We start from the raw sequence: 55,385 nt of genomic DNA, 5'->3' as shown, positions 1-55,385 counted from the left end.
CTATTTCTATCATTATTGGTGCCTCTCCGCCCAATCGTTTAGATAAGGCTTTGGCGCGCGACGTGCCAGAGGCTGCGTCGTTATCGCGGACGCGGTTGGCGCGATTGATCGACGAAGGCGCGGTGCGCCGGGACGGGGAGGTCTTAACCAATCCCAAGGCCAGCGTGATGGAAGGTGACGTGATTGAGGTAACATTGCCCGCGCTGGTCGAGACCCATATCGAAGCTGAAGACCTGCCTTTGGATGTGCGGTTCGAAGATGATGATTTGATCGTCGTGATGAAACCCGCGGGTGTCGTGGTGCATCCCGCACCGGGTACGCCTTCGGGCACTTTGGTTAACGCGCTGTTGCATCATTTCGGTGGCAAGCTGTCGGGCGTGGGCGGTGTGGGCCGACCGGGGATCGTTCACCGCATCGATAAGGACACGAGTGGTCTGCTGGTGATCGCCAAATCTGACCGGGCGCATCACGGGTTGGCCGATCAGTTTGCGGCACATAGCGTGGAACGGGTGTATCAGGCGCTGGTGCACGGACATCCTGACCCGGCGGATCCGCGTTTGCGCGGGGTGCGGGGCGTGTCGATCGAACCTGGTGCGGTGATCAAGGTCACCAGCGATCTGGCGCGACACAAGACCGACCGCCAAAGACAGGCTGTGTTTTTCGGACATGGCAAACACGCCATTACACGGGCACGTGTGCTTGAGGTTTTTGGCGCACCCGCGCAAGTGTCTTTGGTCGAATGCCGGCTTGAAACCGGGCGTACGCATCAGATCAGGGTGCATATGGCGCACACCGGTCATGGGCTGATAGGGGATCCGGTCTACGGCGGGCGGCGCAAGGTGGCCAAGGGCGCGCTGCCCGATGCGGCGATGGCGCTGCTGGCTGGGTTTGACCGGCAGGCGCTGCATGCCGCTGTTTTGGGGTTTGAGCACCCGGTGAGCGGTGAAACCATCCGGTTCGAGGCTGCGTTACCCCAAGACATGGATGACCTGATCACAAGTTTGCGTGGCTGAAACAATCGTCCCATGTGCGTGAGCGCACTGACATGGCGCTTACAACCGTGCAGTTGTGCGTTAAGTTGAGTTCAGCAACGACAACAACACTTGAAATTCTCGGGCCGCTTCCCAAATTGGATGTTAAACCCGTAAACATTGGAGGGACAAGGGTATGGCCAATTACGCGAATCTCCCGGCCCCGTCACCGGAAGCCGGACTGAGCCGATACTTGCAGGAGATCCGGAAGTTTCCGCTTTTGGAGCCAGAAGAAGAATACATGCTCGCCAAACGGTGGGTCGAGCAGGAAGACACGCAAGCGGCGCACCAGATGGTGACAAGCCACCTGCGTCTCGCGGTGAAGATCGCGATGGGCTATCGCGGCTATGGTTTGCCGCAGGCCGAAGTGATTTCCGAGGCGAATGTGGGTCTTATGCAGGCCGTCAAACGGTTTGACCCGGAAAAAGGCTTCCGTCTTGCGACCTATGCGATGTGGTGGATCCGGGCATCAATCCAAGAGTACATTCTGCGGTCGTGGTCGCTGGTCAAGCTGGGCACAACCTCTGCACAGAAGAAATTGTTCTTTAACCTGCGTAAGGCAAAATCCCGCATCGGGGCTCTTGAAGATGGTGATCTGCGCCCTGAACATGTGGCCAAGATCGCGCATGATCTGGGCGTGAACGAGGACGAGGTCATTTCCATGAACCGCCGTCTTTCGGGTGGTGATGCGTCGTTGAATGCGACCGTCGGATCCGAGGGTGAAGGCACGATGCAGTGGCAGGACTGGCTTGAGGATGAGAGCGCAGATCAGGCCACGGATTATGAAGAAAAAGATGAGTTGGATGCACGACGGGCGATGTTGGTGCAGGCGATGGATGTTCTGAACGATCGTGAAAAGGACATTCTGACCCAGCGGCGTTTGGCGGAAAAGCCGGTCACGCTTGAGGAATTGTCCGGCCAGTATGACGTGAGCCGCGAACGTATTCGCCAGATTGAAGTTCGGGCGTTCGAGAAGCTGCAGAAGCGGATGCGCGATCTTGCGAAAGAGCAGGGGCTTTTGCCCGCCAACTGATCTTCGACATCTTTTTGGATCGAATAGCGCCGGGCCTGTGCCCGGCGTTTTTTCGTGTTAGGCGTGGGCCAGCAGGTCAGAGGAGGCATTCATGTCAGATGTTCGTTGGGGAATTCTTGGAGCGGCCAAGTTTGCGCGAGAGCAGATGGCCCCGGCCATTCACGCGGCAAAGCGCTCAAAATTAGCGATGCTGGCGACCTCTGATCCGGCCAAGGCGGCACCGTTTCAGGCATTGGATACCGGCCTGCAGGTGGTCGATAGTTATGATGCCGTGCTGGCGGACCCAGATATTGACGCGGTCTACATTCCGCTGCCCAATTCCTTGCATGTCGAATGGACGCGCAAGGCGTTGGAGGCGGGCAAGCATGTGCTTACCGAAAAGCCGATTGCGATGCAGGCGGATGAGATCAACGCATTGATCGCGTTGAGGGACCAGACCGGGTTGGTTGCGGCTGAAGCGTATATGATTGTGCATCATCCGCAGTGGCACCAGGTCCGCGATTGGGTTCAGGCCGGCGCAATCGGGGAGTTGCGCCGGATCAATGCGACCTTCACCTACGACAATTCGAGCGATCCGGGGAACATCCGCAATGCCGTTGCGACCGGTGGTGGGAGCTTGCCGGATATCGGTGTCTATACTTTGGGATGTGCGCGTTATGTGACCGGGCAAGAACCTATAGAGGTTTTGTTTGCGGACATCCGGCGCGAAAATGGCGTCGAGGTTCGTGCCGAAGCGATTGTGCAATTTGAGGGATTCACGCTGACTTCGCTTACGTCAATGCGGATGCTGCGCTATCAGTCGGTGACCTTTCAAGGGACCACCGGGGTCATAGAGGTGCCGGTGCCGTTCAATCCTTTGGGCTATGGTGATGCCGAGGTACGGTTGATGCGGGCCTCTGGTCCGGTTGAGGTTTGCCGATATCCGGGAGTAAACCAGTATGTGCAACAGGTTGAAGCGTTTGGGGCAGCTGTGCGCGGAGAAGCGGCTTATCCGTGTCCATTGGAATTCAGCCAAGGGACACAAAGCTTGATCGATATGATCTGGGCGGCGGAGCGCAAAGTTTGATTTAAAGGCGGCCCAGCGTTTACGTAGTCTTGGGACTTTGAGCGCTTAGCGGCCAAAACGAAATAGGGCCGATCCTCGGATCGGCCCTTATTCTTATGCGGCGTTGGTGTTCGCCGGTTTTGATTTTTTTGTCTTGGGCTTGGCACCCGCGTTGCTGTCGATGAAATCAAGGACCAGCGGGCGGATGTTGTTGCGCCAGCTTTTGCCCGCGAAGATGCCGTAGTGCCCGGCGCCGGGCTCAACATGGCTTGCTTTCTTGTCGTCTGGCAGGCCCGTGCACAAACCCAGGGCGGCAATACACTGACCAGGGGCCGAGATGTCGTCATTTGCGCCTTCGACAGTTTTCACGGCAACCTTGGTGATTGCGCCGAAATCGACCTTGTGACCGTTCACCACAAATTCGTTCTTCGCGATCTCGCGCTTTTTGAAAATGCGATCCACCGTCGACAGATAGAATTCTGCGGGCATGTCCATGACAGCCAGATATTCGTCATAGAAGCGGTTGTGTGCATCGTGATCCGACGCCTCACCACGCATGACGTTCTGGATTTGGTTCGAGAACGCGTCGCCGTGACGTTCGCCATTCATGGAAATGAACGACGCCAGTTGTAATAGACCTGGATAGACCATGCGACCGACACCCGGGTACTTGAACCCAACGCGCTGGATCATGGTTTCCTCAAGCTGGCCCATTGTTACGCGTGCGCCGAAATCGGTCACGTCTGTGGGTGTTGCATCCGGATCAACCGGGCCACCGATCAGGGTCAACGTCCGTGGCTGTGCGTCCGGGTCAAGCTCAGCCAGATAGGCTGTGGCAGCAAGGGTCAATGGGACAGGCTGACAAACGGCAACCACGTTGGTTTCCGGTCCCAGTTCGCGCATGAAGTCCATGAGGTATAGGGTGTAATCCTCAACATCAAACTTGCCTGCACTGACAGGAATGTCGCGGGCATTGTGCCAATCCGTCACGTAAACTTCGCAGTTCACGATTAGGGATTTGACCGTCGAACGAAGGAGCGTTGCGTAGTGACCCGACATTGGTGCCACCAGCAAGATCTTACGCGGCTGTTCTTCGCGTCCGACCACGTCAAAGTGGATCAAATCACCAAAGGGGCGTTCGACTATAGTCTTAACCTCGACAAGGTGATCCTTGCCGTCCTCGTGGGTGTAGGTGCGAATCCCCCAGTCGGGTTTGACGACCATGCGTTCGAAAGTGCGTTCTGTGACTTCCCCCCACGCGGCCATCCACTGAATTGCCGGGTTTGGCATCATCGACCAAGCCGGATAAGAGGCCATAGTGCGGGCGGTTGCCCCAAGCCATTGATTTGTATTGCGAAACGTTTCCATGAGATCGTATGTCATCATGTAGCGCATAGAGGCCTCTCCTTAATCTCGACCCGGCGACCCGGGCCAATTCGTCGCTTTGCCTCCCACCGCAGGCGACTGTATTCTGCATGGCAGCATGAATAGGGGGGAAAATTGGTCATGACAACTAACGACGTTGCCGCACCAGAAATGAGCGCGGGACTTGAGGCCAATTTGCAAAAGATCGAGACGCTGACGCAGCGGCTCATGACGGCCCTGTCCAGCAAAAAGCAAATCAACCCGGCACTGCATGCGCCAGACACCATGTTGTTTGGTCAGGCCATGCAGGCATATTGGCAGGAATGGCTGCAAAACCCGGCCAAGATCCTCGAACATCAGATCGAGTATTGGGGCAAATCGGTCACGCATTACGTTGAAGCGCAGCGTGCTTTGTCTAAAGGAAAACTGGAGGCGCCCGAAGATCCGGGTCCCAAGGATCGCCGGTTCAAGAACCCGATGTGGGATGAGCACCCTTATTTTAACTTTATCAAACAGCAATACCTCATCAACGCTGACGCAATCCGCAATGCTGTGGACGATATTGAGGACATGGACGCGACGGAGAAGCGTCGGTTGCGCTATTTCGCGCAGCAGATCGTGGATATGTTCGCGCCGACCAACTTTTTGGCGACCAATCCAGATGCCTTGCAGAAGGCGCTTGAAACGGAAGGCGAAAGCCTGGTCCACGGCCTTGAGAACCTTGTCTCGGATTTGGAAGCCAACAACGGTGAACTCGTTGTGCGACTGGCCGACGAAGGTGCGTTCGAGATCGGTACCAACATCGCGACGGCAGAAGGCGAGGTGATTTATCGAAATCACATGATGGAAGTCATCCAGTACAAACCGACCACCGAAAAGGTGCGCGAGACGCCGATAATTCTGTTTCCGCCATGGATCAATAAATTTTACATTCTGGACCTTAAGCCAGAGAATTCGTTTATTCGCTGGGTGGTGGATCAGGGGTACACCCTGTTTGTGGTAAGCTGGATCAACCCCGATGAGAGCTATAAGGATGTCGGCCTCGATACCTATATCGAGGATGGCTACCTTCGTGTCATCGACGAAGTGAAATCGATCTGCGGTGTCGAGAAGGTCAATGCGATCGGCTATTGTATCGCAGGCACCACGCTGAGTCTGACCCTGTCCCTGCTCAAACAGCGGGGCGACAAGTCAATCAAATCCGCCACCTTTTTTACCACGCTGACCGATTTTTCGGATCAGGGTGAATTCACGCCGTTCCTGCAGAATGACTTTATCGACGGTATCGAAGAAGAGATCGGTGATACCGGTATTCTCAAGTCATTCATCATGGCCCGTACGTTCAGCTATTTGCGGTCGAATGACCTGATCTACGGACCGGCGATCAAAAGCTACATGATGGGGGAAACGCCCCCGGCCTTTGACCTGCTGTACTGGAACGGCGATGGGGCCAACCTTCCCGGGCGGATGGCGGTGCAGTATCTGCGTGGCCTGTGCCAGTCGAACAAGTTTGCCGAGGGTGAGTTTGAATTGATGGGGCATACGCTCAGTCTTAGGGACGTTGATGTGCCGCTGTGTTCGATCGCTTGCGAGACGGATCACATCGCCGCCTGGAAGGACTGCTATAACGGGGTTCAGAAAATGGGGTCCAAGTCCAAGACCTTTATCGTGTCCGAGTCGGGCCACATTGCTGGAATCGTCAATCCACCATCCAAGAAAAAATACGGTCACTACACGAATGAAGACCTGTCTCTGCCGCCCACAGACTGGTTGGCGTCGGCCGATTTCACTGAAGGATCGTGGTGGCCAGTTTGGGAAAAATGGATCTCTAAACGTTCGGGTAAATGGATCAAGGCACGGGAAATAGGTGATAAATCGCATCCGTCCTTGGCTCCGGCACCGGGAACATACGTGTTGATCAAGGCCCGGGCCTAAGCTTGGAATTGACGCTACGAAAAGAATTTTTGCTGCAGTGCAGAAAAAACTTGAAATGCTGCGATGCAGCATGTAGATAAAGCTCATCTGCAAGACACAGCGGGGTGGGCCCGCCGAGCAGGAAAAGGATTTGAGACAATGGCTAAGACACCCGACATGACAGCGACCATGAAAGAAATGATGGGCGCGTTTCCGGTAGACACGAAAGCAATGGAAGATGCTTTCAAAACAACAGCAACTCTGAACGAGAAGCTGTCCACTGTTGCGATCGAAGCGGCTGATAAGTCGGCTGAGATTTCCGCAAAGTGGACCAAAGACACGCTCGCCAAGCTGAGCGACATGTCCAAAGCAAAGACAGAGCCTGCTGATTACGCAAAAGCAATGACCGATTTCGCTTCCGCTCAGGCTGAAGTTGCTGCCGAGAACATGGCCGCATTCGCCGAGATCGCGAAGAAAGTTCAGATGGACACAGTTGAGCTGATGATGGCCGCTGGCAAAGACATCTCCGAAGATGCAACTGCCGCAGTCAAGAAAGCAACAGCTGACGTGACAACAGCTGCCAAGAAGGCAACTGCTGCTGCGAAGTAAGCTTTAAGGATTAGCGTTCTCTCCTCCCAAATTGGAACGCTATATTCTGGCCGGGCTCCTTGTGAGTCCGGCCTTTTTTTGTTTTGTGAAGATGTCAGCAATGCTTTCTTTTTGTGCTGCATGTGCGTAGGCTGCAATGCAGCAAAGTATTCCGGGGAGGGGACACCTTGGCCGAAGACCAAAAACCGCTACTAATCAAGCGCTACGCGAGCCGGCGTCTCTATAATACCGAAACATCCGATTATGTGACATTGGAAGATATCGCTGGGTTCATTCGCGGTGGTCGTGAGGTCAAGATTGTCGATCTTAAATCCGGGGATGACCTGACGCGTCAGTACCTGTTGCAGATCATCGCAGAGCACGAAAGCCGTGGGGAAAGCGTTTTACCTACCAATGTGCTGAACGATCTGGTGCGCAGCTACACCACCACTGCGACCAGTGCGGTGCCGCAATTCCTTGCGGCAAGCTTTGAGATGTTCCGCGACAGCCAATCCAAATGGATGGAAAACATGGGCAAGACCAACCCTATGTCGGGCGTTCCGGGGTTTGAGGCCATTCAGGCGCAGCAAGAAGCGTTTCTCAAGGCGATGACTGGTGGGATGTCTGCGAATTGGTCGGGGCCTTCGCCGGATGAAAGCGAAACGCCCGGCGCCTCGCCAGAGGCGGGGTCGGACACTGACGACCTTGACGCGATCAAGACACAGCTGGCCGAGCTTCAGAAAAAACTGTCGAAACTCGACAAGTAATCCGGCGCTCGATCTTGTGTGGGGCGGCTTTGAGACTGGGGTCAAATACCCAACCGGTCGCGCATCGCGTACCACGTCATGGCCAGCGATAAGATCGGTGTGCGCATCAATCCGCCACCGGGGAATGGCGTGTGAGGGATGGTGTTGAAGGCAGCAAACCCTTCGGACGGGCCGCGCGTTGCTTCGGCGAGCAGCTTTCCGGCCTGAATGGCGTTGCCGACGCCGTGGCCGGAATATCCGGAGGCTGACAGGATATTGGGCCGCACGCGGGCGAGATAGGGCATGCGTTTGATCGTGATCGCCAGCGTGCCACCCCAGGCATGGTCGATCCTCACATCGCGCAGATGCGGGAAGATCGTGGTCAGCGGTTTGCGAACCAAGGCGGGTATATCTGACGGGAACCGGTAGCCATATGTCTCACCACCGCCGAAAATCAGACGCTTGTCGTGACTGAGCCGGAAGTAATTGACGACAAAGCGCGAATCCGCGACAGCCACATCCTGCGTCAGCACACGAGCGGCTTCGTCGCCTAGGGGTTCGGTGGCGACTACGTAATTGTTGATCGGCATGACGCGCGACGTGACCTGCCGGTCAAGCCCGCCCAGATATCCGTTCCCGGCCAAGATCACGTGATCCGCCACCACATGACCTGCATCGGTACGAACGGTGACCGTGGTTCCGTGTTTGACCTCGTGCACATGGCTCCGTTCGTGGATGCGGACGCCCGCCTTTGCCGAAGCCTCGGCCAGCCCAAGCGCCAATCGCAAGGGGTGCAGGTGGGCCGCCCCCATATCAAGCGTACCGCCGACATAATCGGGCGATGGGCAAAGCGCATGAAACGCATCTTTGTCGAGTGGCTTGATCTGGTCATAGCCGTACCGCGTGTTCAGATGGGCGGCATAGTCATGCAGGTCGGCCACATCGGCAGGGCGCGACGCAGCCCATGCGATGCCATCTTTGAGGTAGCAATCGATATCATACTTGGCGATCAGGCCGCGCACCAAATCTTTTGCGTCTTCGCCCAGATCCCACAAATAGCGCGCGGCATCATCGCCCACCATCTTCTCAAGCGTGATTTGATCCTGCCGTTGCCCGGATCCAAGCTGCCCGCCATTGCGACCGGAGGCTCCAAAACCGACACGATGCGCATCCAGCAGAACAACATCCGCGCCCATTTCCGCCAAGTGCAACGCGGCCGACAGGCCTGTATACCCGGCCCCGATAATACAGACATCGGCGCGGTTTTCGCCCTGCATGGGCGCAAACGGTTTTAATGGCGTTGCGGTCGCGGCGTACCAGCTTTGCGGATACTCCCCGCGTTTGTCATTGCTGAACAGAAGGTTCAAAGTGCGATCCTGTGCTTCTTTGGTTCATAATACCTCGGGGGGATTGGGGGGCTGGCCCCCCAACTGATCGGACCGGCGCAGCCGGTTCGATGTCCATTGATCAGACGTTCAACAACAAATGCTCGCGTTCCCACGGGCTGATGACCTGCAAAAACTCTTCGTATTCGGTGCGTTTCACGATGGAATAAACGCGGCAAAAATCTTCACCCAAAATCGAATGCAACTCGGTTGCCTCTTCGAATAGTTGCAGTGCCTGACCCAAGACCTGCGGGATATCTGCCTCGCCCTCATACGCGTCTTTCTTGAGCGGTTTGGATGGCCATTTTTCATTCATCAACCCAAGATAGCCGCACGCCAACGAGGCTGCGATACCAAGATAAGGATTGCAGTCCATGCCGGCCAATCGGTTTTCAACGCGGCGACTGTCTGGGCCCGACAGGGGAATGCGGATGCCGGTTGTGCGGTTGTCCCGGCCCCAAGCCAGGTTGATCGGTGCCGCGTGTTCTTTGACATACCGGCGGTAGCTGTTCACGTATGGGGCCAGCACCGCGATCGCGGCAGGCGTGTAGGTTTGCAACCCACCGATGAAATGGAAGAAGGCATCTGTTTCCCCGCCTTGTGGTCCGGAAAAGATGTTTCTCCCGGTTTCCATGTCCATGATCGAATGGTGGATATGCATGGCGCTGCCTGGCTCGTTCTCGATCGGTTTGGCCATGAACGTGGCAAAGCAATCGTGCCGCAATGCGGCTTCGCGGATCAGGCGTTTGAAGTAGAACACCTCGTCAGCCAGCTTGACCGGGTCGCCGTGGAGCAGGTTGATCTCTAATTGTCCGGCGCCCCCTTCCTGGGTGATGCCGTCAATTTCAAAGCCTTGTGCCTCTGCAAAGTCGTAGATGTCGTCGATCACCGGCCCAAATTCGTCAACCGCGGTCATCGAATAGGCCTGACGCGCCGCGGCAGGGCGACCCGAGCGGCCCATCATCGGCTCAATAGCTTTGGCCGGATCAAGATTGCGGGCAGTCAGAAAGAACTCCATCTCGGGGGCAACGACCGGTTCCCACCCCTGATCATGGTAAAGCTGCACCACACGTTTGAGCACGTTGCGCGGTGCATAGGGAACTGCATTGCCCTTGCGATCATAGGCGTCGTGGATGACCTGTAACGTCCAATCGCCTGTCCAAGGGGCGGCGGTGGCGGTGCTCATGTCGGGCTTCAGGATCATGTCGCGTTCGATAAAGCCGCCATCGTCTTCGTCGGCGGCTTCGCCCCAATCGCCAGTGATGGTTTGAAAAAAGATCGAATCTGGCAGGTGAAAGTACTCCTGCCGCGCGAATTTCGACGCAGGTACCGCTTTACCCCGAGCAATGCCGGGCAGGTCGGCAATGATGCATTCGACCTCGTCCAACCTGCGGCCTTCTAGGAACGCGCGGGCCGAGTCCGGGAGGCTGTCTGTCCAGTCGGTCATGCGAGAGTCCCTTCGAGGAAAAATTTGGCGAATTGATCGGCCATGCGGCCATTGTCGAGCGGTTGGCCCATGCGGGACTTGGCGTCCTGCATCAGATCATCAGGAACCACACCCGGCCCGCGTGTTTCGATAAGGCCTTTGATGAAGTCGTCCCCGTATTCGGGATGCGGCTGCACGGTGAAGGCTTTGCCAGGATAAAGCAGGGCTGCATTGGCGCAATGAGTGCCGCTGGCCAAGACCTGTGCGCCTTCGGGCGCGGTGATCACCTGATCCTGATGCCAAGCGTTGATGGTCATGCTGTCGCCGCCGAAATCATAGGTTTGCTGGCCGACGACCCAGCCGCCTTCGTATTTTTCGACCTTTCCGCCAAGAGCCTGCGCGATGATCTGGTGGCCGAAACACACTCCAATCAATGGACGATCAGCTGCGACGATATCGCGGATCAGTTGTTCCAGTGGCGGTATCCAAGGGTGATCCTCGTACGCGCCGTGCTTTGATCCTGTGATGAGCCAGCCATCGGCGTCCTCTGGCCCGGTTGGAAAGACGTTTTCAACCACCGACCAGCTTTCAAAGGTGAAGCCCTTGTTCGACAGCAGACGTTCGAAGAATCCGGGATACTCGCCGAACGTGCCTTTAAGCTCGTCCGGTGCCAGACCCGTTTGCAGAATTCCGATTTTCATGAGGCACCAAGGTGTTTGTGGCCCTAAGCTATGCGCTTGCCCAGCGGCGGGCAAGGTGTGCTTCAGACCGTGTCGAGGTATATTTCGACCCGTTCGGCCGGGGTGAGTTCGTCCATGTAATGGCGTTCCTGCTTTTTGGTCAGGACAAGGTTGCGGATCATCTCTTCGTGGAAGATTCGCGGGATGATCTTACTGTTCTCGAACGCGGAAATCGCCGGGGCCCATTCGCTGGGAATGCGCGGCAGGTCAAGCGCGTAGGCGTTGCCCTTGACCGGATCGGGCGGCGCCTTGCCGTCTTCAATGCCGGTCAATGCCGCACCAAGAATCGCAGCCAGCGTCAGGTAGGGGTTTACATCGCCACCTGCCACGCGGTGTTCAATGCGGCGCGCGGACGTGCTGCCCGACGGCACGCGGATCGCGGCGGTGCGGTTTTCATATGCCCACGCGATGCCGGTAGGCGCGTGCGCCTCGGGCACCAGACGATCATAGCTGTTCCAATGCGGTGCAAAAAGCAGCGTGCTGTCGTACATGCCATTCAGACAGCCTGCGATTGCGTGGTGCAGCATGTCGGTGCCTTTAGGACCGCCGTCGTCGAAGACGTTCTTGCCGTTTTTATCGAGCACCGAAAAATGCGTGTGCATGCCCGAGCCGGAATAGTCCGGATAAGGTTTCGCCATGAAAGACGCTGCAAACCCATGGCGGCGTGCCAGGCCCTTAACCAGCATCTTGAAGAGCCATGCGTCATCTGCTGCGCGAAGGGCGTCGTCGCAATGCATCAGGTTCATTTCGAACTGGCCCAGACCAGCCTCGGAAATCACCGTATCAGCAGGGATGTCCATCGCCTCGCAGGCGTCGTAAAGATCGGTGAAAAAGCGGTCGAACTGGTCGATCAGTCGGATCGACAGGATCTCGCCCGCCTTGCGGCGCTTGCCCGACCGGGGTGATGCGGGCACCTGAAGATTGCGAGTGCTGTCATCAATTAGAAAAAACTCAAGCTCCATCGCAACCACCGGGGTCAGACCGCGAGCTTTGTAACGTTCGACGACGGCATTCAGTGCGTGGCGCGGATCGCCCTCGTAGGGCTCACCGGTTTCGCGGAACATCCACAGGGGGAGCAATGCGCTGGGCGCCTCAAGCCACGGCATTGGTACGAAGCCGCGCCCGGTGGGCCAGAGCACTCCATCAGCATCACCAGCCTCGAACACCAGAGGGCTGTCGTCGATGTCTTCGCCCCAGATATCAAGGTTCAGAACTGACAACGGAAACCGTGTGCCGCCATCAAGAACCTTGTCGGCAAAGCGCGCGGGCACACGTTTGCCACGCGCCTGACCATTAAGGTCGGACGCCGCGACGCGAATGGTTCGGACCTGCGGATTTTTGCGAAGCCAGTTGCGAATATGGGTGTCCATTTGGGTGCCGTTTCGAAATTTGATCAAATTTAGAAATACCCGTTTGCATAGGCGAATGGCAAGGGTTCGTTAACGGATAACGTTTAGCTTGAGCTTCATCTTGGTGCGCGCTTCTTGCGGAAGGTGGCGGTTGAGGCGGCGATTGATCAGGCCAAACAAGCTGATGATGAGAAGGGTCAGAATGATGAAATAGAAGGCCAGAATTGGATATGGAATGAACGGATTGAACGTCTTGTCAGCAAAGAAATTCGCGTAATACAGCGCGTCTCCCCGTTGTTGCCATGCGGGAAAGCCTGAAAAGTAGACCAGCGTGGTTGCATGGAAGAGAAAGATCGCCTCGTTTGTGTAGGCAGGCCACGCAAGCCGCAGCATGGTGGGCCATGTGACCCGTTTGAACCGTGCCCAGCCGATCATACCATAGGCGTCGGCTGCTTCGATGTCACCGCGCGGAACAGACTGTAGTGCGCCGTAGAAGATTTCTCCGGAATAGGCCGCAGTGTTGAGGAACAAAACGATTAGCGCTCCCAGCCATGCGGCGGTGAACGGGTCAAAGATCGGTGAGACCGGTTTGAGTGAAAGGAATAGGAAATAGGCAAAGAAGAACTGGATAAAAAGCGGCGATCCGCGAAAAAGGAAAATGAACCACGCACTGGCTTTGCGCAACAGATAGTTGTTCGATGCCTTGCCCAAGGCCACCCCGGTGGCAAGAAAGAAGCCCGCGCTAAGCGCCAGAACGCCGAAATAAATGTTCCACAACATGCCAGACCCGATCAGGGTAAACTGCTGGCATAATGTGAAACCCTCGCGCGGTAGAACTCGTTCGCCAATACCAATGGATCGCAAACCGTAATCGGCGATGGTTTCCCAGCAGCTCATGCTGCAGCCTTTCGCTGTGCGTCGCCGCCCATAGTGGCCTGTCCATGCGTGAGCTTCAGCATCAGCTTGTCGAGTACGATCTCTGACACGCGCGTAAAGGCGAGGTAGAAGATCAACAGCCCGAGGAAGTACCACATGCGCCAGTCGGGATGCGGATAATCGGTAAAGCGTGGTGTCTTCGCACCGCCCAATTCGCGGGCCCAGTAAACAATGTCCTCAACGCCAAGCAGGAACAAAAGCGGCGTAGCCTTGATCAGTACCAGCCAAAGGTTGGACAGGCCGGGCAGGGCAAAGACCCACATCTGCGGGACAAGGATGCGCCAGTAGACTTGTCGGCGTGACATGCCGTATGCCTCGGCCGTTTCCAACTGGTTGTGCGGTACGGCTCGCATGGCGCCATAAAGCACATTGGCTGCGAATGCTCCAAAAACAATGGCGAAAGTCAGGACTGCAAGGAAGAAGCCATAGGTTTCATGGACCCATTGCGGCGCATTGTTCATCGGCAGTTTGGCGATGTCGCAGACAACAAAATCATTGCCTTGCCAGATGCTGTCGGTCCAGCCCGGGCATTTGATTTCGTGGCGGACCCATTCGAAAAAGATATCGAGCGCCAGGACGAAGAAGAGGAAAAAGGCAATGTCCGGCACACCGCGCACGATGGCAATATAGCCTTTACCGAACCAGCGGATCGGCGCGATTTTCGAACGTGCAGCCGACGCTCCGCCAAAGCCGAAAGCCAGAGCCGTGGGGGCAGTGATTGCAAGCAAAAGCAAGACCGTGCCGAAGGACCAATAGAGGCCCATATGTTTTCCGGTCGTCAGATAGCACGCCATCCACTGGAAGGTGCCGAGCGTATCCGGATCTGTGCAAAAGCTGAAAATGGCGCGCCTCTGAGGAGGTGGGAGTGAGTTTATCCGGCAAGATGAAGGGAGCAGCGTACCGCTCCCTTCATGGGTTTGTTCTTAGAAGGTTGCCGATCCTGGCAGCCATTTTTCGATCAGCGCGTTAAGTGAGCCGTCCGCTTTCATTGAGTCGATGGCTGCGGTGAACTTGTCGCGCAATTCGGTGTCGCTTTCGCGGATGCCCATGCCGATGCCGCCGCCCAAAAGCACGTCATCGCCAACGATGGCGACATCAGCGTTTTCTTCCGCGATCGGGGACAGATATGCTTTGTCGGCCAAAACCGCATCTGCCTCACCACTACGCACGGCGGCGATGGTTTCATCAGGCGTCGCGAATTCGACCAGTGTCGCGCCGGAGGACGCGATCTGTGCTGCCTGAATGGTGCCAGCCTGCGCCGCGATCACGCCGCCTTCAAAATCGACATCCGCGCCATCAAGGGCGAGGTAAGCGGAGGGGTCAGGTTGGGTGTAGTTTGCAGTGAAATCAATCACTTCATCGCGCTCTTCGGTGATCGACATGCCCGCGATGATGGTGTCGTAGTTGCCAGCCACGAGGTTGGGAATGATGCTGTCCCATTCGTTGGTGACCCATTCGCAGGTCAGTTCGGCGCGCGCGCACAGCTCATCGCCAAGTTCGCGTTCAAAGCCGTCGACTTCGCCATCGTCGTTGATGAAGTTATATGGAGGGTAGGCACCTTCGGTGCCCAAACGGACAACAGAGTGGCTTTCGGCAAATGCCATCGAGGCAGTCAGCGCGAATGCGACTGTGCCGAGGATGATCTTTTTCATTGGTAGGTTCTCCCGGTTTCTTAAATGGTTAATCGGCCATTGTGGAGGACAGAAACCCCCGCAATCGTTCCGATTTTGGTGCGCCGAACAGATTGTCCGGTGCGCCTTCTTCTTCGATCAGGCCTTGATGCAGGAACACGACGTTGTTGCTCACGTCGCGGGCCATTTTCATGTCATGTGTGACAATCAGCATGGTTCGGCCTTCTGCCGCTAAATCTTTGATAACTCTGACAACCTCTTGTTCCAGTTCAGGGTCAAGCGCCGAGGTCGGTTCGTCGAACAAAAGCGCTTCGGGCTCCATGCAAAGCGCGCGGGCAATCGCCGCGCGTTGTTGTTGTCCGCCGGACAATTGCGCCGGATAGACGTCAGACTTGTCACCGATGCCGACCTTGTCGAGATAACTGCGGGCTGCGTGTTCAGCTTCGGACTTGTCACGACCCAACACAGTCACCGGCGCTTCCATCACGTTTTGCAGGATCGTCATATGGGCCCAAAGGTTGAACTGCTGGAACACCATCGACAAGTTCGTGCGGATGCGCAGCACCTGTTTGGGATCGGCGGGGTGGCGGCCAAGGCCGGAGCCTTTCCAGGTGACCGCTTCGCCTTTGAACAGGATATCGCCCTGCTGGCTGTCCTCGAGCAGGTTGGCGCAGCGCAGGATGGTTGATTTGCCCGATCCGGACGATCCGATCAACGAGACCACATCACCGCGATGCGCTGTGATATCGACGCCCTTGATGACCTCAAGGCTCCCGTACTGCTTGTGCAGGTTGCGAATTTCCAGAACGGGTGTGTCTGTCACAGAGAAACCTGATGTCGGTGATCAAAGATGCGGGCGAGGATGGAACCAAACGCGCACATGATGCAATCCAGAAAGTGGCAGATCTGTGAAGTTTACGCTCTGTGACCCGGCGTCAGGCCGGTGGTGGCGCCGGAATAGGCTCAGCATAATAGCGCTTTGGATCAAGAACGCAGAACGTTATCGCACCGCCTATCAGGTCGGGATCAGTCGGCGAAAAGGCTTTGGTGGCGGTAGCGAGCACGGCACGGAGCGGAGCTGGGTCCGTACCAAAAGCTGTAATCAAGGGCAGGCCAGGGGTTGGTCGGGTGGTGCCTGACGCCGCGACCTTGGCGGCGTTGGGATCGACACTTTGAAGGATGCGCCACGTCACGGCGTCAAGGCAGGCGATGTCGGCACGGCCGTCGGCCACGGCAGCGAGAGAGGCCACATGTCCACCGGTCTGGATGACCTCAGTGAATGTTGAGATATCGAGCGCATCCTGGGCAGCGGCCCAGCCGGATTGGCTGTCGGGGCTGTTGTAGGCCAGTGTGCGTGGAGGTCCGGACAGATCAGGCCCGGTGATGATCTGCGAACAATAGTACCCCGGTTCAGTGGTCAGGCCGAAATCCAACGTGCCAACATATTGAACCTTGTCACGCAGCGTCGTGCGAAACGGTAAGCCGCAGGTCATCGACAAGATGAGCGTCGGATCAAGCCAGTGATCAACCCAGTTGGCTGGCAGGCCATCCGGTGGTGTCAGGTCGGGAAGAGGCGAGCCCTGAGCGGTGGCGCAGTCTTGAACCACTGACCAGAATTCCTGCCACATCTCGGCGGTTTCTGCCCGCCAGTACATCGGCAGGCTGGCCACACTCATGCTTTGTCGACGCGTTGTCGGGCAAGTGCACTGTCGCGGTCATTGATGCCAAGGAGTTTCGAGACCAGCCGCAGAAGCGCGTCTTCTTCGGCTTCGCGGACGCCATCGGCAAGCACGACCTCCCAAAGGGCTTCGATAACAGCGATGCGGTCTTCGTAGGGCACGGCGTCTTTGATGGCCCCGGTGAATCGAACCGTGTCGGGGGCTTCTGACTCGAGCGTTTCCGCCTCGCCCCGTAGTTTGGAGGCTTCGAACGGAGACAGGCCGTAACGGGCGGCAGCGATCCGGTCGATGCGGGTTTTTTCGCTTTCGTCATAGTCGCCGTCGGTGCGGGCGACGCGCACAAGCAACGCTGTCAGGGCCAGACGGGCATCGGAATCGGGAAGCGGGGCGGGGTCGGGCGCGGTGAGGCGCTTGAGAAAATCTGCAAACATAAGAGGGATATATGCCGCCCGCACCACTTCGCCAATGGGTTATCCTGAGAGGTCTTCAACCTCGTAAAGAATATCGTCGATGGCAATGCCGCCAGGATCAGTGTTTTCGATGGTCACCGCCGCCACTCCATAGCCACTGCGCCACGCGAGTGAGATCACGCCGCGCCCAAGAGGCAGCACAAAATCGGTCAGAAGTCTGGCATTTGCATCGTAGAACGCAATCTCGGCGGCGCGGGGCATAGGGCGTTGGCCCAACGGGTCGGGGTATTCTGCATGCAGGCGCAGGCCAAAAGCGTATTGCGGATCGTCAAATGTGAGCGCCACGCTGCCTTCGCCGCGACCATCGGCGCCAGCAATGCCCACCGGGCCAATGGGAAAGAGAGCGTTTGATCCAAACCCGTCGTGATATGCAATCGTAAAGTTCTGTCCCGATACACCCGGGATCACCCGGGGTTGCGCGCCGGGCAGTCCGTTGAGGCTATCGAACCTGCCATATTCGGTGTCGGTTTCTGCAAGGCCCTGACCCAATAAGCGTTCTGCAATGGACAAACCCGGCGCGCGCCAGTGTTGGTCGAAATTGATCCCTGGCTCGGTTGTCGCAGGTACGCTGTCGAAGGTTTCGATGCGGTGCGGCTGGCCGCGCAGGCTGTCATAGGGCACTTTGCGCAGTTCGTTTGCGCTGGCAAGGCCCGGCAGGCAGAGCAAGATAAGGCTTGCGCGGATCATGTCAGTTTGCGGAACATCGCAGCGAGCGGTTTGAGCACAGGCCCGATGCCGAAAGGTGGGTTCACGATGAACAAGCCTGAGCCGACCATGCGATGGCCGTCACGCGCAGGTGGGAAATGGACCTCGTGGGTCAGCGCCTCGGGGTGCGCCGTTTGCAGGCCACGCAGCATGGGGCGGTGCGCGCCTGAGGTCAGGATCGGATACCAGATCATCACCACGCCTACGTTCCATTTTTTTGTAAGTGCTCCCAGCCATTTGGGAATTTGACTGTAGTCGGCTTTGATCTCATAGCTGGGATCGACCAGCATCAGACCGCGACGTGGCGTCGGTGGACACAGGCTCTGTGCCACGGCAAGGCCGTCTTGCTGGTAGGTGTGAACGTTGGGCGCACGCAGGTTGTTTCTGAGCGCCGCGTATTCCTGCGGGTGTAATTCCGCAAGGTGGAGCGTGTCGGTCGGGCGGAGCAATGCGCGGGCGATGGCTGGAGAGCCGGGATAGAGGTGATCGGTCTGTGCCGCGAGGGCTTTGGTGTAGGGGTGATCTTTTGGGAACTGATCCTGAAGCCGGGTGATGCCCTGAGCGGCCTCACCGGTTTTCACTGCTTCGGGGGCGTCCAGATCATAAAGGCCCCGGCCCGCATGGGTTTCAATATAGCTGAGGGGCTTGTCCTTGCGTGTCAGATAATCCAGCGCCACAGCGAGGGCAGCATGTTTATGAACATCTGCGGCATTTCCCGCGTGGTAGAGGTGTTGGTAGGACAGCATAGGCTGGTGATAGGGTAGATTGCGGGAAACGGGTAGGGGCATTCCGAAAGGACCCACGCTGCGTTGATGCATTGGTTACGCAGCCCTGGGCCCGCGTTCTGAATATTGAAAGTGTTTGGGTGGTTACTCAGTATCTTAAACCAACCGCGACACATCCTTCGCCGCCCGCACAAAATCCTTGAACAGCGGGTGCGGGTCAAACGGTTTTGACTTCAATTCCGGGTGGAACTGGACGCCGATGAACCACGGGTGATCTGGCCATTCGACGATCTCGGGGAGGCGGCCATCTGGGCTCATGCCGGAGAAACAGAGCCCACCTTCCTCAAGCGCCTTGCGGTACTTGATGTCGACTTCGTAGCGATGGCGGTGGCGTTCGTCGATGGTGGTGGTGCCGTAGACCTCGGCTACTTTTGAGCCTTCGGTCAGCACCGCGTCATAAGCGCCAAGGCGCATGGTTCCGCCCTTGTCATCGGCGACGCTGCGATTGACGGTCTGGTTGCCCTGCACCCATTCCTTGAGGTGGTAAACAACGGGCGTGAAACGCTTTTTACCTGCCTCGTGGTCGAACTCCTCGGACCCGGCATCGGGCAGTTTGGCGACGTGGCGGGCGGCCTCGATCACGGCCATTTGCATGCCCAGACAGATGCCCAGATAGGGGACCTTGTGTTCGCGGGCGAATTGCGCTGCTTTGATCTTGCCCTCGGTGCCGCGTTCCCCAAAACCGCCGGGCACGAGGATGGCGTGGAAACCCTGGAGATGTGCGGCAGGGTCTTCGCGTTCAAAAATCTCGGCATCGACCCATTGCACATTGACCTTGACACGGTTGGCCATTCCGCCATGGGTGAGCGCCTCTGCGATGCTCTTGTAGGCGTCTTCGAGTTGCACGTATTTGCCCACGATGGCGACGTTGACTTGGCCTTCCGGGTTGTAGATGCGATCGGCCACGTCTTCCCATTTCTCGAGATTGGGCTTGGGCGCCGGTGTGATCTGGAACGCGTCCAGAACAGCCTGATCCAACCCTTCGCGGTGGTACGCAAGGGGGGCTTCGTAGATCGACTTGAGGTCCTGCGCGGCGATCACGCTGTCGGGGCGCACATTGCAGAAAAGCGCTAGTTTCTCGCGTTCCTTGGCAGGGATCGGTCCTTCGGAGCGGCACACAAGGATGTCAGGGGCCAGACCGATAGAGCGGAGTTCCTTGACGGAGTGCTGCGTCGGCTTGGTTTTCAGCTCACCGGATGCTTTGATATAGGGCAGCAGCGTGAGGTGCATAAAGATGCACTGGCCGCGGGGTTTGTCCTGGGAAAACTGGCGGATTGCTTCGAAAAAGGGCAGGCCTTCGATATCGCCCACCGTGCCGCCGATTTCACAAAGCATGAAATCCACTTCATCTTCGCCGATCGCGATGAAGTCTTTGATCTCGTTGGTGACATGCGGGATCACTTGAATGGTTTTGCCCAAGTAATCGCCACGACGTTCTTTCTCGAGAACGTTGGTGTAGATGCGACCCGACGATATGCTGTCTGTCTTGCGCGCAGGAACGCCAGTGAAGCGTTCGTAGTGGCCAAGGTCCAGGTCGGTTTCCGCGCCATCGTCGGTGACGAACACCTCGCCATGTTCAAATGGCGACATCGTGCCGGGATCGACGTTCAGGTAGGGATCAAGCTTGCGCAGGCGAACCGAAAAGCCACGCGCTTGCAGCAATGCGCCAAGAGCGGCTGAGGCCAAGCCTTTGCCAAGGGAAGACACCACGCCGCCGGTGATGAAGATAAAGCGTGCCATGTGTGGAAACCTCCCGCGAAGTGCTGCAAATCATGCAATCTGCGCAGCCTTCGGTGCACAGCATCACGGGATTTGACCGGTAGAGGATTCGGCGACAAAACGCAAGGCCGAACCCCAGATGATGTTACGTCAGATAAACGCGCCTCAAGGGATGGTGGACCTTTGGCACAAAGAAAAACGCGCGGACCAAGTGGACCGCGCGTCCGTTCAGACCGTACGTGCGTTAATCGGCGCGCGGCACCAATGGTGCGTCCGTGTTCGTCGAGGAAGGTGGTGGCAGAAGGCCGTCTGCGTCGAGCGCATCGGTGCCGGTTTCTTCGGCCGGCGCGTCACCACCTGTGGTCAACCGATCCATTATCGAACTGCCCGAGGCGTTTTGCGCAGCAATCACAGTAAGGGTCAGCGACGTGCAGATGAACGCAATCGCAAGAACCCATGTGAGTTTACCAAGGCCAGTGGCCGCGCTTCGGGTGCTGACCGAGCCGCCGCCGCCGCCGCCACCCATGGCGCCAAGTCCACCGCCATCGGACCGCTGAAGTAGCACGACGCCAATCAGCGAGAGCGCGAGAAGAAGATGGATGATGAGAACGACGTTTTCCATGGCTGTCCCGGATGCCTTTCGTGAATGGGGGGTATCTAAGGCCAAGTGGCGCATCGTGCAACCCGTGATGGTCGATCAGATCACCGGTGTTTGTTGGGCCATCAATCAGGTTGTCACTTTGTGCGCTGGCGCGCGCTGGTAAGTCTCGGGCAGGTCCGCCGGGCCCCGCTCTCGGATCGGAGTATGTGCCTTTGGTTGTGTATTATCCGGAGGGGGTGCTTTTGGTTGGCGATTTGGTAGCATATTTCGAAAAAGAAGACGCGATTATTCTTCAACGTCATCCACGTCTGCCTGACCTGATAGTTTACGGCGCACGATGGACCAGCTAAGGCCGATGCCCAAAACCAGCGATAGGGCGAAAATGCCAATCCAAACCGTCAGGTTCCGGTTTTGCAGGTCAAGAAGCCCGAAATCGAAAGCGACCCAAAGCAGCGCGCCGACAAGGGCAAGGATCAAAGCCATGCCAAACGCTCCGATAGACCGGAGTGTCGCTCTGAGGTAAATTATGTAGCACACCAACAGTATCAGCCCGATCAGGACGGTGATGGATAATTGTTCCTGACCGTCGGTCATCGCCCAGCGGACGAAGTTGTATGGTGTCGGGTTGTAGGTCGCAGCGACAAGGCAAAAGGCAAAGAGCCAGCGTAGCAGAAATCCCATGTCGTCTGGCCTTTCATTTGTGTTGTTTAGGGCAGTTGGCCTTAGGCGGGCAGAACTGTCCAGAGGGTGCAGGTCGGATCAGGTGTTGGCTGTGGCAAACAAGCAGGCCAAGGCCGACGTCTGGCTGTGCAAGGTGCTTTTTTTGGCCGTTGGCGCAATTTGGTTGGAAAACCGGTTCCCACGGTTCGGATTGCACTCTATACGGGCGCCGGTTTGACGGATGGAACTCCAGCAAAGGTCTAAAGACATGGCGAATGTGGTGGTCGTGGGTGCCCAGTGGGGCGACGAGGGCAAGGGCAAGATCGTGGATTGGCTCTCGGAGCGCGCGGATGTGATCTGCCGCTTCCAAGGGGGGCATAATGCCGGTCACACGCTCGTCATCGACGGCAAGGTCTATAAGCTGCACGCGCTGCCGTCTGGCGTTGTGCGCGGTGGCAAGCTTTCTGTGATCGGCAATGGTGTCGTGCTTGACCCGTGGCATCTGATGAAAGAGATCGCGACGATCCGGGGTCAGGGCGTTGAAATCACACCCGATACCCTGATGATTGCTGAAAATACGCCGCTGATCCTACCGATCCACGGGGAACTTGACCGCGCACGTGAAGAGGCTGCGAGCAAAGGCACCAAGATCGGCACCACCGGGCGTGGCATCGGCCCCGCCTATGAAGACAAAGTGGGCCGCCGATCTGTGCGCGTTGCTGATTTGGCTGATCCAGCGACGCTAGAGGCGCGTGTGGACCGCGCGTTGCAGCATCACGATCCTCTGCGCAAAGGTTTGGGTTTTGAACCGGTGGACCGGGACGCGCTGCTGGCACAACTGAGCGAGATTGCGGACGAGATCCTGCCCTTTGCCGCTCCTGTCTGGAAGGTGCTTAATGAAAAGCGCAAAGCCGGCAAGCGTATCTTGTTCGAAGGGGCGCAAGGCGCGCTCCTAGATATCGATTTTGGGACTTATCCTTTTGTGACCTCGTCCAACGTGATCGCGGGGCAGGCGGCCACGGGGGTGGGCCTTGGACCGGGCGCGATTGATTACGTGTTGGGAATCGTCAAAGCCTACACGACCCGCGTCGGTGAAGGCCCGTTCCCAACCGAATTGGACGACGATGACGGTCAGCGCTTGGGCGAGCGCGGTCACGAGTTCGGCACCACCACAGGCCGCAAGCGACGCTGCGGGTGGTTCGATGCGTGCCTTGTGCGCCAGACCTGTGCAACCAGCGGTGTGAACGGGATTTCCCTGACCAAATTGGATGTGCTCGATGGGTTCGAGACGCTGAAGATTTGTGTCGGCTACGACCTTGATGGCAAGCGTTATGACTATCTGCCAACGGCGGCTGAAGAACAGGCGCGTTGTACGCCGATCTATGAAGAGATGCCCGGCTGGTCGGAATCGACCGAAGGTGCAAGATCCTGGGTTGATCTGCCCGGCGAGGCCATCAAGTATGTCCGCCGGATCGAGGAATTGATCGAGTGCCCTGTTGCCCTACTTTCCACCTCACCCGAACGGGAGGACACGATCCTCGTGACCGATCCATTCGCGGACTAAGCAAAAGGGGGCGCGGATGGCGCTGAGCTATAAGGCACGCAAACGATGGTCATTGGTGATCTTGCTGGTGGGGTTACCCGCGTATGTTGTCGCCTGTGTGACCGTGATCAATTTGTTGGATCGACCGTCCTTCGCGGTCGAGCTGTTGGTCTATGTGCTGTTGGGAATATTGTGGGCGTTTCCGTTTAAGTTTGTCTTCAAAGGCATTGGGCAACCTGATCCTGATGCTGAAGATTGACCCTTGGGCGTTGATTGACCGTTTCGCAATTCCATGTTGATGAGACAACGAAAAAGGTCGGACCGCTGGGTCCGACCTTTTTTGTTTTCCGACTGGCAGGTTTTAGCCTGCTGCGCGTTCATCGGGTTTGAACCCAATGCTTTCTGACGCAGCAAAACGTCCGCCGCCTTTCTTCTCAATCTTGCCTTCGCGCAGAAGCTGACCAAAGCTGCGCAAACGTTCTTCGCGCGAGCTTGCCTCACCTTCGGCCTGATGCAGTTTGGTCATCAATTGTGGGCGCGAGAACTGATCGCGACCTTCGACAAAAGACATATACGATGCCGCTGCTTCAAGTAGCTCTGGCAATGTATGGGCGCCTTGGTTTTCGGCGAATTCGGCAAATCCGGTGTCGTTGCCTGTCATCGTGTCGGCGGTATCAACAGCCTCGGCGCTACGCACAACACGGCGCGGGCGAACCGGTGAAGTGCCATTGTCTGCGTCGACATCAATCCGCTGTTCTGCAACGAGTTTCAAAGGTGCCGAGCGCACCGGAGCTGGGCGCTCAGACCGGGCTTCGGTGATCTTGGGACGGCGCGGGCGCACGGCATCGGCAAGATCTTCGCGATAAGGCACTTCTTCGTCCACGGCCTTTTTGCCAAGACCAAGGATGCGGTCTGCTTTGGTCGCTGCAACGGCGGCACGCAGGTGCGCGATGGCGCTGCGGCGGCGGTTGCCTTCGGGTTCGTCCATTTCGGTTTCGGTTTTGTCGGCCAGCCGGCCAACAGAGTCGTCGTCTTCTTCGATAGACGTGTCGGTCAGCATGGCGCGAGCCGGGCTGGTCAGTTTTACCGCTTTTCGGATACTGGCGTTCGCTGCGAGCTCATCTGCTTCGGATAGGACGGGCGTGTCCTCGAATGCGTCAAGGTCATCGTCATCCTCGTCTTCGAAGTTCCAGTCGGAATCCCGCTCGATCTCGGCATGCAAATCGGCCAGTTCACGGGCCAGTTCTGCTTCTTGCTCGGGGGTGAGCGAACTGTCTTCGAGGCCGGGAACCGGGCTTGCGGCGACGAAGGTTGCGTCGTCTTCGTCCTCATCGTCGTATTCTTCGATATCGCCTGAGGCGAGCGCGGCGTCAACGTCTGCGCGTTTTGCTTTGCCGACGCGGGCGACGATTGGTTCCGGCGCGTCTTCCTCATCAACGGCAAGCTCTTCGCTAAGCATCAGCGGAGCATCGGCAGTTTCCGCAGCGACGTCGTCTTCTTCCCCGTCGTCTTCGGCAAAGAGTTCGAGATCATCCTCGTCTTCCTCATCCTGACCAAGGAAATCCAAATCATCTTCGTCGTCTTCAATGTCGTCTTCTGTGGCTTTCACGTCAGAAATATCAGCCGCTTGGTTTGCTGCGCTCAGCGCCTCAAGCTCTGCGACTTTGGCGCGGAGGGCTTCGAGTTCACTTTGCGTGTCGTCACTGGCATCTGCTTCAGGAGCAGTCGGAATTTCAAATTGTTCTTCGTCGTCAGACACGTCGGAAAGGAAGAATTCGTCTGCGTCATCTTCCGCATCGACCTGATCCGCAACCACAGCCGCGATAGTGTCGGCAAAAAGATTGTCTTCCAGGCTGGCACCCTCGTCAGCATCGATGGCATCGTTTTCGTCAATACCGTCGCCGTCCGGGCCGGACATGGCGTGTTCGTCTTCTATGTATTCAGGAACGGCTTGCGATTTTGCAGCGACCACGGCGCGGATGCGCTGAAGTTTGTCGGCAACGCTATCAGATGCAGCGGGGGCGCCTTCCGCCACGATTTCGGCCTCAGCTTGTTCGGCTGCGTCGCGCGCCTCCTGTATATCGGCTTCGGCTTGGAGGTTGGCTTTCACACCTTGTTCCGCGATCAGGTCGTCGATGCTGGAATCCGCCGGTGCGTCGTCTTCGTAATCCAGCACGTCATCGGCGCTGACGGTGATATCGTCTGCATCCGCCAGTGACAGATCAACGTTGGACAGGTCGACAGACGAATCGTCCAAATCCAGATCGACGTCCTCAGCCTCGTGTGCCTGTTCGTCGACAGTCATGTCATCCAGTGCGGCGGAACTGTCTTCAGACTGATCAAGGGTCAGATCGAGACCTGTATCCTGTGGGTCCGCGACAGCCAGTGCGGTGGCAGCCGCTCCAGCTGTCGCGCCCATCAGGGCTGCATCCATCGACGATTTCGGCGCGACATCCCCATGCGGCGTCTCGGCATCATCGGTTGGACGCAGAACCAAATTGCCTTTTTCAAAGCGCGCTTCGACGCGGCGTTCGATCTCGCGTTCAGCGATCCGTGCCAACATTTCTGCGTCCGGGGTGGGTGGTTCGGCCCCAAAGTATCTGTCATCCTGAGCGAGATCACGGAAATACTCCGCAATCGCTTTCATGGTGTCGAAGGAATTGTCGAACCCTTCGAGCGTACATGAGAAGGTACCGTAGGATACCGTGAGTATCTTGTTTGAACTCACCATACTATCACCCGCTTTCCAAAATTCTGCGTTGGTTTTGCTAGCATGTTTACCAAGACCAAAGCGCATCGAATCTGTGCCCCTCACGGTATCATTTCATGACCTGATTGTGATCTGTTTCGCCTTTCGTCATTAATCTCGCATGAATCGCGCAATTGTTTTCTCGCAAGAACCAGTTTTGTTGGTTGGTGGCGCCCATGGCGACAATAAGCAGCTTCGGCAGCTATTGGATGAAGCTCAGATCGTGGTCGCCGCTGACAGCGGTGCCGATTGGGTGCGGGCCGTGGGGCGGTTGCCGGACGCGGTGATCGGAGATCTTGATTCGGTGTCTGATGCCACATTGGCTGCCATGCCAGACGCTGCAGTGCACCGGATCGAAGAGCAGAACAGCACTGATTTTGACAAGGCTGTACGGTCGATCTCTGCGCCGCTGATCATCGGGATCGGTTTTCTGGGCGGGCAAGTTGACCACTTAATGGCGGCGATGACGGTGCTGACGCGCTATCCGGATCGGGCCATCGTACTGGTTGGGGAAAATGATGTGGTGGCGCATTTGCCACCGCAGATCGCACTGGACGTTGTCGCAGGAACACGCGTTTCGCTCTATCCGCTGCGCCAGGTTTCCGGGACGTCCATCGGCCTGCATTGGCCGATTGACGGGCTGGAATTGTCTCCTGCAGAGCGCGTTGGCACGTCAAACCGGGCCAATGGGAAAGTGTCGCTGACGGTCGATGGGCCAGGATTGTTGATCATTCTGCCGCTGTCTGAAAGGACCGCTCTTGAACAGGCGCTGGCGCAGGCCGACGGCTTGTGGCCTGCTCTCTAAATACGATGTAAAGCCCGGACGCGACGACAATGGCGATGCCGATCGAGGCCATTGTATTCGGCAGATCGCCGAACACAGCAAAACCGATGATCGTTGCAATCGGGATTTCAAGATACTGCATCGGCGCAACTGTCGCCGAAGGGGCATAGCGCAGCGACCACGTCATCAGCAGATGCGCCAGCGTTCCCAGCAGACCGATGGATAAAAGCAGCATCCACGTGCTTGTCGGCAGCGCAGTGTCCCATGCAAGAACGGGTGCTGCTTGTTCCGGCACCAAGAAGATGACTGGGAACATTATGACGATGGCCATCACGCCCGACACCGCTTGTAGGCCGATGGGATCGGTTTCTTTGGCGATCTTGCGGGTCACCAACATGAACAGGGCGAAGTTCAACGCTACGCCCAGTGGCAGAAGGGCAGGCCAACCGACTTCCTGAAAGGACGGCTGAATCACAAGAAGCGTGCCGAAAAAGCCGATGGCACAAGCGACCATCCGGCGAATGCCAACCTCTTCGCCAAGAACGTAATGGCCGAGCAAAAGCATGATAAATGGCATTACGAAAGCAATCGCAATCGCATCTGCCAAGGGCAAGTAATTGAGCGCCGACACCATCATCCCGATGCCCAAGATGTGCATAACCGTTCGTAGCAAGGCCAGGCCGAAGACGCGGCCGTTCATCCGCCAAAGCCGCCCTGTCATCGCGATGATCGGGATCAGGAGAACCACTTGAACCGCGAAGCGAACGAACACAAGCTGTCCAAGTGCGACCTTGCCCGACAAGAGTTTCGCAACTGCATCCCCCATAGGAGCCACGAGGCAAAAGCCTAGCATGAGCGCTATACCAAGGGTGGGGCGGTCTCCAGTCATGCGCAACGCTACTCTTGGTTGAGTTTTCCTGTCAACGCTCTCCTTTTGCCTTGACTAACGTCTGCTTAACCGGGCCGAAAAGTTGAATGTTGTATTGGTCTTAACAGTTTGGAATGTTTACGGCCAAGCCCCCGAGAGAGGTCTCCTTGTACTTCTCGTGCATGTCCACTCCGGTCTGGCGCATGGTCTCAATCGCCGAATCAAGTGGGACAAAATGCGTGCCGTCGCCGCGCAGGGCGAGGCTTGCCGCGCTGACTGCTTTGATCGCGCCAAGGCCGTTGCGTTCTATACAGGGTACTTGGACCAAGCCTTTGACCGGATCGCAGGTCATCCCAAGATGATGCTCAAGCGCGATTTCAGCGGCATTTTCAATCTGTTCCGCTGTGCCGCCTAGCACGGCGCACAGTCCGGCGGAGGCCATCGCGCTGGCGCTGCCGACCTCGGCCTGACATCCGGCCTCAGCCCCGCTGATGGATGCATTGAATTTGACCAGCCCGCCGATCGCGGCGGCGGTCAGCAGGAATTCAGGCACCCGGGATTGGGTCGCACCGGGAACATGATCCAGCCAATAGCGGATTGTCGCGGGCACTACCCCGGCGGCCCCGTTTGTGGGTGCTGTGACAACCTGACCACCGGCGGCGTTTTCCTCGTTAACCGCCATCGCGTAGACGCTCATCCAATCATTGATAGTGTGCGGTGGCGTCAGGTTCATTCCCCGTTCGGCCAGCAGTTTCTCGTGAATCCCTCTCGCGCGCCGTTTGACGTTCAGTCCGCCGGGCAAAATTCCATCATTCTCTAACCCTCGGTCGATGCAATCGTTCATCACCTGCCACAACCTGCGGATCCCGGTGTCCAGATCGCTGACTGACCTGCGCGACAGTTCATTGGCGCGCTTCATGTCGGCAATGCTCAAACCCGAGGCGTTTGCCATCTCAAGCATTTCGGCCGCCGATTTGAACGGATGCGGGACAGGGATGCCATCATCAGTATCTTTGCCTGCGTCCAGTTCGGTCTGTGTCATCACAAAGCCGCCACCTATCGAATAATAGGTCTCTTGCAAGATCACGTCGCCTTGAGCGTCAGTCGCGCTCAGGATCATTCCATTGGCGTGGCCCGGCAGGTTTGGGCCGAAATCGAATGTCAGGTCGGCTTGCGGATCAAAGCGGAGAACGGGAAGGCCGTGGGGCGTCACGGTTTTGGTGGTCGCGATGCGGGTCATGGCAGCATCCGCTTTGTCGCGATCATAGGTTTCCGGCACAAACCCGTCGAGGCCAAGAATGGTCGCGCGATCAGTGGCGTGGCCGACCCCTGTAAAGGCAAGCGAGCCGTGCAACGAGGCTTTGACACCCGCCGTTTTGAACGGTGCGGCACGGAGGCGGTCCAGAAACCGCGCCGCCGCAACCATCGGACCCATCGTGTGACTAGAGGACGGACCGATGCCGACCTTGAACATGTCGAAGACAGACAAAAACATAGCTAAAGCGCGCTCCCTTCAGGTGGCGTGGCCGGATGAGGATCGGAAAATGGCGTTGGGCCAAGACCCTCTGCCAATGCGGCGGTCACAACACTGTCGCGCGCCTCTATCTGTTGGGCAAGAGCGTGTAATGCTGGCCAGCGGAGAAGGTTGAACCACGAGCGGTCGGCTCTGATCGGATAAAGCGCAGGCCAACGCAACAGCACTATCAGATAGATGTCACATACCGTTGGTGTCTCTAAAGGCCTCGCATATTGCGTGTTCAGCATGTCGAAATGCGCAGTAAGGCTGGCCTTGGTGTGTGTGGCCAACGCCTCTTGCGCAGTCGGGTCTGCGCCCACAGCATTGGCTGGATAGAACAGCGTGCGCATTTCTGCATGCACAGTATTGGACAGATAAAACAGCCAGCTTAGAAACCGTTCTCGGGCGGGGTCGATCAACGAAGGTGACAAGACAACCGCGTCCCGATGCTGATCAGCAAGCCAAAGGCAGATCGCGGCGGTTTCAAATATCGAGCCGTGGGGCGTGTCCAGTGCAGGAATGCGCCCGACCGGGTTTAGGCGCTTGTAGGCGGTACTATGCTGCGCAGTCGCGCTGCGATCCACGAGCGCAGTAGTGTAAGGGACGCGCAGTTCTTCGAGCACCAGTCGAACGACCAATGACGCGTTGTCAGGTGCGTAATGCAGAACAATGCTCATACCGTCACCTCTACAGTGGCCCACAAGACTTAAACGTCGCGAAAGCGGCGCGTGACAGTGAAAAAACGATGCGCTTAACCGCGTCTTTACCCACCAAGGGGCAGGGTGTTGGCACGTCACATGCAAGATGTCGGTGACCCAACCGTGAAAGGATGACTATGACCACGAATATCAACAAACTTGCGTGGTTTGGCGCTGCGCTGACGATTCTCGCATGGGCGTTTGTGCCACGCATGGCGATGGCCTATCCGGTGCAGTTTCCACCGATTCCGGTAGTGGAAACCTTGCCACTGCCGCCAACGCCTCTGACCAACCCGGCTGAGGTTGAGCGTTAAGCAAAGATCATTGCCTGACGATGCGCACACTGATCAAGCCATTTTTCGTCATTGCGTGACGCGAATTCGGTCTCGCTCCTTTAGGCGTGACGTCCTATAAGACGGGGCATGTCTGCCCAAGGAGCTACCCCATGACCGGAGAATTGTCGCCCATCGACAAGGCTAAGTTTGTTGCCGCGAAACACGCGGCCGACATGGTCGAAGATGGCATGCGCGTTGGCCTGGGGACAGGGTCGACCGCTGCATGGCTGGTGCGCCATCTTGGGGACCGGGTCCGCGACGAAGGCTTGCGCATCAAAGGTGTACCGACATCGTCCCGCACAGCGCAACTTGCCCGCGATGTAGGGATTGAGGTGATCTCTCTTGATGAGGCCGGAACGCTTAACATCACAATCGACGGGGCTGACGAATTTGATGGCGAACTGAACCTCATCAAGGGTGGCGGTGGCGCACTGTTGCAGGAAAAGATTGTCGCAGCCGCGAGTGAAGAAGTTGTTGTGATCGCCGACGCCGCGAAAGAGGTCGGAACACTGGGCGCGTTTCCTTTGCCAATCGAAGTGATCCGTTTTGGCTGGACCACGACGCAGATGCTGGTCGAAGAACTGCTGGTCTCTGCTGACGTCATGGGCCGTCGGATCACTCTGCGTATGAACAATGGAAAGCCCTTCATCACGGATGAGGGCAACCATATTCTTGACCTGCACCTCAGTCGGATCGGCAATGCGCGCCAGCTTGCGATGGCGCTGAACCAAATGCCGGGTGTGGTCGAAAACGGGCTTTTCGTCGATCTGTGCGACAAGGTGATCATCGGCTACAGCGATGGCCGCGTAGAAACCCGCGACATCAACGAAGGCACGGTCAGCCAAGATCACATCAACATGGTCGAGTCCGATAACTTGTTTTCTGACATCTGACGCGGCGCGTCACAGCGCCTTTTCGAAATATACGCGATCAAAACCGTCTTCGATCCGGCGGTCGGTCTGCACATATCCCAGGCACGGGTAAAGCGTCAGGTTCGCTTCCATCTTAGCGTTTGTATACAGCCGAACAGTGCCAAAGCCCAAATCCCGCGCTCGGTCCTCGCAAAATCCTATCAATCGGCGCCCGATCCCTTGGCCATGAAAGCCGGGATGAACGGCAACGTTTTCTAAAAACATATCTGCGTCGCGGGGGTAACAAACAATGTACCCTGCAACATCCGTCCCGCAGGCCGCGACCCAAACCCAGTTCTGGGCGATCTGTGATGCGAAATCGGCCGCCATCGGTGCAGGTTCACGCCCGATCATTGGGACATACACCGAATAGGCCGCTTGCGCGCAGGATTTGATGCCCGGCACATCGTCAGTCTTTGCGGGGCGCAGCATTATCGGGGTGTTGGAACTGTCACGTTTCATCGCAATCGCCTCGTTCGCAAAAAATCCTAGGCAAAAAAGGCATGTCTAACAACGTCACTGATCAATCGCGATACGGCCTCTCTGGCCTTCCCTGTCACCATATGAAATACATTCGCGCGCAAACAACAGGAGCCGACCATGAGCGCATTCGACTACGATCTCTTTGTGATTGGCGGTGGTTCTGGCGGCGTCCGCGCAGCACGTGTGGCCGCTGGCGAAGCCGGCGCCAAGGTCGCACTGGCCGAAGAAGACAGGTATGGCGGCACCTGCGTGATCCGTGGATGTGTGCCCAAAAAGCTTATGGTCTTCGCAAGTGGTTATGGCGGTATGGTCGAAGAGGCCACGCATTACGGCTGGGACATGAAGAACAATGGGTTTGACTGGAACACATTCTCCGGTCATCTGAACAACGAATTGGACCGGCTGGAAGGGGTTTATCGCAAACTTTTAGCTGGATCAGGTGTCACGACATTCGACGCCCGCGCGCGGCTTAAAGACCCTCACACGGTCGAACTGTCCACAGGTGAGACGTTCACAGCCAAGCATATTTTGGTCGCAACAGGCGGGCGCCCGGTGCGTCCCGATTTGCCAAATGCGCATCTGGGGATCGTGTCGGACGACATTTTCCATTTGGAAACCCTCCCCAAATCCATTCTCATCATTGGTGGCGGCTACATTGCGTGTGAATTCGCGTGCATTCTGGCCGGGCTGGGTGTCGAGGTCACGCAATACTATCGCGGCGCACAGATTTTGCGCGGCTTTGATGAAGAGGCGCGAGGCCTCATTGCAGAATCCATGCGTGAAATCGGCGTTGATCTGCACACAGGCACCAATATCGTCGAAATGGATTGCTACCGCGGCGAACAAGATGATGACGGCCTCAATGCGCCGGTCGAGGCAACGCAATACGCGATGCCCGCCAAGGACGCGCCCCAAGAGGGCCCGCTCAAGGTGAAATCCACCAATGGACATGTCAAAGTTTTCGATCAGGTGCTGTTCGCCACTGGGCGTCGCCCCAATAGCGATGACATGGGTCTTGAAGATGCAGGCGTCACGCTGGGCCGTAGTGGCGCAGTTGAAGTGGATGAATACAGCCAGACCAAAGTGCCATCGGTGTATGCCATTGGGGATGTGACGGACCGAGTGAACCTGACGCCCGTCGCGATCCGCGAAGGCATGGCGTTTGTCGAAACCGTTTTCAACGGCAACCCGACCCCTGTTGATCACGACCTGATCCCGTCAGCAGTTTTCACCCAGCCAGAGCTTGGCACTGTGGGCCTGACCGAAGAACAGGCACGCGATCAAGAGCCGATCGAGGTTTACTGCGCCTCGTTCCGCCCGATGCAGTCCGCGTTTGCCGACAAACCTGGCTGTGTGCTCATGAAACTGATCGTCAGTCAGGAAAGCCGCAAGGTTCTGGGCTGTCACATCGTCGCGCCCGGCGCGGGCGAAATGATCCAGCTTGCAGGCATTGCGATCAAAATGGGTGCTACAAAAGAAGATTTCGACCGAACGGTTGCGGTTCACCCCACCATGTCGGAAGAAATTGTGACAATGCGCAAACCAATGCGCACGGCTTGAATTTTCAAGCTTTGCCCACAGGTATGATGAGATGAAAGACGGAATGTTCCGAGAGGGGAAAAGACCAGATGGCAGGTAACAGTGGCGGCCCATGGGGCGGCGGCGGTAACAACGGTGGAGACCGTGGCGATGATCGCCCGCGCGGCGGCAACAATGGTGGCGGACGTCGCCCAGGTGACGACAACCAACCGCAGATACCCGAAATCGACGAGCTGATGAAGAAAGGGCAGGAACGTCTGCGCGTTCTCATGGGCGGTCGCGGCGGCGGCGGAATGAACGGATCCGGCGGCGGCGATGGCGGCGACGGTTTCAAATTTACCCGTGGCACCGTTGGCCTTGGTATTCTTGCAGTGGCGGCGCTTTGGGCGTTTTCAAGCTTTTACCGGGTGCAGCCGGAAGAACAGTCTGTGGAATTGTTCCTTGGCGAATACTATGCCACCGGTAATCCGGGCCTGAACTTTGCGCCTTGGCCTGTTGTCACGGCAGAAATCCTGCCAGTGACCCGCGAACAAACCGAAGATATCGGTGTGGGTGCGCGTGGCTCTGATGCAGGCCTGATGCTGACCGGGGACGAAAACATCGTCGATATCGATTTCCAGGTTGTCTGGAACATCAATGACCCGGCAAAATATCTCTTTAACCTGCGCGACCCGCGCCCGACGATCCGTGCGGTCAGCGAATCCGCGATGCGCGAGATTATCGCACAATCCGACCTCGCCCCGATCCTCAACCGGGACCGGGGGGCGATTGCGACGCGTCTGCAGGACCTGATCCAGTCGACACTCGACAGCTACGATTCCGGTGTAACGATCATCCGTGTGAACTTTGACAAGGCCGACCCTCCCGAGCCGGTGATCGCGGCGTTCCGCGACGTTCAGGCTGCGGAACAGGAACGTGACCGTCTGCGCAACGTGGCTGACGCCTATGCCAACCGTGTGCTGGCTGAAGCCCGTGGTGAATCCGCTCAGGTGCTTGAAGAGGCCGAAGGGTATCGCGCGCGCGTCGTGAACGAAGCTGAAGGTGAAGCAAGCCGTTTCCTCGCCGTTCTTGGCGAATACGAGCTTGCACCCGAAGTGACGCGCAAGCGTCTATATCTTGAAACCATGGAAGAGGTACTTGGCCGCGTGGACAAGATCATTCTTGACGAAAACGGCCAAGGCGGCGGAAGTAACGGCGTTGTGCCCTACCTGCCGCTCAATGAGCTGCGTCGCAACACGACAAGCGGAGGGTCAAACTAATGCGTAAAACAACGTACCTTCTGCCAGTCTTGGTTCTGGCTGTGGCTGGTCTGCTGTCATCGGTGTTTATCGTGGATGAACGCGAAAACGCGCTGGTGCTTCAGTTCGGTCGTGTCGTGTCTGTTCAGGAAGAGCCTGGTCTAGCGTTTAAGATCCCGCTTATCCAAGAAGTGGTCCGCTATGATGACCGCATCCTGAGCCGCGACATTGATCCACTAGAAATCACACCGCTTGATGACCGTCGTCTGGTTGTCGATGCGTTCGCGCGTTACCGGATCGTTGATGTAAACCAGTTCCGACAAGCCGTTGGTGTGGGTGGTATCCCTGCCGCAGAAAGCCGCTTGGATTCGATCCTGCGCTCCGAAACACGGGAAATCCTGGGTTCGGTGTCGTCCAACGATATCCTCAGCGTTGACCGTGCCGCGCTGATGCTGCGCATTCGAAATGGTGCCATCGAACAAGCCGAGGCGCTTGGCCTCGAAATTGTCGACGTACGTCTCAAGCGGACCGACCTTCCGGCGGAAAACCTTGATGCGACCTTTGGCAGGATGCGTGCGGAACGTGAACGCGAAGCAACGGATGAACGTGCACGTGGTAACGAAGCAGCCCAGCGTATTCGTGCGCAAGCTGACCGTACCGTGGTTGAGCTTGTCTCGGATGCGAACCGTCAGGCCGAGATTATCCGAGGTGAAGCTGACGCCCGCCGGAACAACATCTTTGCTACTGCCTTTAGCCAAGATGCAGAGTTCTTTGAATTCTACCGCTCTTTGACCGCGTACCAGCGGGCTTTGCAGGGCGAGAATTCTACCTTTGTGATGGCGCCGGATAGCGAGTTCTTCAATTACCTGAAGTCCGCCGAGGGTTCGGGCGGCGGAATCTCCGCCACTGACGCTGCGCGCATCGCTGTGCCAGAGGCTCCTGCTGCGGACACCGGCACAGGAGCCGGAAATTGACCCAGACAATCCTCACGGGGATTGCAATGGTTCTGATTATCGAGGGGCTGGCCTATGCGCTGGCCCCTTCGCTTATCGAACGCATGCTCGAGGCCATGCGCGCAATGCCGCTTGATCTTAGAAGATTAATTGGTGTGTCTGCAATCGCAGCCGGGGTTGCCATGCTGTGGATATTGCAGGGCTTTTGAGCGTCCCGGTTCCTTGGGGTCACGTCACGATCAAGTCACATAAGCTTGAGCTACAGTATTCCTGTTTGCGTGTTGCGCCCGCGCACCTACATTACTGACATGCAAGGCAGGTGCCGGACGATGCATCCGCACCAAAGACGAAGGAGTTTCCCTTGACCTCACAGGCAAAAGTAATCGAACGGGATCAAAGCACGCCGTTGCGCATGTTCTGGCTGACGTCGCTGTCTATGATCCTCATAGTCGCGCAGTCGCTGATGGCCCAGTCGCAGGAAAGCTTTGCGAACCTCGCAGAGAAAATCAGCCCATCTGTTGTGAACATCACCACATCGACCACCGTCGCAGGCCGCACCGGCCCGCAAGGCATTGTCCCCGAAGGCTCGCCTTTCGAGGATTTCTTTCGTGAATTCCAAGACCGTAACGGTCAGGGCGACCGCCCGCGCCGCTCGTCCGCGCTTGGTTCGGGTTTCGTAATTTCGGAAGACGGATTCATCGTGACCAACAACCACGTCATCGAAGGCGCGGATGAAATCATGATCGAATTTTTCGAAGGGTTTGAGCTGCCCGCCGAAATTGTCGGCACAGACCCGAACACCGATATCGCGCTGCTCAAAGTGGAAAGTGAAACACCGTTGCAATTCGTCAATTTTGGCGACAGCGACACCGCCCGTGTGGGTGACTGGGTGATGGCGATGGGCAACCCGCTGGGGCAGGGCTTCTCGGTCTCTGCTGGCATCGTGTCCGCACGCAACCGTGCGCTTAGCGGTACCTATGACGACTACATTCAGACTGACGCCGCGATCAACCGGGGTAATTCTGGTGGTCCACTCTTTAATATGGATGGCGATGTCATTGGCGTGAACACCGCGATCCTGTCGCCCAATGGCGGCTCCATCGGCATCGGTTTTTCGATGGCGTCCAATGTCGTGACCCGCGTGGTCGATCAACTGCAGGAATTTGGCGAAACCCGCCGTGGCTGGTTGGGCGTGCGCATTCAGGACGTGACCGACGACGTTGCCGAAGCGCTGGGTCTGGCCGCCGCCAAAGGTGCGCTGGTCTCCGACGTGCCGGAAGGCCCGGCCATGGAAGCGGGTATGCAGGCCGGTGACGTGATCGTCAGCTTTGACGGTCGCGAGGTTGAAGACACCCGTGGGCTTGTCCGCCAGGTCGGCAACACCCAAGTCGGCAAAGCGGTCCGCGTTGTGGTCAATCGTGACGGTGCAACCCAAACCCTTCTGGTGACCTTGGGTCGTCGTGAAGAAGCCGAAAGCGCTGTACCTGCATCGCAGCCTGGCCCCGAAGAGGAAGAGGCCCCGATGTCGATGGACCTGATGGGACTGACTCTCAGCCCGTTGACCGCCGAAATCCGCGAACAGCTTGAACTGCCCGAAAGCGCCAAAGGTCTCGCGGTCATGGATGTTGATGAGACCTCCGAAGCTTTTGAGAAAGGCCTGCGCGCGGGTGACGTCATCACCGAAGCCGGTCAGGCTCAAGTGTTGGCTTTGACCGATCTGGAAGAGCGTATCAGCGAGGCTCAAGAGGCAGGCCGCAAATCGATCCTGCTTCTTGTCCGCCGCGCTGGCGATCCACGCTTTGTCGCGCTCAGCATCCAAGACGACAACTAAGGTACTCGCTTACTCAAAAAGAAAGGGCGCTGTTTAACACAGCGCCCTTTTTTATTTTGAGACCGAACTTGATCTATTTTGCCGGAATATACTTCGGGGTTTGAGGCCAGAGCCCTCAAACGCGCCACAGGCGCGTCCACGCCCCAGGTTAGTCCTTGGCATACCCCATGGCTTTCAACGCCACTTTGATCTCGTCCAGAATGGCTGGATCGTCGATGGTCGCGGGCAGCTTGAATTCTTCGCTATCTGCAATCTTCACCATCGTGGCGCGCAGAATTTTACCTGACCGCGTCTTTGGCAAACGGTCCACCACCGCGCACAGCTTGAAGGCCGCCACTGGGCCGATCTTTTCGCGCACCAGCTTGACGCATTCCTTGACGATCTCGTCATGCGGCCGGTTCACACCGGTGGTCAGGCAGACAAAGCCCATCGGCAACTGACCCTTAAGCTCATCCGTCACGCCAATGACTGCGGATTCGGCCACATCAGGATGCGCCGCCAACACCTCTTCCATGCCGCCGGTGGACAGGCGATGGCCTGCGACGTTGATCACGTCATCAGTGCGCGCCATGATATAAAGGTATCCATCTTCATCGATCATGCCCGCATCGCCGGTCTCGTAGTAACCGGGGAAATGCGACAGGTAGGATTTGCGGAACCGGTCCTCGGCATTCCACAACGTCGGTAAGGTGCCCGGGGGCAGGGGCAGTTTCACCGCAATCGCGCCAAGCTCGCCTGCCGGCATCGGATGGCCAGCCTCATCAAGGATCTGCACGTCATAACCCGGCATCGGCACCGACGGTGATCCGATCTTGACCGGCAGAGCCTCGATTCCGGCGGGCATTCCGGCGATGGTCCAGCCGGTTTCGGTTTGCCACCAGTGATCGTAAATCGGCTTTCCGCTGATGCGCTGCGCCCATTCGATCGTGTCGGGGTCAGCGCGTTCTCCCGCAAGGTAAATCGCGCGCAGGCAAGAAATGTCGTATTTCTTGACGAATTCACCTTTGGGATCGTCCCGCTTCACAGCGCGGAACGCGGTGGGCGCGGTGAAGAAACTGCGCACATTGTGTTCGGAAATCACCCGCCAGAATGTGCCGGCGTCTGGCGTGCCAACGGGCTTGCCTTCAAACACGATGGTGGTGTTGCCGTGGATCAGAGGTGCGTAGCAGATATAGCTGTGGCCTACGACCCAGCCCACGTCAGACGCAGCCCAGAACGTATCGCCCGGATCGACGTTGTAGATGTTCTTCATCGACCAGTTCAGCGCGACCAGATGCCCGCCGGTATGGCGGATCACGCCTTTTGGCGCACCGGTGGTGCCAGAGGTGTACAGGATATAGGCCGGGTGGTTGCCTTCAACGGGCACGCAGTCAGCCGGCTCAACACCATATTGAAAGCCATGCCAGTCGAAATCATAACCGTCATTCAGTTTCGCAACTTCCTGCTCGCGTTGGAAGATGACGGTGAAGTCGGGCTTGTGTGTGGCCAATTCGATGGCGCCATCAAGCAGCGGCTTGTAGTGCACCACACGCCCTGGTTCGAGCCCACAAGATGCCGCGATGATCGCTTTGGGTTTCGCGTCGTCGATGCGAACGGCCAATTCGTTTGCGGCAAACCCGCCGAATACAACCGAATGGATGGCCCCCAGTCGGGCGCAGGCCAGCATCGCCTCCAAAGCTTCGGGCACCATCGGCATGTAGATAATGACGCGGTCGCCTTTTTCGATCCCCTTGGCGCGCAGTGCTCCAGCCAGACGGGCGACGCGGTTGCGCAGCTCGGAATAGGTGATCTTGTGCAGGGTGCCGGTGATGGGGCTGTCATGGATGATCGCCACCTGACCACCGCGCCCACCCTCGACATGGCGGTCGACAGCGTTCCAGCAGGTGTTGGTCAGACCATCGGCATACCATTCATATAGGTCGTTGCCTTGGTCGAAGAGCGCCTTGCTGGGTTTCTGATCCCAGTCAATCGCCTCTGCCTGCTGCATCCAGAACCCCTCGGGGTCGGATTTCCAGCTTTCGTAAACGTCTTTGTAACCCATCCCGATCTCCTCCTTACACGTGTTGGCATTGGGGTACGGCGCGTTTGAGGCTGCGGCAAGTCTCTGGATCCTCCGCGCGGCAGATGGCCGCAAAAACTTTGCAGTTTTGGCGCTACCAAATTGCAAACTTTTGCAAACCTAGGGGGATTATGCAGCTATACTTGTCTGGAAATGTAATTTTGCAAAACTGCAAACTCTATGATGCAAACTCGTGAATGCCCCCGAGTCGCGGTGTCAGAGCTGATCGCGAGGCGTCGCCAAAAGGCCAAGGCCGCGCGCCGATTGCATCGACAGCAACCCACTGGGCAAGCCTCTGGCATTTTGATAGCGACGCACGGCCAGTTGGGTGCGCACGTCCATCGTGCCCGAGATCGGACCCCGATACAGACCGCGGGCATCAAGCGCGCGTTGCAGGGTCGAGACGAAATCTGGTGTCAGCGCATCGGGGCAGGGGGTTTCAAAGATCAGTTCCTGACGTTCGCGTTTGATCACCTGAACCGTTTCGGTGCGAAATCGCGCGGGGCTGATTGGGGTGCCATCCTCGGCCTCACGGGCGGGCGCAACTTCGATCTGGCGTGTGACGGTCTCAAGCTCTGCCGGGGCGATGTCACGAACCCAGCAACCATCCGGGCTTACGCCGGGCGGTGGGTCGATTTGGGCTGAGGCGAAGTCAGGGACGGGCACGGCTGTACCGTCATCACCGTAATCTACCGTGTCGGCACAGCCAGCAAGTGCGGCCAAGGCCACGGCCCACAGAGCCCGGATCGCTGACGGGAGGGGGGTCACGGAGAATGTGCGCCTGTTTGCCTGTTTCTGCTTTGGCGCAGTCTAACCTGTTTGCTGGTCTGGCGAAAGCGCCTCTGACGGGTCTGCAGGCGAGCTCTCTGGCGCGGGGGCCAGAAGCTGGTCCAGCAGGGGCGAGATATCCTCGATCACCTCGGCGATCACATGGATCACGTCGCCTTCGCTTTGCAGCCGCCCGGTGATGCGCAGCATCCGGCCCGCAATCACCGCGCGACGGTAGCGTTCATAGAGCTTGCGCCAGACAATGATGTTCACCGTGCCGGTCTCGTCCTCAAGGGTAAGAAAGATCACACCTTTGGCCGTGCCGGGCCGTTGCCGCAGGATTACCAGCCCGGCCACAGTGATCCGGGCATTGTCGGGCGGCACGCGCAGTTGATCGGCCCGCAGGCAGGATGGGGGACGCGGCCAGTTGGTTTGAGTGGGGCGGGGAGTGACGACACGCATGAGAACAAAAATAGAACAATTACCAAAGCGTGCAAGACTGAACTTTCCGCAGATTTCGGATCGCTTTGGAACGCTTAATCCGGCCTTAAGGACGGAACGCACGCCCATGTGGGAGTGTCAGGACAGACAGCAACACATTCCAATGAGGGCAACATGGCTTATTTCGATACAAGCAAGACCGCAGGCGCCGACACCACAACTGACGCGCGGACCATTTTTGACCGTCTGGTAAAATTCATTGCCGCCCGCGTGACCAACATCACCACACGCTCCGTTAAATCTCCCCATCAGATCGTTGCCGCCCAACACCGCGCCCAAGCGCACCGGCGGGCCGTCGACAAGCTGATGCGTTAATTCTCGGGAAAGCCGTTGGCGCGCAGCGCATCGACAATGGTGTCCCGATAGAACGTGTTATGATGGGGCCGCGTACGAAGGAAAGTGCCAACACTCATGTCAGGCACTTTATTGCGGAACCATGATGCCATCTTCTCTGACTTTTCAAAGTCACCCATTTTCCAGGCACAGCCCATCAGGCCAAGTTGGATTGTTGCAAACTCAGGATACTGCAAGTGGGCTTCTTCATAGTATTGTGCGGCCGTCTCAAGCTCTTGTTTCTGGAAATAGGCGTTGGCAATCCCTGCGGTTATGACCCCGATGTTCGGGTGTAAGGGGCTGATCCTGATGGCCCGTGTCAGATGGGCAATCGCGTCATCATCGTGCGCCAGATAATTATGCACCCATCCCAAGAACAACGCGATCGTCGCCGAGTTCGGGTTCATTGAATTGGCTTGTTTGACAGCGACAAGACCCGTTTCAGGTTCCTGGCCGATATACGCAATGTAATGCCCCGCAGCGGCCAATGCGAAAGGATCATCCGAGCCGCTGTTCAGAACGTCCCTCGCGACGGGCAGCGCGGCTTCCGCTTGTTCAAAAGACCACCAGCGCGTCGCAAAGGATCCTGTATGGGCAAAGCAATAAAGGCCCTTTGCCCGTGTGTAGCCGGGGTCTAATTCCAGCGCCTGTGTAAGCAGGGCCATGCCGGTTTCAAGATCGGACAATGCATTCTGCCGCATCACCAGAGGTGCTGCCTGCATGCAAAGATCATAGGCCTGTAGATTGTCGGTGGGCTTGGATTTGGCGCGCGCGGCTTCCGCCCAAATCATCTTGGGCTCAATCGCGCCGGCCACCTGTTCTGCAACCTTGTCTTGCAGATCAAAGATGTCGTCAGTTGTTCCGTCGAACCGCTCGTGCCAGATCAATCGGGCGGATGTGGCCTCGACCAGTTGCGTAAAAATACGCAGGCGATTGCCCGCCTTCTGAATGCTGCCTTCAAGCACATATTCCACGCCAAGTTCTTGCCCGATCTGCGCCAGATCCACAGCCTTGCCGCGGTAGGTGAAGGTGGACGTGGTTGAAACCACAAAGAAGCCCGAGACACGGGCAAGAGCAGACGTGATTTCATTCACGATCCCATCCACGAGATAGCCGTTCGCATTGTCCCCGGTCAGGTTGGCAAAAGGCAGAACGGCTAGTGACGGGATGTCCGGAACGCTTTGGCTCGTTTGCGGGTTCGGCGCAGAGGTGCTTTCTGCGCCCAGCGTGAATTTGTATCCCACCCCCGGCACCGTCTTGACGGCTTCTTTGCCAAGTGCCTTGCGCAATCCGGCTATCTGGACGGTCAAGTTGCTTTCTTCCACCAGAGCGCCGGCCCAAACATGGTTCAGCACCTCTTCTTTAGTAATTACGCGATCTGCATGGGCTGAAAGAAAGACGAGCAGATCAAACGCCCGGGCACCCAGCGTTACCGGCTCACCGTCGAGCGTGACGCTGCGGGCGGCGTCATTGATCTGCAAAGTGGTCATCTATGGGCCCAAATCTGTTTTCAAAACCCTAACCGCAGAACGCCGGCTGCGCCAACGGGTTTGCATAGTCCCGTTGGCGTTCGGGGTGATTGCGGTGATTATCGCGCTGTCGCTGGCAAAGGCCGATCAGTCCGGCATTTGATCGTCGGTCCAAACGGTGTCGGCGTCTTCCTCGGCCACCAGCATCACGGCGATGGAGCCAGTGGAAAGATGTAGGCGGACGTCCGACGAAAAGCCAAGATCGCCGCCGGAATGTCCAACAACATCGCCATCCAGTTCGATTCCCATGCTGTAGCCTTTGCCAATTGGGTCGGTTGTCATGTCGGCCAGCAGGTCAGATGGCAGCAGGGTTTGGTCCAAGAACAGTGCGCGGTAGAACTGCGCCACGTCCCGTCCGGTCGAGATCACGCCACCATCGCCGAACCCCGCGCCTTCATAATAGCCACGCACCGTGTCAGGCGCGGTTGCAAAGCTGGTCGGCAGGGTCTGGCTGCCAAAGACGAAACTGTTGGTCATACGGGCAGGAGTAAACACGTCGCGTTGCAGAGCTTGTGCGTAGGTCAGGCCGGTGGCCTTTTCGAGGATCATGCCAAGCAGCACATAGTTGGTGTTGGAATAGTCGAAATCAGAGCCAGGATCGAACGTCACCTCTTCGTCAAACGCGTAGCTGAGAGCGATTTCTGGCGATTGCAGCGATGGGTCGTCAAGCACATCCTGCAAGTAGGTATCCGTGTAGTAGTCAGGCAAGCCCGACGTCATGGTCAGCAGATGGCGTAGGGTGATATCGTCCAGCCCTCCCAAACCATTGGTGATGTCCGCATTAACCCAGTCAGAAACAGGATCATCAAGGCGCAGCGTCCCCTGAGCCACACGGCGCAAAATAGCCACGGCTGTCATTGTTTTTCCGACAGACGCGATGGCGAATGTGGTGTCGGCGGTGATCCCGTCCGGGTCTGCCAAGAGGCGTGTTTCCTGCCCCGTGTCGAGATAGCGCAGGCTTGGTGTGGCCTTGGTTTTCGTTGTGCTGAGCGCAGAAAGGCACAGGGCAGCAAGACCAAGCAGGAAGAGATGCATTTTCCAGGGCATAATGAGCGGCTTTTCGCAGATGAGGGCGGTTTGTCCCTGACAAAAACGCATGGCGTGTTGTCTCAAGCAAGGGCTTACACGCATTTGACGCCAAAAGGGGCTGGCAGGCGCGGCTTGGCCGGACTAGGTATGTCTCGATTTCTGAGACGGAGAGCGCTGTAATGGCAAAGATTACTTATATTGAGCATGGCGGCACAGAGCATGTCGTGGACGTGGCCAACGGTTTGACCGTGATGGAGGGTGCGCGCGACAATGGTATCCCGGGCATTGAGGCGGATTGCGGCGGTGCGTGTGCATGCTCCACCTGCCATGTTTATGTCCATCCCGACTGGGTTGGTAAGCTTCCAGCCAAGGAAGATATGGAAGAGGACATGTTGGATTTTGCGTATGAGCCGAACCCAGAGCGGTCACGCTTGACGTGTCAGCTGAAAGTCTCTGATGCGCTGGACGGTCTTGTGGTGCAGATGCCCGAAAAGCAGATCTGATCTGATGCTTGGCCGGCGTCTTTCCTTGCGGTTTGCTCAAAGCGTGGGCCTTGCGTTTGCTTTGGGAATTGCTTCGCAGGCCACGGCGCAAGAGATCGTGAAGGCGCGCTATGACGGACCGACCACACGGTATCCCCATGGCGTGTTGGGCGACGAAATCGAATACGACACGCTTGTGGTGCGCCTTAGCGATGGGCGCGAAATATCGGCGCGCTGGGGGCAAGATATAGTGTTCGAAGACCTGATGCCACGCGTCGTCGACGTAGACGGGGATGGCGCACCCGAGGTGGTGACTATCGAGAGCCACGAGACGCAAGGTGCACGATTGTCCGTTTGGGGGCTGGTTGATGGGGCGCTGGCTGCAAAAGCCGCCACTCCTTTTATCGGCACGCGGTTTCGCTGGTTGGCACCGGTGGCCGTTGCTGATCTGGACGGCGATGGGCTGGTCGAATTGGCCTATGTCGACCGTCCGCATCTGGCCAAGGTTCTGCGCGTCTGGCGATATGAGCCAATCAGTGCCGGGCAGGTTCGTTTGTCCGAAGTCGCATCACTGAGTGGCGTCACCAACCATCGGATTGGTTGGGACTATATTGCGGGAGGTCTACGCACCTGCGGGCAGGGGCCAGAGATGGTGCTGGCAACTGGGGACTGGTCAGAGATCGTATCGGTACGCTTTGACGGGGCCGCTTTGTCGCAACGCGCAATTGGTGCCTATAGCGAACGTGCTTTAGAACGTGCCTTGAGGTGTTGAGTGGTAGGCGCCTTATAAGGCGCCTACTTGCATTGTCTAAACCGCTGCCCGAGACGTTCGTTAGTCCTTAACCGCTATGCCTCTTCGAGCTGCGCCATGACCTCGTCCGAGGCTTCGAAATTGGTGGTGACGCGCTGCACGTCATCATCGTCTTCCAACGCATCCACCAGCTTCATCAGCGACGTCATGCCATCGAGATCAAGCTCTGTAGTGGTGGTCGGCTTCCAGACCAGTTTGGTTGATTCCGATTCGCCCAAATCAGTCTCGAGCGCGGTTGCAACATCGTTCAGATCGGTGTCGGCGCACCAAATCACGTGGCCGTCTTCGCTGCTTTCCACGTCTTCGGCCCCTGCTTCGATCGCGGCCATCATCACGGTGTCAGCATCGCCAACGTCTGCGGGGTAAGTGATCTCGCCCTTGCGATCGAACATAAAGCCAACCGACCCGGTTTCGCCCAGATTGCCGCCGTTCTTGGTAAAGGTCGATCTGACGGTTGACGCGGTGCGGTTGCGGTTGTCGGTCATCGCTTCGACGATGACTGCAACCCCGTTCGGACCATAGCCTTCGTACCGGATTTCTTCGTAATCCTCGCCCTCGCCACCGGAGGCTTTCTTGATCGCGCGTTCGATGTTGTCCTTGGGCATTGACTGCCCTTTGGCTTCCTTCACCGCCATCCGCAGGCGCGGGTTCTTGTCGGGGTCGGGGTCACCCATCTTGGCGGCGACGGTGATCTCTTTGGAGAGTTTCGAAAACAGCTTGGCCCGCATCTTGTCCTGACGGCCCTTGCGGTGCTGGATGTTTGCCCATTTTGAGTGGCCGGCCATGATGTCCTGTCCTTAGATTGTCGAATGTCCAGAGGTTTTGAGGTCTTTACCGCAGAAGGCGGGGCGGGAACAAGTTGCGTTTTCACGGTTTGCGCGCCGGATGGCATTGGGTAATAGGACAGGATGAAACCGTTTCTGATCCTGCAATTGCGCCCCGAGGCCGAGGCCAGTGATGGCGAATACGCGGCGTTCCTTGAAAAAGGCGGGCTGACCGAAGCGCAGGTGCACCGCATCTGCCTTGACCGCGATCCGTTGCCAGAGGGATTGCAGCTTGATGATTATGCCGGGGTAATTGTTGGTGGGGGCCCGGGTTGTGTGTCTGACGACCCAATGTCGAAAGACCCAATTGAGGCGCGGATCGAAGCAGATATCCTGTCGCTTATGCCCGAAATCACAGCGCGTGATGTCCCGTTTATGGGCTGTTGCTATGGCATCGGTATTTTGGGGCACCATCTTGGGGCTGAGGTGTCAAAGCGGCAATACGGCGAACCGGTTGGACCGGTGACGTGCAACGTCACTGGCGCAGGCGCGGCTGATCCGCTGATTGCGGGGCTGCCCGGTGTGTTCGATGCTTTTGTCGGCCACAAGGAGGCGGTGCAGGATTTGCCAGATGGCTGCGTGCACCTGCTGGCATCGGACCCTTGCCCGTATCAGATGATCCGCTATGGCACGAACGTCTACGCCACGCAGTTTCACCCGGAAGCCGATGCAGGTGTGTTCGAAGAGCGTATACGCATTTACCGTCACAAAGGCTATTTTGCGCCCGAGACTGCTGACGATCTCATCGCCATGTGTCATTCCAGCGATGTAACGGTGCCGGTTGAGATCTTGCGGCGGTTCGTTGCGCGTTATGGCAACCGATAGGCGATAAGCGGTTTCGAAACCGCTCGGATCAGAATTGCCTGATTACAGGGGCCAGATCAATGGGATCAGCGCCGAGGCCAGCATTCCCACGGTGAGGTTCAATGGCACGCCCACTTTGAGGAAATCCGAGAACGCATATCCACCCGGACCGTAAACAAGCGTGTTCGTCTGGTAGCCAATGGGTGTCGCAAAAGCGCAGGACGCGGCCACCATGACAGCGACGACCAGTGGTCTGGGGTCAAGGCCCATTGCTTGGGCCAGTCCTATGGCGATGGGTGTAACCACAACCGCCACCGCGTTGTTACTGACCAATTCAGTGAGCAAGCTGGTCAGCAGGTAAATGGCCCAGACGATGGCCCAAGGCGGCAAATTCATCAGGTAAGGTGCCAGCGCTTCGACGATCAGAGTCACTGCGCCGGAGGCCTCAAGTGCTGCACCAATGGCGAGCATGGCAAAGATAAGGGCCAGCAGCTGACCTTCGATAAAAGAAAATGCCTCATCGGAATCGACACATTTTGTCAGGAGAACCACCGCGACCGCAATGATTGCCAGTGCGAGGATCGGGGCCACCCCGAAGGCGGCTAATAGGACCAACCCGGCCAACGCGCCAATCGCGACAGGGGCATGGTTGCGCCGATAGGCGCGTGCCGATGGTTTGGCCACATCCACGAGGTTCAGTTCCTCGGCCATACGCTGAATGTCTTCGGGCGCACCCTCGAGCAGCAGGGTATCGCCAACGCGCACCACCAGATCGTCCAACTGGCGGCCGATGTTTTGGTTCCGCCGATGCACCGCCAGCGGGTAAACACCATAGCGTCGGCGCAGACGCATTGCGCCCAGACGGCGACCAACCATCTTACACACCGGGGTGATCAGCACTTCGACAGTGGTTGTTTCCACCGCCGAGACCTGATCGACCCTGCGCAATTCCTTGTTGCGCTGCAGGCTTAATAGTTCGGTCATCTGGGTGCGCAGAACCACGCGGTCACCGACCTGGAGTGTCACCCCTTCAAGATTGCGTCGGAGAGAGGCATCGCCGCGGATCACGTCAATCAGGCGGACGCCGTCGCGTTTGAACAACTGGACACTCAGTACTTCGCGATCGATCAGGTTGCTATCGGGCGGTATCACAGCTTCGGTGAAGAACTTCATCTTTGACCGATCTGATAGCATTGCGGCCATGCTGGTGCGGTCAGGCAGCAGGAAGCGGCCAAAAGCCCAGAGGTAGAACATGCCCCAAGCGATCAAAACGACTGCCAGCGGGGTCACTTCGAAGATCGTGAAAGGCTCCAGCCCCTGCGTGCGCGCGACGCCATCGACCAGCAGGTTCGTCGAGGTGCCGATCAGTGTGAGTGTGCCACCAAGGATTGCCGCATAGCTGAGTGGGATCAAAAGCTTGGAAGGGGCCACACCAAGCGTTTTGGACAATTGCACAAACAGCGGCAGCATTACGACCACCACTGGCGTGTTGTTCATAAAAGCCGAGGCCACGATCACCACGCCGAGGATCGCCGCCATCGCGCGTTTCGGGCTTTTCTCAACGGCGGATTGGGCGGCTGTGGTAAACGCCGCCAATGCGCCTGTGCGGACCAATGCCCCCATCACCAGAAACATTGCGGCGATGGTCCACGGAGCCGGGTTCGACAGAACGGCCAAGGCATCGGCATAAGGAAGCACACCTGTCACCAGCAATGCCGCAACGCCGCCGATGGCCACCACCTCGGTCGGGTAGGTTTCGCGCACAAACAGCACGAACATGACGACAACTGTGCCAAGCGCGATAAGTGCTTGGGTCGTCTGGTCCAGATCGATCAGTGCAGTGAGCACGTCAGGAGATCCTCACGTCAGGTGGGTTCAGTGTGACCGGGCTGGTCTGCAGGAACAAGCACCGCTTTGGGGCGCGGTTGAACCAGTGCCAATCCGGCGAGCATCACTGCGAGCGCTGCCCAGAAATAGGGTGAGTAGGTTTCATTGAGGAACAGCATTGCCCAAGTGACTCCAAACAGCGTCACAAAATAGCTGACCTGCACGGTGAACACGGCGCCTGCGCGGCCAACCAGCCAGACGTAGGCGGTATAGGCCCCGGCATGCAGTAGGGAAGATGCGATGATCGCCAAATCCGGTGCGCCCCAAGGCCCCCGAGGGTCGATGAATTGTCCCGACAAAAGGGCCAAAGGCAGGGTTAGGATCGCACCGACCAGTGATGCGCCACACAAGGCCTGAACGGGATCCAACCCACCAAGCCCCCATCGTGCAACGACGTTGCCCTCCAAGGCGTAGAAAAACGAAGAGATCAGCGCGACAAAGATCCAAAAGGTTGGCACCGATGCGGGGAGGCTGGTGTCAGGCAGGATCAGGAGGCAGATTCCTGCAAAGCCAAGGCTGAGGCCCGCCAACCGCCGCCAGCGGAACCGCTCAAGCGCAAAGACCAAGGCAATTGGAAACGCCAGCATCGGGATTGAACTGAGCAGGATCGACAACACACCCGATGGCAAATGGATCGCTGCGGAATAGGATGCGATGCCTGGCAGGATCGTTCCGATCAGCGCCAAAACGGTGTAGAGCGTCAGGTCGCGTTTGCGAAACGGCAAACCGGTGCCCCGGAGCATGTTGACGATGCCAAGAACTACGGCACCGATGCTCATTTGCCAAAACAGGATACCAAAATGCCGGTAACCTTCGCTAACGGCTGTTTTGGCCAAGGGTTGCGTTGCCCCCCAGGCCGCGCCCGCGAGGATCAATACGATCAGCGGTAAGGCCCGTGTGACGAGCCCTGTCATGGCGCGCTGGGTTGCAGACGTCCGCCGTCGCGGATCATGTGGATGGCGGTGGCTTTGCCGGTGCGATCATCTGTTTCAACCAGCACACCCGACAGCGTGGCCTCTTCCAAGGCCGGCTGGAACCGCCCCTTGCTCATGCCGGTCACGAAGCGGCGCATGGGTTCGGCTTTCTCCATCCCGATGACCGAATTGTAGTCGCCGCACATGCCGGCGTCAGTCAGGTAACCTGTGCCGCCCGGCAGCACCTGTGCGTCACCCGTGGGCACATGTGTGTGTGTTCCAACGACAAGGCTGGCGCGGCCATCGCAGAAATGGCCCATGCCCATTTTCTCGGAGGTCGCTTCACAATGTACATCCACAAGGATCATCTGCGCCTGACCACCCAAGGGATGCGCGCGCAGCACAGCATCGACCGCAGAAAACGGATCGTCGAAGGCGCGTTTCATAAACACTTGGCCCAACACCTGAAGCACAAGGATCTTCCGCCCGCGCGCATCAGTGAAAAGCCGGTGCCCACGCCCAGGTGCGACCTTGGCAAAATTCAGGGGTCGCAGGATACGTGGTTCGTTTTCGATGTAAGACAGCATGTCTTTTTGATCGAACGCGTGATCGCCCAGTGTCAGGCAATCGACCCCGGCTTTGAGCATCGCTTCGGCATGAGCGCCGGAAAGCCCAACACCGCTGGATGCGTTTTCGCCATTCACAACGCAGAAATCGACCTTGAGACGGTCGCGCAGGCCTTGCAGCCGTTCTGTGATCGCCGTACGCCCTGCGCGGCCCATGATGTCGCCAAGAAAGAGTGTTCTCATGCACAGAGGATTAGAGCGGCGTTGCCGGAAAGCAAAGAGGCAAACCGGCAGTCGGAAGCAACGGGTTTCGAAACGCGTTGATCCAAACTCGTTTGAATGGGGCCAGAAGTGGCTTTAAAGCCGCTGGCCAGACAGGAGAAGTCAGTCAGAACAGTGATCCTTGTTCGGGCGGTTTGGGTTTTGCCTTGGCGGCTGTCTTTGTCCCAGCTGCGCCCGCAGTCATTCGGCCATCAGCGAATTCAATCTCCAACGCCGCAGCTTTCTTGGCCGCTTTTTGCGTTGTGACCACTGCGCCATCGCCACGCACCACGGCATAGCCACGTTTGAGTGTTTCTTTGTACCCCAGCGTTTCGCGCAAGCGGTCCAGCGCGGTCAGGCGACTGTTCCAATCCTTGACCTGCGCCTGTCCTGCGGATGAAAGCCGGCGTGTCAGGGCGTCCAGCCGGTCGCGTTTGGCGGTGAGATCGCGTTCGATGGGTTTGACCGATAGCCGGTCAGCCCGTCGCGCCAGCGCTTCGCGCTTTGTCTCGACAACGCGAGCAAGGCCGGGGGCAAGCCGCGTTGCGCTTTGGTCAAAGCGCCGCTTTTGTTCGGCCAGTGCGCGTCCAAGCAGCGACGGGCGCAACGATCCCGCAGCCTCGATCAGTCGCCCGCGCCGCAGATCGACGGAGCGTATCAATGCGCGCGGAAGGCGATCAGCCATCAGGTCGAGCCGCTGCGTCGGTCCTGATAACAACGTTTCAGGCCGGGGAAGGGCGCGTGCCAGATCGCGCAGGCGCTGGTCGCGGGTCTGCATCCGCTGCGACATGGCGCGTGTCATGCGGGATTGTTGGTCGCCGACCCAGCCCAAAAGTTCGAGCCGCACCGGCACTGCAATCTCTGCCGCCGCCGTGGGGGTTGGTGCGCGTTGGTCGGACACAAAGTCGATCAATGTGGTGTCGGTCTCGTGTCCAACGGCCGAAATCAGCGGGATGTCCGAAGCTGCCGCCGCACGCGCGACGATTTCTTCGCTAAAGCCCCAAAGGTCTTCGATGCTGCCACCGCCGCGCGCGACGATCAATAGGTCGGGCCGGGGCAGGGCACCGCCGGGTGTTAGAGCATTGAAGCCTGCGATGGCGCGGGCCACCTCAGGCGCGCAGGCCGCGCCCTGAACGGCTACGGGCCAGACCAGCACCTTGCGCGGAAAGCGGTCGCGCAAGCGGTGCAGAATATCGCGGATCACGGCACCTGATGGAGAGGTGATGACGCCGATGATATCTGGCAGGTACGGCAATTCCTTTTTTTGCGCCGGGTCAAACAAGCCTTCAGCCGCCAGCGCCTTTTTGCGCTTTTCCAGCATCGCCATCAGCGCGCCTTCGCCCGCGACCGTTACTTCATCGACGTTCAGGTTGTACTTGGATTGTCCGCCAAACGCCGTCATCCGCCCGGTGACGACCACTTCCAAGCCTTCTTCTGGAACGACCGAAAGCTGCGACACCTGACCTTTCCACGTGGTGCAGGCAAGCACGTTTTTGTCGTCTTTGACGTCGTAGTACAAATGTCCTGACCGCGCTGTGAACACACGGCCTACTTCGCCGCGTACGCGGATGCGGCCAAACTCGCCCTCAAGTGTTTTTTTCACTGCGCCCGACACTTCGGAGACAGTGTATTCGGGCATATTCTGCCCCGGACGTGGATCGTCGATCAGATCGGACATACCGCCTCGCTTGCGCTTACCTCACACCGACCCTAGAACGCCCAGAACCGAAGGTGAAGACGGAGCGTGCGCCATGAACATACTCATCCTTGGAAGCGGTGGGCGCGAACATGCGTTGGCATGGGCCGTGATGCAGAACCCCAAATGCGACAAGTTGATTGTGGCGCCTGGCAATGCGGGCATCGCGATGATCGCAGATTGTGCGGCTCTTGATATTGAAGACGGTGGAGCGGTTGTCACTTTTGCCGAAGAGAACAGCATTGATTTCGTAATCGTTGGCCCCGAGGCGCCTTTGGCGGCAGGGGTGGCAGACCGGCTGCGGGATGCGGGGCTTTTGGTCTTTGGACCGTCTGCCGAGGCGGCAAAGCTTGAGGCTTCCAAGAGCTTTACAAAAGAGATCTGCGACGCCGCAAATGCGCCGACCGCCGCCTATGGTCATTTCACCGATGCCACTTCTGCAAAGGCCTATGTGCAGGCTCAAGGCGCACCAATTGTGGTCAAGGCGGACGGATTGGCGGCTGGCAAGGGCGTGATCATTGCGGAAACAGTCGCCGAGGCCGAGGCCGCCATCGACGATATGTTCGGCGGTGCCTTTGGTGGGGCTGGAGCCGAAGTCGTGATCGAGGAGTTCATGCAAGGGGAAGAGGCATCGTTCTTTGTGCTCTGCGATGGCACTGACGTGCTGCCTTTTGGCACGGCGCAAGATCACAAGCGAGTGGGCGAGGGCGACACGGGTCTCAACACCGGTGGCATGGGGGCCTATTCGCCGGCACCGGTCCTGACGGATGAGATCGCGCAGAAGGCGCTCGACGAGATCGTCAAGCCGACCATGGCCGAAATGGCGAAACGCGGATCGCCGTACCAAGGTGTGCTTTATGCAGGTTTGATGATCGAAAACGGACACCCGCGCTTGGTGGAATACAACGTCCGGTTTGGTGATCCTGAATGTCAGGTTCTGATGATGCGTCTTGGTGCGCAGGCTATGGATCTGATGCACGCTTGTGCCGAAGGCCGTCTGGCAGACGCGCGGGTGAACTGGGCCGATGACCATGCAATGACCGTGGTTCTCGCTGCGAACGGCTATCCCGGCAGCTACGAAAAAGGCAGCGTGATTGGCGACCTTGAGGGTCTGCCCGAAGACAGCTTTCAAAAGATGTTCCATGCGGGCACTTCCGAGACGGGAGGCAGTATCACCGCAACCGGGGGGCGGGTTCTGAATGCCACGGCGCGGGGTGCATCCTTGCAAGAAGCGCGGGACCGGGCTTATGGGATGGTCGATCAGGTGACATGGCCCGAGGGGTTCTGCCGTCGTGATATCGGGTGGCGGGCGCTGTAAATGACGACTGCACTGGCCGGGTTTGCGCTTGGCTTTTCCCTGATACTTGCCATCGGTGCACAGAACGCTTTTGTCTTGCGGCAGGGCTTGTTGCGGTCGCATGTCTTTGCGGTTTGTTTGACCTGCGCTGTGTCGGACGCAATTCTGATTGCCACCGGTGTTGCCGGTTTCGGTGCGTTGACCCAAGCGATCCCGGGGCTCGAACTAGCAATGCGGCTCTTGGGAGCGGCATTTCTTATCTGGTACGGAGCGCGCACCTTTCAAAGCGCATGGCGCGGCGGGCAAGCGATGGAAGCCGGACAAGCCGCTGGTTCATTGCGCAAAGCGTTGCTGACCTGCCTCGCGCTGACTTGGCTGAACCCGCATGTGTATCTGGATACGGTGGTGCTGTTGGGTGCGGTGGCGGCGCAATATGATGACAGACTGAATTTTGCGCTGGGCGCAATGACAGCGAGTTTCGTTTTCTTCTTTTCGCTCGGATACGGCGCGCGCTTGCTTGCGCCGTTTTTCGCCAAGCCGCGCGCGTGGCAGGTATTGGATGTCATCATCGGTTTGGTCATGTGGGCCATCGCCGCCAAGTTGCTTTTGATGTGACGTATTAGGTTTGTGTCCAACCCGAAGAAAACACCGCCCCCGTCGCGTGTTCCCAGAGACAGGCAGTCCGCGGAACCCTACGTCACAAGCGGTCAAGGTGGCGTTCGAAAGCTCATAACGCACTTGCACATCGCAAGGCCTTTCGTTCATTTGAACAGATGACCGCCGCACCTTCACAAGCTGTGTCCAATCCCGTCAAAGGCATCCTTTGGATGGTTGTCACTGGTCTGTGTTTTGTCGCAGTCACGGCATTGGTCAAAACGCTAGGCGAACGTATTCCGGCAGCTGAATCGGCTTTTCTGCGCTACGTGATCGGGCTGGTGTTCTTGATTCCAGTATGGCGCGAATTGGTCGCTGTGCGGCTGACGGCTCGGCAAAAAAAGCTGTTTGCGTTGCGAGGTGTTGTGCACACTCTTGGCGTGATCCTTTGGTTCTATGCGATGACCCGTATCCCGATTGCCGAAGTCACAGCGATGAATTACCTCAACCCGGTCTATGTCACGATCCTCGCAGTGTTCCTGCTGGGCGAAAAGTTGGCGATGCGCCGTGCGATGGCGGTGGCAGCGGCACTTTTGGGGGCGTTGATTATCCTGCGTCCGGGTTTTCGCGAACTTGACCCTGGCCATATCGCAATGTTGGCGACGGCGCTGTTGTTTGCGGGCAGCTATCTGATTGCCAAGATCGTATCGGGCGAATTGCCGGCCAGCATGGTGGTGGCGCTTTTGTCGATTACGGTGACCATCGGTCTTGCCCCATTTGCCATTTCCGTCTGGGTCACGCCGACCTTAGCCGATCTGGGCGTGCTGGCGGCCGTGGCCTGTTTTGCCACCGCTGGACACTATAGCATGACCTTGGCGTTTGCTTCGGCACCTGTGACGGTGACTCAGCCCGTAACCTTCCTTCAATTGGTGTGGTCCGTGCTGCTTGGTGCGCTCTTTTTCGGAGAGCCTGCGGACCCTTGGGTGATCCTTGGAGGTGGCATAATCATGGCATCGGTGATCTTCATCACCTGGCGCGAAGCCCGCTTGCGCAAGTCGCACCGCACCCCTTTGGTCAATGAAACCAAGGGCTAAGTTGACCTTAGCGTCACCTGTGCCCGTTTAATTCCTGCGCTGAACAGTTTGTTTCGATTTCCGCAAAAAACCGGGATTGGTTCCAAAATCGGTCACAATCTCACGTGAAAAAGAAGACAGGTAACGTACGAGGAACAACACATGTTTGCTGAAAACTTTGCGAGCCCCGATCTGGGCGAACTGCGCCACTTTCTTGTGTCCGAACGTCAGAAAACGCTGTCGGACGCCGAGTGGAAATTCCGGATGCGTGGTTACGGCTTCCACGTCAAGCGCGTTGATGGTGGCGTGATGGTGGCCCGTATCCCGCATAATGAGATTCTTGGCTGCGTTAAGATGTGATTTTCGGGTCGCCCTGCCGGGCGGCCTTTTGTCCATCTGACACGCCTCGCGCCGGGCGCAGGGCTTTGCTATAGCATTGCTTATGCGCAAATATCTCGACATCCCCCCGGTTTGGCTTTTCGCGGCGCTTGGCGTTGCCTGGTGGCAGAAAACCCATTTCGACTATGGGCTGAGTTTCGGCCCGGTTTGGGCTGATCTGCTTGGCGGGCTACTGGTTGGGGCAGGTTTGGTTCTGATCGCGCTTGCTGCGTATGAAATGCGTCGGCACCGCACGACGATCATGCCGCACGAGACCCCGGATGCGCTGGTGACCAGCGGCATCTTCAAACGCTCGCGCAATC

Annotated in this window: 55 protein-coding genes and 1 pseudogene (1 of these 56 running past the window's edge); 25 read left to right on the top strand and 31 right to left on the bottom strand. The window is 57.7% G+C overall.

The annotated features are described in order from the left end of the window. The 3 genes from ACTG4M_RS05285 to ACTG4M_RS05275 form a co-directional block, all read left to right on the top strand. Window positions 1-1,013, top strand: the 3' portion of a protein-coding gene (locus ACTG4M_RS05285) for an RluA family pseudouridine synthase (protein ID WP_439122593.1). The gene continues 13 nt to the left of window position 1, outside the view; 1,013 of the gene's 1,026 nt are visible here — the last part of the coding sequence; the start codon falls outside the window, past its left edge; its stop codon occupies window positions 1,011-1,013. Window positions 1,014-1,167: 154 nt separating this feature from the next. Then, the gene (gene rpoH / locus ACTG4M_RS05280; protein WP_439122592.1) at window positions 1,168-2,064 is read left to right on the top strand and encodes an RNA polymerase sigma factor RpoH; all 897 of its coding nucleotides are present in this window, start codon (window positions 1,168-1,170) and stop codon (window positions 2,062-2,064) included. A gap of 91 nt (window positions 2,065-2,155) precedes the next feature. Continuing rightward, entirely contained in the window at window positions 2,156-3,130 is a 975-nt protein-coding gene (locus ACTG4M_RS05275) for a Gfo/Idh/MocA family protein (protein ID WP_439122591.1), read from the top strand. Window positions 3,131-3,223: 93 nt separating this feature from the next. Here ACTG4M_RS05275 and phaZ read toward each other — a convergent pair whose 3' ends face one another. Next, on the bottom strand, window positions 3,224-4,504 hold the full coding sequence (phaZ, locus tag ACTG4M_RS05270) for a polyhydroxyalkanoate depolymerase (RefSeq protein WP_439122590.1): 1,281 nt from the start codon (window positions 4,502-4,504) through the stop codon (window positions 3,224-3,226). Between the two features lie 111 nt (window positions 4,505-4,615). Here phaZ and ACTG4M_RS05265 point away from each other — a divergent pair, with 111 nt between their 5' ends. The 3 genes from ACTG4M_RS05265 (at window position 4,616) to phaR (ending at window position 7,743) form a co-directional block, all read left to right on the top strand. Then, window positions 4,616-6,409, top strand: coding sequence for a PHA/PHB synthase family protein (locus tag ACTG4M_RS05265; RefSeq protein ID WP_439122589.1), 1,794 nt, complete (start codon window positions 4,616-4,618; stop codon window positions 6,407-6,409). 138 nt (window positions 6,410-6,547) lie between these two features. Next, the gene (locus ACTG4M_RS05260; RefSeq protein ID WP_439122588.1) at window positions 6,548-6,997 is read left to right on the top strand and encodes a phasin family protein; all 450 of its coding nucleotides are present in this window, start codon (window positions 6,548-6,550) and stop codon (window positions 6,995-6,997) included. Between the two features lie 167 nt (window positions 6,998-7,164). Next, window positions 7,165-7,743 carry a polyhydroxyalkanoate synthesis repressor PhaR gene (gene phaR / locus ACTG4M_RS05255; RefSeq protein ID WP_439122587.1) on the top strand — a complete coding sequence of 193 codons (579 nt, stop codon included), beginning with the start codon at window positions 7,165-7,167 and terminating at the stop codon, window positions 7,741-7,743. Window positions 7,744-7,784: 41 nt separating this feature from the next. On the opposite strand, the gene ACTG4M_RS05250 is transcribed toward phaR, so the two are convergent. From ACTG4M_RS05250 to ACTG4M_RS05180, 15 genes are all read right to left on the bottom strand, one after another. Further along, on the bottom strand, window positions 7,785-9,089 hold the full coding sequence (locus tag ACTG4M_RS05250; protein ID WP_439122586.1) for an NAD(P)/FAD-dependent oxidoreductase: 1,305 nt from the start codon (window positions 9,087-9,089) through the stop codon (window positions 7,785-7,787). 100 nt (window positions 9,090-9,189) lie between these two features. Beyond that, on the bottom strand, window positions 9,190-10,554 hold the full coding sequence (locus ACTG4M_RS05245; RefSeq protein ID WP_439122585.1) for a glutamine synthetase family protein: 1,365 nt from the start codon (window positions 10,552-10,554) through the stop codon (window positions 9,190-9,192). Further along, a complete protein-coding gene (locus ACTG4M_RS05240) occupies window positions 10,551-11,234 on the bottom strand; it encodes a type 1 glutamine amidotransferase (RefSeq protein ID WP_439122584.1) in 684 nt (227 codons plus the stop codon). Before ACTG4M_RS05240 ends, ACTG4M_RS05245 begins: the two co-directional genes overlap by 4 nt. Before the next feature lie 62 nt (window positions 11,235-11,296). Beyond that, a complete protein-coding gene (locus ACTG4M_RS05235; RefSeq protein ID WP_439122616.1) occupies window positions 11,297-12,631 on the bottom strand; it encodes a glutamine synthetase family protein in 1,335 nt (444 codons plus the stop codon). A gap of 81 nt (window positions 12,632-12,712) precedes the next feature. Next, window positions 12,713-13,519, bottom strand: coding sequence for an ABC transporter permease (locus ACTG4M_RS05230; RefSeq protein ID WP_439122583.1), 807 nt, complete (start codon window positions 13,517-13,519; stop codon window positions 12,713-12,715). After that, window positions 13,516-14,400 (bottom strand): ABC transporter permease, encoded by an 885-nt coding sequence (locus tag ACTG4M_RS05225; RefSeq protein ID WP_439122615.1) that lies wholly within the window; start codon window positions 14,398-14,400, stop codon window positions 13,516-13,518. Before ACTG4M_RS05225 ends, ACTG4M_RS05230 begins: the two co-directional genes overlap by 4 nt. An 81-nt stretch (window positions 14,401-14,481) precedes the next feature. Continuing rightward, window positions 14,482-15,210: a transporter substrate-binding domain-containing protein gene (locus ACTG4M_RS05220; protein ID WP_439122582.1), complete on the bottom strand. Its 729-nt coding sequence runs from the start codon at window positions 15,208-15,210 to the stop codon at window positions 14,482-14,484. Between the two features lie 28 nt (window positions 15,211-15,238). Next, window positions 15,239-16,012, bottom strand: coding sequence for an ABC transporter ATP-binding protein (locus ACTG4M_RS05215; RefSeq protein WP_439122581.1), 774 nt, complete (start codon window positions 16,010-16,012; stop codon window positions 15,239-15,241). Window positions 16,013-16,124: 112 nt separating this feature from the next. Further along, window positions 16,125-16,865 carry a phosphate/phosphite/phosphonate ABC transporter substrate-binding protein gene (locus ACTG4M_RS05210; protein ID WP_439122580.1) on the bottom strand — a complete coding sequence of 247 codons (741 nt, stop codon included), beginning with the start codon at window positions 16,863-16,865 and terminating at the stop codon, window positions 16,125-16,127. After that, entirely contained in the window at window positions 16,862-17,299 is a 438-nt protein-coding gene (locus tag ACTG4M_RS05205; protein WP_439122579.1) for a TerB family tellurite resistance protein, read from the bottom strand. Before ACTG4M_RS05205 ends, ACTG4M_RS05210 begins: the two co-directional genes overlap by 4 nt. 39 nt (window positions 17,300-17,338) lie before the next feature. After that, on the bottom strand, window positions 17,339-18,025 hold the full coding sequence (locus ACTG4M_RS05200) for a hypothetical protein (RefSeq protein ID WP_439122578.1): 687 nt from the start codon (window positions 18,023-18,025) through the stop codon (window positions 17,339-17,341). Next, window positions 18,022-18,789: a 23S rRNA (adenine(2030)-N(6))-methyltransferase RlmJ gene (locus tag ACTG4M_RS05195; protein ID WP_439122614.1), complete on the bottom strand. Its 768-nt coding sequence runs from the start codon at window positions 18,787-18,789 to the stop codon at window positions 18,022-18,024. The genes ACTG4M_RS05200 and ACTG4M_RS05195 overlap by 4 nt, the downstream gene beginning before the upstream one ends. 135 nt (window positions 18,790-18,924) lie before the next feature. Further along, a complete protein-coding gene (locus ACTG4M_RS05190; RefSeq protein WP_439122577.1) occupies window positions 18,925-20,568 on the bottom strand; it encodes a CTP synthase in 1,644 nt (547 codons plus the stop codon). Window positions 20,569-20,791: 223 nt separating this feature from the next. Next, window positions 20,792-21,169, bottom strand: coding sequence for a preprotein translocase subunit SecG (gene secG, locus ACTG4M_RS05185; RefSeq protein WP_439122576.1), 378 nt, complete (start codon window positions 21,167-21,169; stop codon window positions 20,792-20,794). 264 nt (window positions 21,170-21,433) lie between these two features. Further along, complete coding sequence (locus ACTG4M_RS05180) at window positions 21,434-21,829, bottom strand: DUF6524 family protein (RefSeq protein ID WP_439122575.1); 396 nt, start codon at window positions 21,827-21,829, stop codon at window positions 21,434-21,436. Window positions 21,830-22,076: 247 nt separating this feature from the next. On the opposite strand from ACTG4M_RS05180, the gene ACTG4M_RS05175 reads away from it, so the two are divergent. Together ACTG4M_RS05175 and ACTG4M_RS05170 are read left to right on the top strand one after the other, a co-directional pair. Beyond that, entirely contained in the window at window positions 22,077-23,372 is a 1,296-nt protein-coding gene (locus tag ACTG4M_RS05175; RefSeq protein ID WP_439122574.1) for an adenylosuccinate synthase, read from the top strand. Between the two features lie 16 nt (window positions 23,373-23,388). After that, window positions 23,389-23,610: a DUF2842 domain-containing protein gene (locus tag ACTG4M_RS05170; RefSeq protein ID WP_439122573.1), complete on the top strand. Its 222-nt coding sequence runs from the start codon at window positions 23,389-23,391 to the stop codon at window positions 23,608-23,610. Between the two features lie 102 nt (window positions 23,611-23,712). Here the strand turns inward: ACTG4M_RS05170 and ACTG4M_RS05165 are convergent, their stop codons facing one another. After that, window positions 23,713-26,082 (bottom strand): hypothetical protein, encoded by a 2,370-nt coding sequence (locus ACTG4M_RS05165; RefSeq protein WP_439122572.1) that lies wholly within the window; start codon window positions 26,080-26,082, stop codon window positions 23,713-23,715. A 139-nt stretch (window positions 26,083-26,221) separates the two neighbouring features. Here ACTG4M_RS05165 and ACTG4M_RS05160 point away from each other — a divergent pair, with 139 nt between their 5' ends. Next, window positions 26,222-26,905, top strand: coding sequence for a thiamine diphosphokinase (locus ACTG4M_RS05160; protein WP_439122571.1), 684 nt, complete (start codon window positions 26,222-26,224; stop codon window positions 26,903-26,905). Here the strand turns inward: ACTG4M_RS05160 and ACTG4M_RS05155 are convergent. The 3 genes from ACTG4M_RS05155 to ACTG4M_RS05145 all read right to left on the bottom strand — a co-directional run bounded on the left by ACTG4M_RS05155 (window position 26,829) and on the right by ACTG4M_RS05145 (window position 29,945). Then, window positions 26,829-27,773 carry a DMT family transporter gene (locus tag ACTG4M_RS05155; protein ID WP_439122570.1) on the bottom strand — a complete coding sequence of 315 codons (945 nt, stop codon included), beginning with the start codon at window positions 27,771-27,773 and terminating at the stop codon, window positions 26,829-26,831. The two genes, ACTG4M_RS05160 and ACTG4M_RS05155, sit on opposite strands and share 77 nt — an antisense overlap. Before the next feature lie 100 nt (window positions 27,774-27,873). Further along, entirely contained in the window at window positions 27,874-29,247 is a 1,374-nt protein-coding gene (locus ACTG4M_RS05150) for an L-serine ammonia-lyase (protein WP_439122569.1), read from the bottom strand. Window positions 29,248-29,249: 2 nt separating this feature from the next. Then, a complete protein-coding gene (locus ACTG4M_RS05145; protein WP_439122568.1) occupies window positions 29,250-29,945 on the bottom strand; it encodes a glutathione S-transferase family protein in 696 nt (231 codons plus the stop codon). 158 nt (window positions 29,946-30,103) lie between these two features. On the opposite strand from ACTG4M_RS05145, the gene ACTG4M_RS05140 reads away from it, so the two are divergent. Both ACTG4M_RS05140 and rpiA read left to right on the top strand, forming a co-directional pair. Continuing rightward, window positions 30,104-30,280 (top strand): hypothetical protein, encoded by a 177-nt coding sequence (locus ACTG4M_RS05140; protein WP_439122567.1) that lies wholly within the window; start codon window positions 30,104-30,106, stop codon window positions 30,278-30,280. A 131-nt stretch (window positions 30,281-30,411) separates the two neighbouring features. Next, window positions 30,412-31,194 (top strand): ribose-5-phosphate isomerase RpiA, encoded by a 783-nt coding sequence (rpiA, locus tag ACTG4M_RS05135; protein ID WP_439122566.1) that lies wholly within the window; start codon window positions 30,412-30,414, stop codon window positions 31,192-31,194. Window positions 31,195-31,203: 9 nt separating this feature from the next. On the opposite strand, the gene ACTG4M_RS05130 is transcribed toward rpiA, so the two are convergent. Next, a complete protein-coding gene (locus ACTG4M_RS05130) occupies window positions 31,204-31,674 on the bottom strand; it encodes a GNAT family N-acetyltransferase (protein WP_439122565.1) in 471 nt (156 codons plus the stop codon). A gap of 138 nt (window positions 31,675-31,812) precedes the next feature. On the opposite strand from ACTG4M_RS05130, the gene gorA reads away from it, so the two are divergent. The 5 genes from gorA to ACTG4M_RS05105 all read left to right on the top strand — a co-directional run bounded on the left by gorA (window position 31,813) and on the right by ACTG4M_RS05105 (window position 37,256). Continuing rightward, complete coding sequence (gene gorA / locus ACTG4M_RS05125) at window positions 31,813-33,255, top strand: glutathione-disulfide reductase (RefSeq protein ID WP_439122564.1); 1,443 nt, start codon at window positions 31,813-31,815, stop codon at window positions 33,253-33,255. Between the two features lie 68 nt (window positions 33,256-33,323). Then, entirely contained in the window at window positions 33,324-34,493 is a 1,170-nt protein-coding gene (gene hflK / locus ACTG4M_RS05120; RefSeq protein ID WP_439122563.1) for an FtsH protease activity modulator HflK, read from the top strand. Then, window positions 34,493-35,446, top strand: coding sequence for a protease modulator HflC (gene hflC, locus ACTG4M_RS05115; RefSeq protein ID WP_439122562.1), 954 nt, complete (start codon window positions 34,493-34,495; stop codon window positions 35,444-35,446). The genes hflK and hflC overlap by 1 nt, the downstream gene beginning before the upstream one ends. Beyond that, the gene (locus ACTG4M_RS05110) at window positions 35,443-35,634 is read left to right on the top strand and encodes a DUF2065 domain-containing protein (protein WP_439122561.1); all 192 of its coding nucleotides are present in this window, start codon (window positions 35,443-35,445) and stop codon (window positions 35,632-35,634) included. Before hflC ends, ACTG4M_RS05110 begins: the two co-directional genes overlap by 4 nt. Before the next feature lie 227 nt (window positions 35,635-35,861). Beyond that, the gene (locus ACTG4M_RS05105) at window positions 35,862-37,256 is read left to right on the top strand and encodes a Do family serine endopeptidase (RefSeq protein ID WP_439122613.1); all 1,395 of its coding nucleotides are present in this window, start codon (window positions 35,862-35,864) and stop codon (window positions 37,254-37,256) included. 148 nt (window positions 37,257-37,404) lie between these two features. Here ACTG4M_RS05105 and prpE read toward each other — a convergent pair whose 3' ends face one another. The 3 genes from prpE to ACTG4M_RS05090 form a co-directional block, all read right to left on the bottom strand. Next, the gene (gene prpE / locus ACTG4M_RS05100) at window positions 37,405-39,297 is read right to left on the bottom strand and encodes a propionate-CoA ligase PrpE (protein WP_439122560.1); all 1,893 of its coding nucleotides are present in this window, start codon (window positions 39,295-39,297) and stop codon (window positions 37,405-37,407) included. A 234-nt stretch (window positions 39,298-39,531) separates the two neighbouring features. Next, window positions 39,532-40,083 (bottom strand): peptidoglycan-binding domain-containing protein, encoded by a 552-nt coding sequence (locus tag ACTG4M_RS05095; RefSeq protein WP_439122559.1) that lies wholly within the window; start codon window positions 40,081-40,083, stop codon window positions 39,532-39,534. Between the two features lie 42 nt (window positions 40,084-40,125). After that, window positions 40,126-40,545, bottom strand: a complete 420-nt coding sequence (locus tag ACTG4M_RS05090; protein ID WP_439122558.1) for an OB-fold nucleic acid binding domain-containing protein — start codon at window positions 40,543-40,545, stop codon at window positions 40,126-40,128. 153 nt (window positions 40,546-40,698) lie between these two features. Here ACTG4M_RS05090 and ACTG4M_RS05085 point away from each other — a divergent pair, with 153 nt between their 5' ends. Continuing rightward, window positions 40,699-40,899: a hypothetical protein gene (locus tag ACTG4M_RS05085; RefSeq protein ID WP_439122557.1), complete on the top strand. Its 201-nt coding sequence runs from the start codon at window positions 40,699-40,701 to the stop codon at window positions 40,897-40,899. Here the strand turns inward: ACTG4M_RS05085 and ACTG4M_RS05080 are convergent. Then, the gene (locus tag ACTG4M_RS05080) at window positions 40,896-42,407 is read right to left on the bottom strand and encodes a winged helix-turn-helix domain-containing protein (protein WP_439122556.1); all 1,512 of its coding nucleotides are present in this window, start codon (window positions 42,405-42,407) and stop codon (window positions 40,896-40,898) included. The genes ACTG4M_RS05085 and ACTG4M_RS05080 overlap by 4 nt on opposite strands. A gap of 126 nt (window positions 42,408-42,533) precedes the next feature. Beyond that, a complete protein-coding gene (locus ACTG4M_RS05075) occupies window positions 42,534-43,481 on the bottom strand; it encodes a serine hydrolase domain-containing protein (protein WP_439122555.1) in 948 nt (315 codons plus the stop codon). 173 nt (window positions 43,482-43,654) lie between these two features. On the opposite strand from ACTG4M_RS05075, the gene ACTG4M_RS05070 reads away from it, so the two are divergent. Together ACTG4M_RS05070 and ACTG4M_RS05065 are read left to right on the top strand one after the other, a co-directional pair. After that, on the top strand, window positions 43,655-43,978 hold the full coding sequence (locus ACTG4M_RS05070) for a 2Fe-2S iron-sulfur cluster-binding protein (RefSeq protein WP_439122554.1): 324 nt from the start codon (window positions 43,655-43,657) through the stop codon (window positions 43,976-43,978). Between the two features lie 43 nt (window positions 43,979-44,021). Next, on the top strand, window positions 44,022-44,729 hold the full coding sequence (locus ACTG4M_RS05065; RefSeq protein ID WP_439122553.1) for an FG-GAP repeat domain-containing protein: 708 nt from the start codon (window positions 44,022-44,024) through the stop codon (window positions 44,727-44,729). Between the two features lie 74 nt (window positions 44,730-44,803). Here ACTG4M_RS05065 and ACTG4M_RS05060 read toward each other — a convergent pair whose 3' ends face one another. Next, complete coding sequence (locus ACTG4M_RS05060; RefSeq protein ID WP_439122552.1) at window positions 44,804-45,553, bottom strand: YebC/PmpR family DNA-binding transcriptional regulator; 750 nt, start codon at window positions 45,551-45,553, stop codon at window positions 44,804-44,806. Window positions 45,554-45,676: 123 nt separating this feature from the next. Between ACTG4M_RS05060 and ACTG4M_RS05055 the strand changes: the two genes are divergently transcribed. Then, on the top strand, window positions 45,677-46,417 hold the full coding sequence (locus tag ACTG4M_RS05055) for a glutamine amidotransferase (protein ID WP_439122551.1): 741 nt from the start codon (window positions 45,677-45,679) through the stop codon (window positions 46,415-46,417). 42 nt (window positions 46,418-46,459) lie between these two features. Here ACTG4M_RS05055 and ACTG4M_RS05050 read toward each other — a convergent pair whose 3' ends face one another. The 4 genes from ACTG4M_RS05050 to xseA all read right to left on the bottom strand — a co-directional run bounded on the left by ACTG4M_RS05050 (window position 46,460) and on the right by xseA (window position 51,702). Then, window positions 46,460-48,175 (bottom strand): SLC13 family permease, encoded by a 1,716-nt coding sequence (locus ACTG4M_RS05050; RefSeq protein ID WP_439122612.1) that lies wholly within the window; start codon window positions 48,173-48,175, stop codon window positions 46,460-46,462. Between the two features lie 86 nt (window positions 48,176-48,261). Continuing rightward, window positions 48,262-49,197, bottom strand: coding sequence for a DMT family transporter (locus tag ACTG4M_RS05045; RefSeq protein ID WP_439122550.1), 936 nt, complete (start codon window positions 49,195-49,197; stop codon window positions 48,262-48,264). Further along, entirely contained in the window at window positions 49,194-50,006 is an 813-nt protein-coding gene (locus tag ACTG4M_RS05040) for a TIGR00282 family metallophosphoesterase (protein ID WP_439122549.1), read from the bottom strand. Before ACTG4M_RS05040 ends, ACTG4M_RS05045 begins: the two co-directional genes overlap by 4 nt. A 145-nt stretch (window positions 50,007-50,151) precedes the next feature. Then, entirely contained in the window at window positions 50,152-51,702 is a 1,551-nt protein-coding gene (xseA, locus tag ACTG4M_RS05035) for an exodeoxyribonuclease VII large subunit (protein WP_439122548.1), read from the bottom strand. Window positions 51,703-51,775: 73 nt separating this feature from the next. Here xseA and purD point away from each other — a divergent pair, with 73 nt between their 5' ends. The 5 genes and pseudogenes from purD to ACTG4M_RS05010 form a co-directional block, all read left to right on the top strand. Next, on the top strand, window positions 51,776-53,038 hold the full coding sequence (gene purD / locus ACTG4M_RS05030; RefSeq protein WP_439122547.1) for a phosphoribosylamine--glycine ligase: 1,263 nt from the start codon (window positions 51,776-51,778) through the stop codon (window positions 53,036-53,038). Further along, window positions 53,039-53,632 (top strand): LysE/ArgO family amino acid transporter, encoded by a 594-nt coding sequence (locus tag ACTG4M_RS05025; protein WP_439122546.1) that lies wholly within the window; start codon window positions 53,039-53,041, stop codon window positions 53,630-53,632. A 158-nt stretch (window positions 53,633-53,790) separates the two neighbouring features. Further along, window positions 53,791-54,705 (top strand): DMT family transporter, encoded by a 915-nt coding sequence (locus ACTG4M_RS05020; protein WP_439122545.1) that lies wholly within the window; start codon window positions 53,791-53,793, stop codon window positions 54,703-54,705. A 141-nt stretch (window positions 54,706-54,846) separates the two neighbouring features. Further along, a complete protein-coding gene (locus ACTG4M_RS05015; protein ID WP_439122544.1) occupies window positions 54,847-55,044 on the top strand; it encodes a hypothetical protein in 198 nt (65 codons plus the stop codon). An 82-nt stretch (window positions 55,045-55,126) separates the two neighbouring features. Further along, a pseudogene (locus ACTG4M_RS05010) lies at window positions 55,127-55,385 on the top strand (isoprenylcysteine carboxylmethyltransferase family protein); the annotation flags it as partial.

It is taken from the genome of Marivita sp., assembly GCF_965656765.1.
GTDB lineage: Bacteria > Pseudomonadota > Alphaproteobacteria > Rhodobacterales > Rhodobacteraceae > Marivita.
Note: the sequence above shows the minus strand (reverse complement) of the source record. Positions and strands in the feature narration are given on the sequence as shown.

What these genes read in the sequence shown, in the direction of transcription:
- rpoH (WP_439122592.1), top strand. Translation starts at nt 1,168, where the DNA reads ATGGCCAATTACGCGAATCTCCCGGCCCCGTCACCGGAAGCCGGACTG.
- ACTG4M_RS05275 (WP_439122591.1), top strand. Translation starts at nt 2,156, where the DNA reads ATGTCAGATGTTCGTTGGGGAATTCTTGGAGCGGCCAAGTTTGCGCGA.
- phaZ (WP_439122590.1), bottom strand. Translation starts at nt 4,504, where the DNA reads ATGCGCTACATGATGACATACGATCTCATGGAAACGTTTCGCAATACA.
- ACTG4M_RS05265 (WP_439122589.1), top strand. Translation starts at nt 4,616, where the DNA reads ATGACAACTAACGACGTTGCCGCACCAGAAATGAGCGCGGGACTTGAG.
- ACTG4M_RS05260 (WP_439122588.1), top strand. Translation starts at nt 6,548, where the DNA reads ATGGCTAAGACACCCGACATGACAGCGACCATGAAAGAAATGATGGGC.
- ACTG4M_RS05245 (WP_439122585.1), bottom strand. Translation starts at nt 10,554, where the DNA reads ATGACCGACTGGACAGACAGCCTCCCGGACTCGGCCCGCGCGTTCCTA.
- ACTG4M_RS05240 (WP_439122584.1), bottom strand. Translation starts at nt 11,234, where the DNA reads ATGAAAATCGGAATTCTGCAAACGGGTCTGGCACCGGACGAGCTTAAA.
- ACTG4M_RS05230 (WP_439122583.1), bottom strand. Translation starts at nt 13,519, where the DNA reads ATGAGCTGCTGGGAAACCATCGCCGATTACGGTTTGCGATCCATTGGT.
- ACTG4M_RS05220 (WP_439122582.1), bottom strand. Translation starts at nt 15,210, where the DNA reads ATGAAAAAGATCATCCTCGGCACAGTCGCATTCGCGCTGACTGCCTCG.
- ACTG4M_RS05210 (WP_439122580.1), bottom strand. Translation starts at nt 16,865, where the DNA reads ATGAGTGTGGCCAGCCTGCCGATGTACTGGCGGGCAGAAACCGCCGAG.
- ACTG4M_RS05205 (WP_439122579.1), bottom strand. Translation starts at nt 17,299, where the DNA reads ATGTTTGCAGATTTTCTCAAGCGCCTCACCGCGCCCGACCCCGCCCCG.
- ACTG4M_RS05200 (WP_439122578.1), bottom strand. Translation starts at nt 18,025, where the DNA reads ATGATCCGCGCAAGCCTTATCTTGCTCTGCCTGCCGGGCCTTGCCAGC.
- ACTG4M_RS05195 (WP_439122614.1), bottom strand. Translation starts at nt 18,789, where the DNA reads ATGCTGTCCTACCAACACCTCTACCACGCGGGAAATGCCGCAGATGTT.
- ACTG4M_RS05190 (WP_439122577.1), bottom strand. Translation starts at nt 20,568, where the DNA reads ATGGCACGCTTTATCTTCATCACCGGCGGCGTGGTGTCTTCCCTTGGC.
- secG (WP_439122576.1), bottom strand. Translation starts at nt 21,169, where the DNA reads ATGGAAAACGTCGTTCTCATCATCCATCTTCTTCTCGCGCTCTCGCTG.
- ACTG4M_RS05180 (WP_439122575.1), bottom strand. Translation starts at nt 21,829, where the DNA reads ATGGGATTTCTGCTACGCTGGCTCTTTGCCTTTTGCCTTGTCGCTGCG.
- ACTG4M_RS05175 (WP_439122574.1), top strand. Translation starts at nt 22,077, where the DNA reads ATGGCGAATGTGGTGGTCGTGGGTGCCCAGTGGGGCGACGAGGGCAAG.
- ACTG4M_RS05170 (WP_439122573.1), top strand. Translation starts at nt 23,389, where the DNA reads ATGGCGCTGAGCTATAAGGCACGCAAACGATGGTCATTGGTGATCTTG.
- ACTG4M_RS05165 (WP_439122572.1), bottom strand. Translation starts at nt 26,082, where the DNA reads ATGGTGAGTTCAAACAAGATACTCACGGTATCCTACGGTACCTTCTCA.
- ACTG4M_RS05160 (WP_439122571.1), top strand. Translation starts at nt 26,222, where the DNA reads ATGAATCGCGCAATTGTTTTCTCGCAAGAACCAGTTTTGTTGGTTGGT.
- ACTG4M_RS05155 (WP_439122570.1), bottom strand. Translation starts at nt 27,773, where the DNA reads ATGACTGGAGACCGCCCCACCCTTGGTATAGCGCTCATGCTAGGCTTT.
- ACTG4M_RS05150 (WP_439122569.1), bottom strand. Translation starts at nt 29,247, where the DNA reads ATGTTTTTGTCTGTCTTCGACATGTTCAAGGTCGGCATCGGTCCGTCC.
- ACTG4M_RS05145 (WP_439122568.1), bottom strand. Translation starts at nt 29,945, where the DNA reads ATGAGCATTGTTCTGCATTACGCACCTGACAACGCGTCATTGGTCGTT.
- ACTG4M_RS05140 (WP_439122567.1), top strand. Translation starts at nt 30,104, where the DNA reads ATGACCACGAATATCAACAAACTTGCGTGGTTTGGCGCTGCGCTGACG.
- rpiA (WP_439122566.1), top strand. Translation starts at nt 30,412, where the DNA reads ATGACCGGAGAATTGTCGCCCATCGACAAGGCTAAGTTTGTTGCCGCG.
- ACTG4M_RS05130 (WP_439122565.1), bottom strand. Translation starts at nt 31,674, where the DNA reads ATGAAACGTGACAGTTCCAACACCCCGATAATGCTGCGCCCCGCAAAG.
- gorA (WP_439122564.1), top strand. Translation starts at nt 31,813, where the DNA reads ATGAGCGCATTCGACTACGATCTCTTTGTGATTGGCGGTGGTTCTGGC.
- hflK (WP_439122563.1), top strand. Translation starts at nt 33,324, where the DNA reads ATGGCAGGTAACAGTGGCGGCCCATGGGGCGGCGGCGGTAACAACGGT.
- hflC (WP_439122562.1), top strand. Translation starts at nt 34,493, where the DNA reads ATGCGTAAAACAACGTACCTTCTGCCAGTCTTGGTTCTGGCTGTGGCT.
- ACTG4M_RS05105 (WP_439122613.1), top strand. Translation starts at nt 35,862, where the DNA reads ATGATCCTCATAGTCGCGCAGTCGCTGATGGCCCAGTCGCAGGAAAGC.
- prpE (WP_439122560.1), bottom strand. Translation starts at nt 39,297, where the DNA reads ATGGGTTACAAAGACGTTTACGAAAGCTGGAAATCCGACCCCGAGGGG.
- ACTG4M_RS05090 (WP_439122558.1), bottom strand. Translation starts at nt 40,545, where the DNA reads ATGCGTGTCGTCACTCCCCGCCCCACTCAAACCAACTGGCCGCGTCCC.
- ACTG4M_RS05085 (WP_439122557.1), top strand. Translation starts at nt 40,699, where the DNA reads ATGGCTTATTTCGATACAAGCAAGACCGCAGGCGCCGACACCACAACT.
- ACTG4M_RS05080 (WP_439122556.1), bottom strand. Translation starts at nt 42,407, where the DNA reads ATGACCACTTTGCAGATCAATGACGCCGCCCGCAGCGTCACGCTCGAC.
- ACTG4M_RS05075 (WP_439122555.1), bottom strand. Translation starts at nt 43,481, where the DNA reads ATGCATCTCTTCCTGCTTGGTCTTGCTGCCCTGTGCCTTTCTGCGCTC.
- ACTG4M_RS05070 (WP_439122554.1), top strand. Translation starts at nt 43,655, where the DNA reads ATGGCAAAGATTACTTATATTGAGCATGGCGGCACAGAGCATGTCGTG.
- ACTG4M_RS05060 (WP_439122552.1), bottom strand. Translation starts at nt 45,553, where the DNA reads ATGGCCGGCCACTCAAAATGGGCAAACATCCAGCACCGCAAGGGCCGT.
- ACTG4M_RS05055 (WP_439122551.1), top strand. Translation starts at nt 45,677, where the DNA reads ATGAAACCGTTTCTGATCCTGCAATTGCGCCCCGAGGCCGAGGCCAGT.
- ACTG4M_RS05050 (WP_439122612.1), bottom strand. Translation starts at nt 48,175, where the DNA reads ATGTTCGTGCTGTTTGTGCGCGAAACCTACCCGACCGAGGTGGTGGCC.
- ACTG4M_RS05045 (WP_439122550.1), bottom strand. Translation starts at nt 49,197, where the DNA reads ATGACAGGGCTCGTCACACGGGCCTTACCGCTGATCGTATTGATCCTC.
- ACTG4M_RS05040 (WP_439122549.1), bottom strand. Translation starts at nt 50,006, where the DNA reads ATGAGAACACTCTTTCTTGGCGACATCATGGGCCGCGCAGGGCGTACG.
- xseA (WP_439122548.1), bottom strand. Translation starts at nt 51,702, where the DNA reads ATGTCCGATCTGATCGACGATCCACGTCCGGGGCAGAATATGCCCGAA.
- purD (WP_439122547.1), top strand. Translation starts at nt 51,776, where the DNA reads ATGAACATACTCATCCTTGGAAGCGGTGGGCGCGAACATGCGTTGGCA.
- ACTG4M_RS05025 (WP_439122546.1), top strand. Translation starts at nt 53,039, where the DNA reads ATGACGACTGCACTGGCCGGGTTTGCGCTTGGCTTTTCCCTGATACTT.
- ACTG4M_RS05020 (WP_439122545.1), top strand. Translation starts at nt 53,791, where the DNA reads ATGACCGCCGCACCTTCACAAGCTGTGTCCAATCCCGTCAAAGGCATC.
- ACTG4M_RS05015 (WP_439122544.1), top strand. Translation starts at nt 54,847, where the DNA reads ATGTTTGCTGAAAACTTTGCGAGCCCCGATCTGGGCGAACTGCGCCAC.